Genomic DNA, 55,622 nt, shown 5'->3' on the forward strand with positions numbered 1-55,622 from the left:
CGCTGCCGGTCATCTGCCGGGAGCATTTTTTCTCGACCTGAACGAAGATCTCTCCGGTCCGCTGTCGGGCCTCAACGGCCGCCATCCCCTGCCCGACCCGCAACTGCTGGCGGACAAGCTCGGCAGCCTCGGCGTCGGGCCCGAAACCCAGGTGGTGGCCTACGATGACGCAGGCGGCATGTTCGCCTCCCGCCTGTGGTGGTTGCTGCGCTGGCTCGGGCACACCCGCGTCGCCGTTCTCAACGGCGGCATCCAGGCCTGGACCGGCAGCGGGCGTCCCCTTGCCACCGAGCGCCCCGAAGCGATCGCCACACGCTTCACGCCCAAACTGCAGAAATGCATGCGGGCCGATGCCGACTACGTTCACAGCCACCTGGGCAGCCCGGACATGCTGCTCATCGACGCCCGGGCGCCCGACCGCTTCCGCGGCGAAAACGAAACCCTCGACCCCGTCGGCGGCCACATTCCGGGCGCCATCAACCGCTTTTTCAGGGACAACCTGGATGCCAACGGCTGCTTCAAGCAGGCAGCCTGCCTGCAGGAAGAATTCGGCAAGCTGATCAAGGGGGGCGACGCTCACGCGGTCGTCCATCAGTGCGGCTCCGGCGTCACCGCCTGTCACAATCTGCTGGCCATGGAAGTGGCCGGACTGTCCGGCGCCAAACTCTATGCCGGCTCCTGGAGCGAGTGGTGCTCGGATCCGGCCAGACCCATAACAACGGGCCCCTGAAGGCCCGTAGCACCTGCCCGCAGCACGCGGGCAGGCAACACAACGCCTGAAACCCCGCTCAGCCCCGGCCGAGCAATCCAGCCAGACCCGACAGGGCCTGCCCCAGATCCAGGTTACCGGCTTCCGGCAATTGCCCGTCCGGCGTCAAGCCGTCGACAACCTGCGGCAGAAAATTGGCCAGGTGGCCGGCCAGCTGCTCGCTCGGAATGCCCAGTTGGGCGGCCATGTCGCCCAGCTCGGAAGTGCCGAAAGCCTGGCCGATCTGCTCGGCGCTCACAGGCAGGTTCTGCCCGGTACCCACCCACGACGCGACCTGATCACCGAGACCACCCTGGCTCAGTTGTCCCAGCAAACCACCGATGCCGCCCTTGCTCTGCAGAAGGCCCAGCACCAGCTGAATCAATGCAGCCTGACCACCGCCGCCCCCTTGTTGCTGCTCATTGCCTCCGGCCAGAGAACCGAGAACCTGTCCTGCCAGTTGATCAAGCAAACCCATTTGCAGCTCCATTCATAAGTTGTACGTAAATCGTGTCGGCAAGGCCACTCACGTCACCTGTGACATCGACGAAACACTTTACGCCGGACAGCCTGCCCACGTGTTGCAGTTTGCAGAATCTGACCTCCGCGCCTGTCCCGGTTAAAATCATGTTTTTGGCTTCAGGCAGCACACCATGACCCAGGACGAACTCAAGCAACAAGCCGCGCTGCGCGCGCTCGATTATGTGGTCGAAGGCGCTATCGTCGGTGTCGGCACCGGCTCCACGGCCAACTTCTTCATCGACGGCCTGGCCACGATGAAAGACAGGATTGCCGGGGCGGTCGCCTCCTCGGAAGTCTCGGCGCGCCGTCTCGCCGGTCACGGCATCCGTCTTTTCGATCTCAACGACGTGGAAGAACTGCCGGTTTATGTCGATGGCGCCGACGAAATCGACGCATCGCTGGCCATGATCAAGGGCGGAGGTGGCGCCCTGACGCGCGAGAAGATCGTTGCCGCAGTCGCCACGAAATTTGTCTGCATCTGCGACGCAAGCAAAAAGGTAGACGTACTCGGCCGCTTTCCGCTGCCGGTCGAGGTCATTCCCATGGCACGCGCCCAGGTGGCTCGCGAACTCGCCCGCCTCGGAGGCAAACCCGTGCTGCGGGAGGGTTTCGTCACGGACAACGGCAACCTGATCCTTGACGTTCATGGCCTGCAGATTCACGATCCGGTCAATCTCGAAGTGAATGTCGACGGCATCGTCGGTGTGGTCACCAACGGCCTGTTCGCCAAGCGCGGCGCCGACGTGCTGCTGCTTGCCACAGCCGACGGCGTTGTCAAATTCGAGCGGACTTGAAACAAAACCGTCACAAAGCCCTGTTAACCTCTTTCGCTTGTCAGCCTTCAGCCACAGGATTACCTAATGAACGAGCACACCTCCAAAAAGTTCGACTCTGAACTGGAAGGCATCCGCACACGGGTACTCCAGATGGGCGGCATGGTCGAATTGCAGATCGTGAAGGCCATGGAAGGGCTTTCCAACGGCGATTTGCTGCTGATCGACCAGGTCATCGAAAACGACAACCGGGTCAACCTGCTGGAAATCGAGCTCGACGAAGCCTGCAACCAGGTGATCGCCAAGCGCCAGCCCACCGCGGTCGACCTGCGCATGGTCAGCAGCGTGCAAAAGACCATCACCGACCTGGAGCGCATCGGCGACGAGGCCAAGAAGATCGCCAAGACCGCCAAGCTGCACCACAGCACGCCATCGTCCTTCACGCCGCCGATCCGCCTCAGCCACATCGCCGACGCAGTCGTGGACATGCTGCGCACCGCGCTGGACGCCTACGCCCGCCTGGACACGGTTTCTGCAGCCCAGGTGGTTCGCCAGGACAAGGAAGTGGATGCCGAATTCAAGGGCATCATGCGCCAGCTGATCACTTACATGATGGAAGATCCGCGCACCATCTCCCAGGCCATCGAACTGATGTTCGTCGCCAAGTCGGTCGAGCGCATCGGTGACCACGCCAAGAACATCGCCGAATACGTGGTGTACATGGTCAAGGGCCGCGACGTGCGCCACACCAGCCTCGAAGAGATCGAACGGGAAGCCATGCGCTAAGCATCGCGCGCTTCACCGCAGCAACACCCCGGGGGGACGGCATGCCGTCCCCCTGGTTTTTTCTTGCCCTCAAGAAAGACAGATCAGGCACGCCTATTGCTGAAGAGCCGGGATACCCGGACGGGCTGATAGAATCCGCCCATCTTCCGATCCCCCGGACGCCACCGACACCATGCCGCTCAAGTTCGAACTCCTGCAGGCCGAAGACAACTCCCGCTACCTGCTGCGCGGAAAAGCCGACATCCTCTACAACCTGCGCAGCCTCATGCAGAAGCGGGCGATGCTCTCCGCCTTCATCGACGCCAGCGCCGACTCCTTCCTTACCGCCATCGTCGCCATCAGCGACGACGAACGCTACCTGGTGCTCGACGCCGCCAGCGACCCGGCCATCAACCGCCGTGTGGAAGAATCCGAGCAGCTGATCTGCGTCGCCCAGCTCGACAAGATCAAGATCCAGTTTGCCGCGCGCCAGATCGGGCGCGTCACCCACGAAGGGCATGACGCCTTCCGCACGCCCATGCCCGACGTGCTGCTGCGCCTGCAACGCCGCGAATACTATCGGCTGACGGCTGCCAACCCGCACACCCTGAGCTGCCTGATCCCGGTCACCGTCGATGGGCAAAAGAAGATCATTTCTGTCGAGGCCTCCGTGGTCGACATCAGCGGCGGCGGCCTCGCGGTGCTGGTGCCGCCCGGCGAAGTGGCCTTCGAACCGGACATGGAGTTTGCTGACTGCCGGCTGATGCTGCCGGAAACCGGCCCCATCGCCACCTCACTGCGCGTACGCAATCTGTTTCGCATCACCAACCGCGACGGCAGCATCATGCTCCGCGCCGGCTGCGAATTCGTCGACCTGCCCGCCAGCATGGCCTCGACGATCCAGCGCTACATCCTCAAGGCCGAACGGGAACGCAACGCCCGCGAACGCATCCGCTGAGCACGCGCCCTTTCCAGAATGCATAAAGCCGGCGATTGCCGGCTTTATGTTTTTGAACCCTGCCACCTTGAAAGGGGCGGATCGGCGTCTTTCAGACAGACATGTTCATGATGTCCTGATAGGCCGTGACGAGCTTGTTGCGCACCTGCACCATCTGCTGGAAGGACAGATTGGCCTTTTGCAGATTCACCATGACATCCTGCAGATTCACGTTGGGATCACCGGCCGAAAAACCCTTGGCCATTTCCTGGGCCTGCATCTGGGCCGAGCTGACATCGGCGATTGCCGTTTGCAGAACGTCGCCGAAACTCACCTCCCCGGCAGCCGGGGCCGACTGGGCAGGCTTTCCCCCGGCCACCTGCGAGGTGGCGCGAAGTTCCGACAACATTTGATCGATTCCGCGGGTATCCATGGTCCGGCTCCTTTTGCTCAACTATAGCAGAGCAAGCTGCGTGCCAAAGAGCAGAAGGGCGCTGTAGCCCTCGTCTAGCCCGAAAACAGGCCTTCCTCCCGGTACTGCTGGAGCTTGTAGCGCAGGGTGCGTTCCGAGATGCCAAGCTGCTCCACCGCACGCTTTCGCGAGCCTCCCACCTCTTTCAGCACCTTCAGGATGTGCTCGCGCTCGAGGTCTTTCATGCTGGCCGGACGGGCTGCATCCCTGGCCGCAGCAGCGGCATCATCGGCAGGATTTGCCGTCTCGGCGGCAAAAATGGCCGGCACGATAGGCGGGGCAAGCGGCACCCGAACCGGCTCTCCGTTCCAGTGAGGCAGGCACAGGCGAATGGTGTCTGCGGACACAGCCTGTCCGCTGCTGAGAATCAGCGCCCGCTGCACGGTGTTTTCCAGCTCGCGCACATTGCCCGGCCAGTGGTAGGTTACCAGCACACTTTCGGCCTCCGGCGACAGGCGCGCGACGCGCTTGAGGCGCGCACCGTGCATCAGCGCAAAATGCCGGGCCAGCGGCACGACGTCGCCCGGCCGCTCCCGCAGCGACGGAATCGCGAGCGGAAACACGTTGAGACGGTAATAGAGGTCTTCGCGAAAACGCCCGGCGGCCACTTCCTTGCTCATGTCCCGGTTGGTCGTGGCGAGCACACGGATGTCGAGAGGAATGGCCTTTTTGCCACCCACGCGTTCCACCTCGCGCTCCTGGAGCACGCGCAACAGCTTGGCCTGGAGGCCGAGGGGCATTTCGGAAATTTCGTCGAGAAGCAGCGTGCCGCCCTCGGCCTGTTCGAACTTGCCGGCCTGGGCGCTCACTGCGCCCGTGAAGGCGCCTTTGTCGTGGCCGAAAAGGGTCGCCTCGAGCAGGGAGTCGGGAATCGCGGCGCAGTTGATGGCGATGAATGGCCCCGTGCGGCGCAGGGATTGCTCGTGGAGATAGCGGGCAAAGACTTCCTTGCCAGTACCGGATTCGCCGGTAAGGAGCACGGTGGCATCGGTTTCGGCCACCTTGTCGGCCAAGGCCAGCAAGTTGCGGGTATGGGGATCGGCGGCGATCATGCCGTCGTCCCGGCGGGCTGCCGCGTAACGCTGCACGTGTTCGAGCAGCACATTGGGTTCGAAAGGTTTCATCAGAAAATCACAGGCTCCGCCGCGCATGGCATCAACGGCTTTTTCGACGTCACCGAAGGCGGTCATCAGCAAGACAGGTAGCTGCGGCAGGCGCTGGCGCAGCTCGCTCAGTAGTTGAAGGCCGTCCATCGGCTGCATTTTCAGGTCGGACAACACCAGGTTGAAGGCCTGCTTTTCCACCGCGACCAGCGCCGCCGGGCCGTCGCCCACGCCGGTAACCGCGTGACCGGCGATTTCGAGGGTCATGCACACAGCGTCGCGCAGGGGCGCGTCGTCTTCTACTACAAGAATGTTCAGGGCTTCAGGCATGTGACGTCTCTCTAAATCCGGGTGTTACCGGGCGCTATGCGCCCATGGCGAGGGTCAGGGTAAAGGTTGTGCCGTGGCCGGGCTCGGACTGGATTCCGATGTCGCCGCCATGGGCCCGGGCTACGCCTCGCGCAATCGCCAGCCCCAATCCTGTTCCATCGGAGCGGGTGGTAAAAAATGGCTCGAAAAGCCGCGTCTGCAGTGCCGGATCAATGCCGCGTCCGTTGTCGATCACGCTGAAGCGGGCCACGGCGCCCTCCTGCACGGCCTCGAAACGGATGGCTCCGCCGGCCTCCAGCGCCTGCACGGCGTTTTCGAGCAGGTTGGTCAGCGCGCCGGCAATGGCCTTGCGATCACCCACGACGCGGGTGTCGCCACAGGCACAGGCCGAGGCCAGCTCGAGCCCCTTGGCGCGGGCCAGCGGCTCCAGCGTCTGGGTGAGCTCGGCCACCAGTTCGCAGATGCCGAAGGGCTCACGGCCCAGGGTTTCGCCGCGGGCAAAAAGCAGCATGTCGCGGATCAGTTTTTCCAGATGACGCAGGCGCTCCATTGCACGATTGCCGATGCGCTCCCGGTCGGCCGGCCCCATTTCCTGCTGGACCAGCGTGGCCGTGTAGAGCAGCGCCGCCGCCAGCGGGGTGCGCAACTGGTGGGCCAGCCCGGCAACCATCTCGCCCATCGCGGCGAGGCGTTCGTTGCGCTCGGCGGCGAGGCGCATGTGATGGGCGTCGGTCACGTCATTGAGGAGAACGATGTGACCGTCACCCGATTCGAGGGCGGCATCCACGCGGGTTACGCGGCGAAGCTCGCCCGCGATGTCGAGCTGCCACTCGCCGGGCGTCTCGGTGGCGGCAAGGCGAGCCGTGCAAAAACCGGCCCAATCGACGCCGGCCAGCGGCACCCCGAACATCGCCTCCACCACCCGGTTGGCCTGCACCACGCAGCCGTCCCGGTCGAGCACGACAACACCGGCCGGCAGCGCGCCCATCAGTACGCTGAGCCTTTCGGTCAGCTGGCCGACCTGGGTCTGCAGGCCTGCATAGGCGCCGGTCAGGGCCTCGGACGCTTCGCTGAACTGACGAAAGGCTTCGGCCAGCTGGCGGGCGTCGAGTCGGTCTTCGATGGCAGGGAGATTCATGAGTTGTACGGGGCGAAATTCACCGCTTCGCAGCTTAGGCCTGCCCGGCAAACGGCAAGGCGGCAAATAGGCGGCAAAAAGCGCCGCTAATCCTTCCCTAGAACACCGGGCACCAGGCCCAGAATGCGACCATCCGAAATAGGGGGAATGTTTCCATGGCAGCAGAAGACGCCGCCGTCGCTCCACCGCCGCCCGCCTCACCCTTCGAGCAGGTGCTGGAGAACATCCGCAATCTGTCCCAGCGCCAGAAGCTCGCCGCCGGCGCTGCGCTGGCGTTCGGCATTGCGCTGATCGTCGGCGTCATCCTGTGGAGCCGCCAGCCGGATTACGCCGTGCTGTTCTCCAATCTGGCCGAAAAGGACGGAGGCGCCGCCGTCGCCAGCCTCCAGCAGCAGAACATTCCCTACAAGTTCTCGGACAACGGCAACGCCATCCTCGTACCGGCCAGCCAGGTGCATGATCTGCGCCTGCGCCTTGCCGCCCAGGGCATTCCCAAGGGCGGCCTGGTGGGTTTCGAGTTGATGGAAACCCAGAAGCTCGGCCTCTCCCAGTTTCACGAGCAGATCAATTACCAGCGCGCCCTCGAAGGCGAACTGGCCCGCACCATTTCATCCATCGGCAGCGTGGCCGGCGCCCGCGTGCACCTGGCCATTCCCAAGCAAACCGCTTTTCTGCGCGACGAGCAGAAGCCCACGGCCTCGGTGATGGTGAACCTGCACACCGGCCGCGCCCTCGATCCGGCGCAGATCGCCGGCATCGTGCACCTGATCGCATCGAGCGTGCCCCAGCTCACCAACGACAACGTGAGCGTCATCGACCAGGAAGGCAGCCTGCTCACCAAGAAGCCCGACCCGCTGCAGACCAACCTCGACGCCACCCAGATCAAATACACCCGCGAGCTGGAAGAAGGCTACATCCAGCGCATCAACTCGATCCTCACGCCGCTCTTCGGCAAGGGTAACTTCCGGGCCCAGGTTTCGGCGGATGTGGATTTCAACGTCACCGAACAGACCGCCGAAACCTACCGCCCCAACCCCTCGCCCGAGCAGGCCATCCGCAGCCAGCAAAGCAGCGAAAGCCAGACCCGCGACCAGGGCCCGCAGGGCGTGCCGGGTGCCCTCAGCAACCAGCCGCCGGTGCCCGCCACCGCCCCGCTTACGACACCGCCCGTGGCCGGCGCGCCCGGCCCCGGCCAACAGCCGCCGCTCAGCTCCAACAAGAGCGCCACCATCAACTACGAGGTGGACAAGACCATCCAGCACACCCGCAAGGCCCTCGGCCAGATCAAGCGGCTGTCGGTGGCAGTGGCACTCAACCAGAAGGAAGAGAAGGACAAGAACGGCGTCATGAAGTCGGTGCCCCTTACCGACGAGGAACGCAAGCGTGTCGAGGATCTGGTTCGCGAGGCCGTCGGCTACAGCAAGGACCGCGGCGACACCATCAACGTGGCGAGCAGCGCCTTCGTCGCCTCTGACAAGGATTTGCTGGAAACCCCGATCTGGAAGGATCCGGACAGCATCGTCCTGTTCAAGGAGCTCATCAAGTACCTGGTGATTGCCGGCGTGATCGCCTTTGTGGCCTTCGGCGTGATCCGTCCGCTGATGAGGCAGGTCATGCCGCCGGAAGAGAAGGAAGAAACCGCCGCCGCGGCCGAAGCGCGCGAGGAAGGCGAAGGCGAAGAAGGTGAAGAAGGCGAAGGTGAGGAAGGCGCAGAAGTCACCTTGTCCCCCGAAGCCGCCGCGCGCCTGGCCTACGACGAAAAACTCGCCAAGGCACTGGCCCTCGCCAAGGAAAATCCGCGCATGGTCGCCAACCTGATCAAGGAATGGATGGGAAGCAATGAGCAGCAACGATGAAGGACTCGAAAAGAGCGCCCTGCTCCTGTTCACCCTCGGTGCCAACGAAGCGGCCGAAGTCCTGAAGCAGCTCGGCCCGAAAGAAGTTCAGAAGCTTGGCGCGGCCATGGCCGGGATGCCCGCCCAGAGCCGCGAAAAGGTCGAAGCCATTCTCGACGAGCTGATCGGCTTCGCCGAGAAGGGCTCGCCCATCGAGGCCGACCATGAACACATCAAGGAAATGCTCACCAAGGCCCTCGGCGACGAGCGCGCCAACCACCTGATCGGCCGCGTGCTGCAGGGCTCGGACACCGCCGGCATCGAAAGCCTCAAGTGGATGGACGCCCCCACCGCCGCCGACCTCATCAAGAACGAGCACCCGCAGATCATCGCAACGATCCTGGTGCACCTCGAGTTCGACCAGGCCGGTGAAATCCTCAAGCACTTCACCGACCGCCTGCGCAACGACGTGCTGCTGCGCATCGCCACCCTCGACGGCGTGCAGCCGGTGGCCCTGCGGGAACTCAACGAAGCCCTCACCCGCATGCTGTCCGGTGCCACCACCGTCAAGAAGACCGCCATGGGCGGCGTGCGCCACGCAGCCGACATCCTCAACTTCGTCGGCTCGGCGGCCGAAACAGCCATCCTCGACAACGTGCGCGAATACGACCCCGACCTCGCCCAGAAGATTCTCGACGAGATGTTCGTCTTCGAGAACCTCATGGATCTCGACGACCGGGGCATCCAGACCCTCCTGCGCGAAGTCCAGAGCGACTCGCTGGTGATCGCGCTGAAGGGTGCGCAGCCGGAAATGCGCGAGAAGATCTTCAAGAACATGTCCCAGCGCGCCGCCGAAATGCTCAGGGAAGACCTCGAATCCCGCGGCCCGGTGCGCCTCTCCGAAGTGGAAGCGGAGCAAAAGGAAATCCTCAAGACGGCCCGCCGCCTCGCAGAGGAAGGCCAGATCGCCCTGTCCAGCGGAGGCGGCGACGATGCCTTCGTCTAAGCGCGCACCCACCCGCCACCCCTCGCGGGCAGCCTGTTTACGGACACCCCCCCAGCCATGAGCCCGCATCAGGCCGCCGGCGCCTACCAGCGCTGGAAGCTCCCCTCCTTTGACGAACCCCAGCCGGCGGCGCCCTCACCCGCCGAAGCGGAAATCGCCGCGCCACCACCCGGCCCCCTGGACGAACCCGTCCTGGCGCCAGAAGCCACACCTGCCGCGCCGGAGGAAGCACCCTTCGTCGCCCAAGCGCTCACCCTGCCCGACACCGAACCGGACATCCACCTGCCCACCGCCGACGACATCGAGCGCATCCACGAGGAAGCCCGCAAGGAAGGCTACTCGGCGGGCTACGAAGAAGGCACTGCGCGCGGGCGGATGGAGGCCATGCAATTTCACGGCCTGGTGCAGGGCCTCGAAACCTCGCTCACTGCCCTCGACCGGGAAGTGGCCGAGGAGGTGCTCAGCCTCGCCATCGAAGTGGCCCGCCAGATGGTGCGGAACAGCCTCGAAACCCACCCCGAATCCACCGCCGAACTGATCCGCGAAGCCCTGCTGCAGCTGCCTCAGGCCCATGCGCTGATCCACCTCCACCCCGACGACGTGGCGATGGCGCGCGACTACCTGGGCGAGCAACTGACCCATGCCGGCCACCGGCTGGTCGAAGACCCCAGCATCTCCCGTGGCGGCGTGCGCATCGACGCCGCCGGCAGCCAGATCGACGCCACGGTGCAAACCCGCTGGCGGCGCATCATGGACAACCTCGGCCGCAACATTCACTGGGACGGGGACGGCAGCTGATGGAACACGGCACCGAAACCTGGAAAGCCTTTCTCGCCGACGGCCGCAAGCTGGTGGGAGCCACCCCGCCCTACCAGCTCTCCGGACGCCTGACGCGCATCAACGGCCTGGTGATGGAAGCCTCCGGCCTCAAGCTGCCCCTCGGCTCGGGCTGCCGCATCGTGATCCCGGGTGGCAGTTCGGTGGAGGCCGAAGTAGTAGGCTTCCATGGCGAAAAAATCTTCCTGATGCCCACCGACGACGTTTTCGGCCTCGCCCCCGGCGCCCAGGTGCTGCCCGTCGAGCCCACCCAGCCGCAGCTTGTCGCCGGCGAACGGATCGAACCCCGCCGCCGCGCCTCCGACCGGGCCAAGCACCTGCCCATGGGAGACGAACTGCTCGGCCGGGTGGTGGACGGCGCCGGCCGCCCGCTGGACGGCCTCGGCCCTCTCGCCGTGCGCCACTCGAGAGCGCTCCAGGCACGCCCCATCAACCCGCTGCAACGGGCACCGATCACCCAGTCGCTGGACGTCGGCATCCGCGCCATCAACGGCCTGCTCACCGTCGGCCGCGGTCAGCGGATGGGCCTCTTCGCCGGCTCCGGCGTGGGCAAATCCGTGCTCATCGGCATGATGGCCCGCTACACCGCGGCCGATGTGATCGTCGTCGGCCTGATCGGCGAGCGGGGCCGCGAAGTCAAGGAATTCATCGAGCACAACCTGGGCCCGGAAGGCCTGGCCCGCTCGGCGGTGATCGCTGCCCCAGCCGACTGCAGCCCACTGATGCGTCTGCAGGGCGCGTCCTACGCCACCACCGTGGCCGAATATTTTCGCGACCAGGGCAAGCAGGTGCTGCTGATCATGGATTCGCTGACCCGCTACGCCATGGCCCAGCGGGAAATCGCGCTGGCCATCGGCGAACCGCCGGTCACCCGCGGCTACCCGCCGTCGGTGTTCGCACGCCTGCCGGCACTGGTCGAGAGAGCCGGCAACGGGCCGGAAGGCGGCGGCTCGATCACCGCGTTCTACACCGTGCTCGCCGAGGGCGACGACCAGCAGGATCCCATCGCCGACTCTGCCCGCGCCATTCTCGACGGCCACATCGTGCTGTCGCGCAACCTTGCCGACCAGGGCCACTACCCCGCCATCGACATCGAGCAATCCATTTCGCGAGCCATGCACAACCTCGTCAAGAGCCAGCACTTCGACATGGTGCGACGCTTCAAGCAGCTTTTCTCGCGTTATCAGCGCTCCCGCGACCTGATCGCCGTGGGCGCCTACCACGCCGGCTCCGACCCCATCCTCGACCAGGCCGTGGCCATGTATCCACGCCTGGAAGCCTTCCTGCAACAGCGCGTCGAAGAGTGCGAACACTACGAATCTGCGGTCGAAAAACTGCACGCCCTGTTTGGAGCAGCCCAATGATCCGGCCTCCCGACCAGCAAGGTCATTGCCCCCCAAACCTAAAGATTCCCCGCGCCCGCCCGATAAAGCCCAAGGAACGTGAAGATGAGTGAGTCGTTCCCGCTGCAGCCCCTGCTGGACCTGGCGAACAACCGCATGGACGAGGCCGCGCGCAAGCTCGGCGAACTGATAGCCAGCGAGCACGCCGTCGAAGAAAAACTCGCCCTGCTGGTGGACTATCGCAAGGAGTATCACGCCCGTTTCGTGGAAGCGGTGCGTAACGGCATCGGCCCCGACGCGTGGCGCAATTTCAGCGCCTTCCTCGGCAAACTCGATGACGCGATCGCTCAGCAGGAAAAAGCAGTGTCCGTTTCACGGCAGCGCACCGAGCAAGGCCAGCAAGCCTGGGTGGATCAGCGCAACAAGGTCAAGGCTTTCGACACCCTGTCGCACCGCCACCAGAGCCTGCAGGCCCGCAAGGAAGCCAAGCAGGAACAACGGCTCACGGACGAACACGCCGCCAAGCAATTCCGCGATCGCACCGAAGAAGACTGATCGCCGCCGGGCTCGCCTGGCACGTCGCTTGCTGGTTGGCTGATGTCTGCATCCTCACCAGGAACTCCATCATGTCCGGACCGGCCTTGAATCCCATCGCGAACACCCCTCCAGCAGCATCCGCCAAAGGCCCGACCGGCACACGCCCCGACGCGTCCGCCGAGGCCGCAGGCCCCGATGCGCCCGAGCAAGGCTTCGCTACCGAACTCCAGCGCCGGATGCAGGGCGAGGCCCGAAGCGACGACACGACCACGCAGGCAAAAACCACGGCCCAAAACGACGAAGCCGCCGACGCCGCGGCTACCCCGCCTGCCGACGCCCTGGCCTCCCAGGTTCCGCCCGAACTGGCCGCCCTGCTGGCCGCCGGGAACATGCAGACGACCTCAGAACCGCCCGCGCTGCCCAAACCTGAATCCGGCACGCTCGACGCCAGCCCCCGCGACGGCGCCAGCGCGGGCCGCGCCGCACTGCTGGCAGCCGCCGCCGAAAGCGGCAATCCCGCCCGGGCCACGGCAGAGGCCACCGCCCAACCGGCAAATCTTGCCGCGGAAGCCGACACCCTTGCCGCCCCATCCATCGCCAAAGCGCAGCCCGAGCTGGCGGTTGCAACAAACGGATCAGGCGCCGAGCGGATGGCAGAGGCCGCCGCCCCGACCAACAATTTTGCTGCCATCCACGCAGCTGCGCTGGCCAACCTCCGGGGCGAAGCCCCCCCGCCCGCCACCGCGCCGGTGTCGCTGCACGTGGCCACACCGGCCGGCAGCACCGGCTGGCCTGAAGAAGTCGGCAACCGGGTCACCTGGATGGTCGGCCACGACGAAAGCCACGCAGAACTCACCCTGACTCCGCCACAGCTGGGCAAAGTGGAAATCTCGATTACCATCAGCGGCGAGCAGACCAGCGCCCAGTTCGTCGCCGCCACCCCGGCCGCGCGGGAACTCATCGAACAGAGCCTGCCGCGCCTGCGGGAAATACTCGAACAGAGCGGCATCAACCTCGGTCAGACCGACGTCGGCACCTCCAGCCAGCCCGGCAGTTCGGGCGAAGGCCGGCGCGGCAGCGCCCGGGGGTCCGCCGGCGGCGATGCCGAAGGCGGCATGACAAACACCACTGCGGCCCCATGGCTGCGGCGCGCAGAAGGACTGGTAGATACGTTCGCCTGAATTGCCACAAATGCCGGGCGCTTCTGCCCTTATTCAAGGCTTGCCGGACGAACGCAATGGATGACAATGAAACGAGATAAGGAGTAATCCAGCATGTCGAAAGCACCGGCCAAGGCGGAAGCCGCAGAAGGCGAAGCCCCCAAGGGGGGCAAGAAAAAAATGATGATCATCATCATCGCGGTTCTGGTCCTGGCGATTGCGGGCGGAGCGGCCTTCATGCTGATGGGCAAGAAAAAGCACGCCGCCGACGGCGAGGACGCCGAAGAAGAAGTCTCCCATGAGCCGCCCAAGGTCAAGGTCGACCCCTCCAAGCCGCCGGTATTCGTGCCGCTGGAGCAATTCACGGTCAACCTGGCCCCCGACGAAGGCGAGCACTTCCTGCAATCGACGATGGTGCTACGGGTTGCCGATGCCAAGGTAGGCGATTCGCTCAAGCTCTACATGCCGGAGCTCAAGCACCGCATGATCATGCTGCTTTCGTCCAAGAAACCCTCCGAACTCGCAACCGCCGAAGGTCGCGAAGTGCTGGCCGAGGAAATCAAGGAAGAAGCCAACGACGTGCTTGGCTACGCGCCCAACCCCAAGAAGAAAAACAAGCGCAACCGCCCCGAAGACGACGGCCCGGTGCTTGCCGTGCTGTTCAACCAGTTCATCGTGCAATAAACGGGTAATCCACCATGGCTCAGGACTTTCTTTCCCAGGAAGAGGTCGATGCCCTGCTGAAGGGCGTCACCGGGGAGTCCGACGAGCAGGAAGCCAGCGACGAGAGCACGGACGGAATACGTCCGTACAACCTCGCCACCCAGGAACGCATCGTGCGTGGGCGCATGCCCACGATGGAGCTCATCAACGAGCGCTTCGCCCGCTACCTGCGGATCGGCATGTTCAACTACATGCACCGCAACGTCGAAGTCTCGGTCGGGCCGATCAAGGTCCAGAAGTTCAGCGAATTCGTCCGCAACCTGGTGGTGCCCACCAACCTTAACCTCTTCATTTCCAAGCCCCTGCGCGGCACGGGTCTGGTCGTGCTCGACCCGAACCTGGTCTTTCTGGTGGTGGACAACCTGTTCGGCGGCGACGGGCGCTTTCACACCCGCGTCGAGGGGCGTGATTTCACCGTCACCGAACAGCGCATCATTCAGGGGCTGCTGAAAGTCATTTTCGACGAGTACGCAAAAGCCTGGTCACCCGTGAAGAAGCTCGAATTCGAGTACGTCCGCTCGGAGATGAACCCCCAGTTCGCCAACATCGCCACGCCCAGCGAAATCGTCGTGGCTGCGTCATTTACGCTCGAATTCGGCGGCTCGCAGGCAGAAATGCACTTCTGCTTTCCGTACTCGATGCTGGAGCCCATCCGCGAAACGCTCTACTCGACGATGCAGAGCGACCACATCACCCAGGACAACCGCTGGGTGAACATGATGGGCAAGCAACTGCAAAGCGCCGAAGTCTCGTTGATGGCGCGCCTCGGCACCGCCAGGGTCACCCTGCGCGACATCGTCAACATGAAACCCGGCGACGTCATACCGCTCAACATCCCCGACACCATCCAGGCCGAAGTGGATGGCATCCCGTTCATGGAATGCCGCTACGGCGTCCAGCGCGGCCAGTACGCACTCAAGATCGAACGCTTCCTCGCCCAGGAAGAAGAAACCCCGGCGAAAAGCCAGGAGTAGACCATGTCAGAAACCGATACCCCCGACGACAACCAGATCAGCGACGACGACTGGGCCGCTGCGATGCAGGAGCAGGCTGCCGCGGAGGGCCTGACGGAACCTGCCGCGCCGCACGAGGATGACGGATCGCCCTTCCAGGCCAAGCCCGCGAGTCAGCTTTTTCCTGATTTCGGGCAGGGCGGCGCCAAGGGTGGCTCGCTCAACGACTACGACATGATCCTGGACATCCCGGTGCAACTCACCGTGGAACTGGGACGCACGAAAATCGCCATCCGCAACCTGCTGCAACTGGCCCATGGCTCGGTGGTGGAACTGGATGGCATGGCCGGCGAGCCCATGGATGTACTCGTCAACGGAACCCTGATTGCCCAGGGCGAGGTGGTGGTCGTGAACGACAAGTTCGGCATCCGCCTCACCGACATCATCACGCCGGCCGAACGCATCCGCAAACTGCGCAACTGATCCCCTGCAGGCAAAGGTCTTCCGCCAGGTTCATCCTGGCGGAAACACGTCCACCGCTGCTTGAAGCAACAAGCGCCAACAAGTGCCAAACGCGCCTCAGGTGCAGGCGGTCCGCCCGCCGGAGAACACGGAGCGTGCCGGGCGCCGGTCGGGCGCATTGGCATGGTGCAGAAGCCAGCGCTCCCCGAGAATCTGCAATGCGCGCTGGCGCTTGGCCTCATACCCGGCCGAAGCTGTCGAGAGCGTCCTGATTCCCTCCGCCACGCCCGCTTCGGGCTGGCTGTCACGATGCCATAGCAACATGATCGAACCTCCATTCTGCTGGGGATTGCCGGGGAGCCGTACCGACATACTTTGCGGCAGGCCCTGCGAGATTCGAGTATAGGCGGCCGGTGCAGCTCAGTGCCAGAGCGCCAAAGCATGAAAAAGTGCGGTTTTGCACGCTTAATCGAGCCATGAAGCGACCGGCCGCGGGACTAAGCTCATCGGCAAGCTCACGCTCAGTCCCCAAATCATCGCCACCGCCTCGACAGCCCCCATGCGCCTCCCGCTCCACCCAGCCGGCCTGCTTCTCCTGGGCAGCTCCGCCAATGCCGCGGACGGCAGCCTCGACGTGGCGGGCAGCGTCGTGCAGATGATCCTCGGGCTGGGCCTGATCATCGCCCTGCTGATTGCCAGCCTGTACATCCTCAAGCGCCTGGGCGCCGGCCGGGGCTCGGCCGCTGGCTTGGTGAAAGTGCGCGGCGCCACCGCCGTCGGCCCCCGCGAGCGGGTTGTTCTCGTCGAGGTGGCCGGCAAGATCCTCGTGCTCGGCGTGGCCCCCGGCCGCGTCAACACCCTTCACACCCTGGACGCCGCCGACCTGCCCGGCTCGACAGGCGCAACGCCGGCCTCCCCCGCCGGTGGCAGGGATTTCCAGAGCTGGCTCAAAGAGACGCTGGAGCGTCGCCCCCGATGAACACCCGACCGCTCATCCGCCCCGCGCTGGCACTGCTCCTCCTCGCCCCGCTGCCACTGCTCGCCCAGGCCCTGCCGGCGCTCACCAGCACGCCCGCGGGCGCAGGGGGCACGCAGTACAGCCTGTCGGTGCAAACCCTGCTGCTGCTCACTTCCCTGAGCTTCCTGCCGGCGGTCGTGCTGATGATGACCAGCTTCACGCGGATCATCATCGTCATGTCGCTGCTGCGCCACGCCCTGGGCACCCAGACATCGCCCCCCAACCAGGTGATGGTCGGCCTGTCCCTGTTCCTGACCTTTTTCATCATGGCGCCGGTGGCCGACAAGGTTTACACCGAAGCCTGGCTGCCCCTGTCCGAAAACCGCATCACCTTCAACGAGGCCCTTGACCGCGCCACCGTGCCGGTCAAGGGCTTCATGCTCAAGCAGATCCGCGAGCCCGACCTCAACCTGTTCTCCAAGCTCGCCAAAACACCACGGGTCGAAAAGGCCGAAGACCTGCCGATGCAGGTCGTCATTCCGGCCTTCGTCACCTCCGAACTCAAAACCGCCTTCCAGATCGGCTTCATTGTCTTCATCCCCTTTCTCATCATCGACATGGTCGTCGCCTCCGTGCTGATGTCGATGGGCATGATGATGATGAGTCCGGCCATCGTCTCGCTGCCTTTCAAGATCATGCTGTTCGTGCTCGTCGATGGCTGGACCCTGCTGATCGGCTCCCTCGTGCAAAGCTTCGGATAGGACACGCCATGACGCCCACCACCGTCATCGACCTCGGTCGCCAGGCACTCGAACTCACCCTGCTGGTGTCAGCCCCGCTTTTCATCGCCGCGCTGGTCACCGGTCTGCTCGTCTCCATCTTTCAGGCCGCCACCCAGATCAACGAGCAGTCACTCTCCTTCGTGCCCAAGCTGATCGCCACCTTCATCACACTGGTGCTCGCCGGGCCGTGGATGATCACGATGATGACCGACTTCATACGGCGCCTGTTCGAGAGCATTCCGTCGATGATCGGCTAAGGCCATGCTCTCGGTCACCAGTGCCCAGCTCGACGCCTGGCTCGCCCTGCTGGCCTACCCGCTGGCACGCATCCTGGGGCTGGTCGGCGCCGCGCCGGTCTTCGGCAACAACGCCGTTCCGCGACGCCTCAAGCTGGTCGTCGGGCTGGCCATCGCCATCGGGCTGCTGCCGGTGCTGCCGCCGCCGGCGCAAAGCGTGCCGCTCGGCTCCTGGAACGGCCTGCTGATGCTGTTTCAGCAAACCGTCACCGGTATCGCCATGGGCCTGACCCTGCGGGTCATCTTTGCCACCCTCGACGTGATGGGCGAAATCATCAGCCTGCAGATGGGCCTCTCCTTCGCCACATTCTTCGACCCGGTGGCCGGCGGGCAAACCGGCGTGGTCGGCGAATTCCTGACGCTCATCGCCACCCTGATCTTCCTGTCCCTCAACGGGCACCTGCTCATGGTGGACGCCCTCGCCCGCAGCTTCGAATGGCTGCCCATCACCGAGACGCAACCGCACAAGGGCGGCTGGCTGATGCTGGCACGCTTCGGCAGCACGATTTTCGCCGCCGGCCTGCTGATGGCCCTGCCGGTGGTCACGGCCCTGCTCATCACCAACATCGCCCTCGGTATCCTGACCCGCGCCGCGCCCCAGCTGAACCTCTTCGCCATCGGCTTTCCGATCACCCTGACCGTCGGTTTCGGCGTGCTGCTGCTCGCCCTCGGACACCTGGCGCCGGTGCTGCAAGGCCTCTACGACCTCGGCTTCCAGACCATGGCAAACCTTGTCCGGGCACTGCGCTGAGCGGCATGTTCGAATCGCTGCCAGTATCCGCGGGCCTCGCCCTCGCCCTGATCGCCGGCCTGCTTGCCGCATTTTTTGCGCGGCGCGCCCGGGCGGCCGAAACCGCCCTCGCCGAAGCCCGTGCCCATTTCGAGCGCAGCTTCCGTCTCCTGCCCGAGCTCCTTACCCTCTCGCGCCTGGACGACGCCCGGCTGGTGGACGTGAACGACAACTGGGTCACCGTGCTCGGCTGCAGCCGGCAAGAAAGCCTGGGCCGCAGCAGCGTCGACCTGGGCCTGTGGCAGCAGCCTGCCGAACTCGCCGAAATCCATGCCGAACTGCTTGCCGGCAAGGAGATCGCCGATCGACCGGTGCGCCTTCGCACACGCGGTGGCGAACCCCTCGAAACCCGCCTGCGGGCCCACCTGCTGCGCTCCGGAAAACAGGCTTACGTGCTCGCGGCATTTCGCGACGTCACCGCGCAACTGCGCCTGGAGCACGCACAGCAAGCCGCGGCCGAAGCCCAGCGCGTCAGTGAGGCGATGTTCTCGGCGGCCTTTCACTCCAGCCCGGACTGCATCATCATCAGCCGCCTTGCCGACGGCAAGATCCTGGAGGTGAACCGCGCCTTCATGCAGCTCACCGGCTGGTCGCGGGACGCGGCCATCGGCGCCTCGGCACTCAGCCTCGGCCTCTGGCCCTTCCCCGAAGAACGTGCGGCGATGGTCGAACTCATCTCGGACGCCACCGCCCTGCGCGACTTTCCGTGCACCTTCGGCACCGCCCAAGGTGAAGGGCGCGACTGCCTGTTCAATGCATCCCCCGTCAGCATCGCCGGCCAGACCTGCCTGATCAGCATCGTCCGGGACATCACCGAACAAAAAAGGGCCGCCGACCGGCTGCAGGAAAGCCAGGCCAAGTTCGCCACGATATTCAACTCGGCTCCCTGCGCCCTGGCCCTCACCCGCATCGCCGACCGCGTCTACCTGGACGCCAACCCGGCCTGGGAAAAACTGTTCGGCCTGGGCCGCGAAGTCGTCGTCAGCCGCACCACCGGCGAACTCGGCTTCTGGGTCGACCCCGAAACCTACGACGCCATCTACGCCAGCCTTGCCACCGGCGACGTGCTCCAGCAACAGGAAGTTCGCCTGCGCGTGCCCGGTCGCAACGAGATCGCCACCTGCCTCATCTCGGCCCGCCGCCTCCCCATCAACCACGAAGACTGCGCCCTGTGGTCGCTGGTGGACATCACCGAATTGCGACGCATCCAGGCGCACATCGAAGAGCTCAACCAGAGCCTCGAAGCCCGCGTCACGGAGCGCACCGCCGAACTCACCGCAGCCCTGGAAACCCTGCGCCACACCCAGGAAGAACTGGTCCGCAGCGAAAAACTCGCCGCCCTCGGCTCGCTGGTGGCAGGCATCGCCCACGAACTCAACACCCCCATCGGCAACAGCGTCACCATCGCCACCACCCTCGCCGCAAGCACCGAAGAGCTGGCGCGCGAACACGCAGCCGGTGCGCTGCGCCGCAGCAGCTTCGACAACTTCACGCACAATGCCCGCAGCGCCACCGACCTGCTGATGCGCAGCCTGCTGCGCGCCGAGGAGCTGGTCCGCAGCTTCAAGCAGGTGGCGGTGGACCAGACCAGCGAGCAGCGGCGTCGCTTCGATCTCGGTGAAGTGCTGCATGAAATGGCCATCACCCTCAGCCCCATGCTCAAGAACACGCCTTACACGCTGGAGCTTGCCAGCACCGAAAGCATCAGCATGGACAGCTACCCGGGCCCCCTCGGGCAGGTGCTCACCAACCTGGTGAGCAACGCACTGCAACATGCCTTCGACGGACTCGAGCATGGCCATATCGTCGTGACCACCCGACCCGTCGGCAACGACAAGGTCGAAATCGAATTTGCCGACGATGGCGTGGGCATCCCCCACGCCAACCTGCGGCGCATCTTCGACCCGTTTTTCACCACCCGGCTCGGCCGGGGCGGCAGCGGACTCGGACTGCATATTATTTACAATCTGGTCACCTGCGTTCTGGGCGGAAACATCACCGTCTTCAGCACGCCCGGAACAGGTTGCCGTTTCGTGCTCACGCTGCCCCTCACGGCGCCTGCCAGCCCCGGCGACGGCCAAGCGCCCGGCACGGACCCGAACCTCGACGTGCGGCTCAACTTCGAGCACGAAGGGCCGATAATCTGACGCTGGCAATTTTCTCAGCCAGCTCCCCAGGAGCCCCCATGGCCATTGCCATCGTCGACGACACGCCTCTCAACCTGACCCTGATCCAGGCCCTCGTCCGCAAGCTCACCCCGCCCGGCACGGAGATCGTCACGTTCACCTCGCCGCTCGAAGGGCTGCAGTGGTGCGGCAACAACGAGCCCGACCTGCTCATCGTCGATTACATGATGCCGGACATCAACGGCATCGAATTCATCGAAACGGTGCGCAAGCTCTACCCCTCCGACACCGTGCCGATCCTGATGGTGACCGCCGCCCACGAAAAGGAAGTGCGCTACCAGAGCCTCACCGCCGGCGCCAACGACTTCCTCACCAAGCCCATCGACCGCCACGAATTCGATCCCCGCGTGCGCACCATGCTGAGCCTGCGTGCAAGCCAGCAACGCCTGCGCAACTGGAACGACGACCTGCGCGAGGCGGTCATCCGCAAAACCGCCGAAATCGTCGCTCGCGAGCAGGAAACCATCGCCCGGCTGGCCCGTGCCGCAGAATTCCGCGACCCCGAAACCGGCGCCCACATCGTGCGCATGGCCCATTACTCCCAGCTCATCGCCAAACAGCTGGGGCTCGACGGAGAACTCTGCGAGCGCATCCTCAGCGCCGCCCCGATGCACGACATCGGCAAGGTCGGCACACCCGACCACATCCTGCTCAAACCCGGCCGGCTCACCGCCGAAGAACTCATCGTGATGCGCCAGCACTCCCGCATCGGCCACGACATTCTTCAGGGCTCCTCGTCGCCGATGATCCAGATGGCGGCGGAAATCGCCCTCACCCACCACGAGAAGTTCGACGGCAGCGGCTACCCCGACGGCACCGTCGGCGAAGCCATCCCGATCTCCGGCCGGATCGTCGCCGTCGCCGATGTCTTTGACGCCCTCACCTCGCCGCGCCCCTACAAGGAAGCCTGGGCTCTCGAACGCGCCTTCGACTTCATCAAGTCCGGCCGCGGCAGCCATTTCGACCCTGCCTGCGTCGACGCATTCTTCGCAGTCATTCCCGAAGTACTCATCATTCGCGAGCGTTTCCAGGACGAATGAAAGACGCCCTCCACCGCCTCGCCATGCGCACCGGCCTTTACACCCTCGGCCAGCAACTCACCCTGCTGTTCGCCCTGCTCCTCAGCCTGTCGATCGGCGCCTACGCCATTTATGTCGGCCTCGAGCAGGCGGAGTTCGTCGAGGGCATGGAACGCCACCACGCCCGCGAACTGACCCAGACCCTGGCCGCCGCACTCGAACCGCACATCACCACCGGCAAGACACCCGAAGCCGTCGCCCACCTGCTCGAACTCGAATACACCGCCCACGTCCGCCGCGTCACAATCACCGACAGGCAGGGTGTTCCGCTGGCCAGCGTCAGCCGCAGCGACAAAGGGCCGGTCGCCATCGAAGCCCTCGGGCAGCAGCCGCTGCCCCTGCCGCAAACCACCGGCCCCCAGAACGCGGCCGGCAGCGGCGAACTGATCGTCGCCTGGGCCGAGATCGGCCGCCACGCCCCTGTGGGCTGGCTGCGCCTCGAAGTCGCCCCCTCCTCCACCGAAAACCTCCACCACATCATCACGGACAGCGTGCTCGCCGGCCTCATCACGGTTCTCTTCGGCACCGCGGCCATCCTGTACTTCCTGCACCCGCAACTGCAAAGCCTCAAGCGTGCCACCGCCTTTGCCGAAAGCCTGGACGCCAGCGACGGCAAAACCCTCGACGCGCCCAACGCCGTCGCCGAAGTGCGCCAGCTGGTGGACGCGCTCAACCTGACCTCGATCCGCCTCTTCGAAAGCAAGACGGCCCTCGCCGCCAGCGAATCCCACAACCGCGCCATCACCGAAGCCGCCCTCGACTGCATCATCACCATCGACGAGCACGGCGCCATCATCGAATTCAACCCCGCCGCCGTGCGCACCTTCGGCATTCCCCGCAGCGCGGCCATCAACAAGCCCGCCACCGAACTGCTCTTTCCCGAACACTTGCGCGACAGCCAGGGCAGGCAGATACACGCCTGGCTGGCCAACCCCGACGCCGACCTGCTTGGCCAGCGCATCGAAACCGTTGCGATGCGCAGCGACGGCACCGAGTTTCCGGTCGAAGTCGCCTTCGTCGCAGTCCACAACGCCGGCCGCCGCCTGATCACGGCCTACCTTCGCGACATCAGCGAATGCAAGCAGGTCGAAGCCGCCATGCGCGAGGCCAAGGAAGCCGCCGAAGCGACCAGCCGCTCCAAGAGCGACTTCCTCGCCAACATGAGCCACGAAATCCGCACCCCGATGAACGCCATTCTCGGCATGACGGATCTGGCCCTCGACACCCGCCTCGACGACGAACAACGCGAATACATCTCCATGGTCAAAAGCTCGGCCAATGCCCTACTTGGCATCATCAACGACATTCTCGACTTCTCGAAGATCGAAGCCGGCAAGCTCGACTTCGAGCACATCGACTTCAGCCTGCGCGACTGCGTCGCCATGGCCGTTCGCACCCTGCAACAGCGCGCCGACGAAAAAGGCCTCCAGCTCACGGCGCAAGTCGCCCCGTCCGTACCCGACAACCTCGTCGGCGACCCCCACCGGCTGCGCCAGGTGCTCATCAACCTGGTGGCCAACGGCATCAAGTTCACCCATCAGGGCGAAGTGCGAGCCATCGTCGAACCCGCCCAGCCGGCCAGCAACGGAACAAGCATCCAGCTCGCCTTCAGCGTGCACGACACCGGCGTCGGAATCCCCGCCGAAAAACAGGGCCTGATCTTCGAAGCCTTCTCCCAGGCGGACACCTCCACCACCCGCCGCTATGGCGGCACCGGGCTGGGCCTCACCATCAGCGCCCAGCTGGTGCACGCGATGGGTGGCAAGATCAGCGTAAAGAGCACACCCGGCGAAGGCAGCACTTTCCACTTCACCGCCCGCTTCGAAACGGGGCAGGCCATGACCGCCGCCGACGAGCAGACCCAGCTCGAAGGCTTGCCGGTTCTCGTCGCCGTGGACAACGCCAGCGAACGCGCCTTGCTCGAAGACCTCCTCGGCCAGTGGCGCATGCACCCCGTCAGCGTCACCGACGCCGCCGCCGCGCTGCGCGAACAGGCCGCGGGCGAAGCGTCCGGCATACCCTACCGGGCCGTATTGATCAGCACCCAGCTGCCCGACATCGAGGGCTTCGAACTCGCCGCCGCGATACGCCAGGGCACGACGCCGCCGCCAACCGTCATCATGCTGGCCGGCGAAGGCCGGCGCGGAGACGGCGCGCGCTGCCGCGAACTCGGCATCGCCGCCTACCTGCCGCAACCCATCCTCCCGTCCGACCTGCTCAACGCCATCCTGATGTCCGTCGACCCGCTCGACGCAGGAGCGCCCGACAAAGCCGAAGACAAGGCCGGCGAGCGCTCGCCGCTGATCACCCGCCACCGCCTGCGCGAACAAAAACGCCAGCTGCGCATCCTGCTGGCTGAAGACAACGTCGTTAACCAGACCCTCGCGCTACGCCTGCTCGGCAAGCTCGGGCACCAGGTGGACGTCGCCGGCAACGGCGAGGAAGCCCTCATCCTGCATGCCCGCAACCGCTACGACCTGGTGCTGATGGACGTGCAGATGCCGGTCATGGGCGGCTTCGACGCCACCGCCAGAATCCGCGAAAGGGAAGCCGCCGGCGCCCCGCACACGCCGATCGTGGCCATGACCGCCCGCGCCATGAAAGGCGACCGGGAACGCTGCATCGAAGCCGGCATGGACGGCTACCTCTCCAAGCCGGTGCACGCAGCGGATCTGGTCACCCTCCTCAACCAGCTCACCGGCCACGACGATCCGCCGCCACCCCCGCCGCACGAACCCACGCTGATCACCGGTCCGATCTTCGAACGGGAGCAAGTGCTGTTCAACCTCGGTGGCGACGAGGAACTCCTCGAACAGCTCATCCAGATGTACGCCGAAGACGAACCACGCCTCGTCGCCGACATCGACACCGCCATCGCCACCGTCGACGCAGAAGCCCTGCACAACGCCGCCCACGCCCTCAAGGGCGCCGTCGCCAACTTCTGCGCCACCCGCGCCCAGGCCAGCGCCCAAAAACTGGAACGCCTCGGGCGCGAGAAGAACATGGCCGCCGCCCCGGCCGCCTGCGACGAGCTCCACCGCGAACTCGCTGCGCTGCGAAAGGCCTTCGGGCTGGAAAAATAGGAACCCTCGCGGGCAGATAAGGCCCGGGCGCACGGCGCGCCCAACGCGGGTTTGAATCAAAAAAACCGCCCTCTCCAACCATCAGGAGAGTGCGGTTTTTTTACGCACCGAAAGGCATCCCCGCGTGGCGGGGCCAGACCCTTCTCAGGACTTCGCCTGGATCAACTCCACCTTGTAGCCGTCCGGGTCTTCGACGAAGGCGATCACCGTTGTGCCGTGCTGCATCGGGCCCGCTTCGCGCACCACCTTGCCGCCACGCGCCTTGATCGCTGCGCAGGCCGCGTAGGCATCGGGCACTTCCAGAGCCACGTGGCCGTAGGCGTTGCCCAGCTCGTAGGATTCGACGCCCCAGTTGTGGGTCAGCTCCAGCGCGGCCGCCTCCGATTCATCCTGGTAGCCGAGGAAGGCCAGCGTGAACTTGCCCGTCGGGTAATCGGTGCGGCGCAACAGGCGCATGCCGAGCACTTCGGTGTAAAAGGCGATGGAGCGGTCGAGATCGCCGACGCGAAGCATGGTGTGCAGGATACGCATGGAATTTTCCTTGGTTCAGATGTTGGGAAGGGACGGCGCCGCCTGCCGGAGCGCCTTGCGGGCGGCGAGGTGGTCGGGATAAAGCGACTCCACCACCGACCAGAAACGCGGCGAATGATTCATCTCGACCAGGTGAGCCACCTCGTGAGCCACCACATAGTCGATCAGGCCGAGAGGCAGGTGGATCAGCCGCCAGTGCAGGCGGATGCCGCTGCGGCTGCTGCAACTGCCCCAGCGGGTGCGGGCGCTCGACAGGCTCACCGCAGGAACAGGCCGGCCCAGGCGCAGGCAGAACTCCTCCACCCGGTTCTTGAACAGATCGAGGCCTCTTTGTTGCAAGCCCCGCAACAACAGCTTGCGCGCGTCGCCGCCGCTCCGCAGCGCAAGCTCCACCACCCTTTGCGGCCCGCCCTCGTGCCACAGCACGCGGTTGTTGCCGCTGGCGATACGCAGGTGCCAGGCATCGCCCAGGAGGGGAATCGCCGCGCCGTCGCTGATATCGAAGGCGGCCTGGGCCTCGGCGGCCGGACGGCTCCTGAGCTTGTCGATCACCCACTCGCCGTGGCTGCGGATGAAGGCCTCGACCTCGCGCAGGCCCACCCGCAGCGGCACGCCAACCGTCAGCCCACGCGAATCGATGCGCAGCCCCAGGGTTTTGCGCACGCTGCGCCGCAAGGTGTAGGCGACCCGCTGGCCACCCAGAACGATCTCGCGGGATTCGACAGCCGCTGCGCTCACGCCTCGGCCTTCTCCTTCTTGGGCGTGTGCGAACGGTAATGATGGGGGAAGAGACGGCGCATCTCGCCCTCGACCCAGGTTTGCACGCGGGTGTTGATCTCGTCCGCCGAAAGGCCCGTGGTTTCGATCACCGGCCCGATACTCACGACGACTTCACCGGGCGTCTTGAGGAAGGCATTGCGCGGCCAGAACTCGCCGGCGTTGTGGGCCACCGGCACCACCGGCGCGCCGGTTTGTGCCGCCAGCCATGAACCGCCGGCCTTGTAGCGCTTCTTGCTGCCCGGCGCCACGCGCGTGCCTTCGGGGAAGATCGTGACCCAGAAACCATGACCAAGGCGGTCGCGGCCCTGCTCTTCGACCTGTGTGAGGGCATCCTTGCCCGCCGAGCGGTCGATGGCGATCATCGGCATCTGGGCAATGCCCCAGCCGAAGAAGGGCAGTTTGTGGATTTCCCGCTTCATCACGAAGACCATCGGCGGAAAGATGTCCTGCAGCATGATGGTTTCCCACGCCGACATGTGCTTGGACATGACGATTGCCGGCCCCGCAGGAATGTTCTCGGCGCCGATCAGGCGGTAGGGAATGCCCAGCACATGCTTCACGACCCACGCCATGATGTGGGGCCAGCCGCGGATGATGCGGTGGCGCAGCTTCGGGCCGAAGGGAAAGCAGGCCATCGCGATCAGCGCGTAAAGCGGCGTGAAAATGGCGAGGGCGAGCATGAACAGGATGTTGCGGATCAGCACCACAGGAAACGGCCTTTCAGAACGGGTAAGAAAATCGTCCGCGCGACGATCGATCGGATTGGCAAGAACACAGGCCCGGCGGCGAACGCCCTGCCCGCCGGCACTCAGGCAGTCAGCTGCGCGACGACGGCGGCCAGGTCGGGAAAGATCTGGGTGCCTTCGGGCAGATCGGGATCCAACTGGGTCTTGCTGCCCTTGCCGGTCAGCACCAGGTAAGGCCTGCAGCCCACCGCCACGCCGGCCTGGAGATCGCGCAGGCTGTCGCCGACGACCGGCACGCCTTTCATTTCGGCATTGAAGCGCTCGGCGATCTGCAAGAACATGCCCGGCTTGGGCTTGCGGCAGTCACAGGTGGAATCTGCCGTGTGGGGGCAGAAGAAGATGGCGTCGAGCCGCCCGCCCACCTGACCGAGCGCCTTGGTCATCTTTTCGTTGATGGCGTTGAGGGTGTCCATGTCGAACAGGCCCCGCCCGACGCCAGACTGGTTGGAGGCCACGATCACCCGCCACCCCGACTCGTTGAGCCGGGCAATGGCTTCGAGGGAACCGGGAATCGGCTTCCACTCTTCCGGCTTCTTGATGAACTGGTCGGAGTCGAAATTGATGACGCCATCCCGGTCGAGCACGATGATTTTCATTTTTTGCCTTTATGCCTCGGCATGGCGCAAGAGATCAAACCCGGCTGCGCGCCCCGGAACCACAGGATCGGGGCACGCAGCCGGGTCATTCAGACAGGCTTATGCGGAAAGGCGTGAAATATCCGCCACCTGGTTCATCAGGCCAGCCAGCTGATTCAGCAGGGCCAGGCGGTTCTGACGCACCAGCGGCTCTTCTGCCATCACCATCACTTCGTCGAAGAAGCGATCCACCGCGGCACGCAGGCCGGCAAGCACGCGCAGGGCGTCGGTGTAAGCCTCGTTCTGGAAGTGCGAGCGGGCCAGCGGAGCCACCTCGACGATGGCATGAAAGAGCGCCTTCTCCGCATCCTCGACCAACAGCGCGACATCCGGTTCGCCCACTTCGCCTTCGGCCTTTTTGAGGATGTTGACGATGCGCTTGTTGGCCGCAGCAAGGGCCGCGGCCTCCGGCAGTTGCTGGAAGGCCACGACGGCTTCGAGCTTGGGCACGACGAGGTCGATGCGGGTGGGCTTCTGGGCCAGCACGGCGTCCACGACATCCTGCCCGTGGCCGGCGTCCCGCAGCAGGTTGCGCAGGCGCTCGAGCATGAAGTCGAACAGCGGGCCATCCACCGGGGAAGTCAGCAGACCGGGGGCGAAGCTGGCGGCCGACTCCTTGATCAGCGCGGCCAGATCGAGGGGCAGCGGGCCTTCCATCAGGATGCGCAGCACGCCGAGGGCGGCACGGCGCAGGCCGAAGGGGTCGCGGTCGCCCGTGGGCACCTGGCCGATGCCGAAGAAGCCGGCCAGGGAGTCGAGCTTGTCGGCAACGGCCAGCGCACGGCCGATGTTGCTGTCGGGAAGCAGGTCGCCGGCAAAGCGCGGGCGGTAGTGCTGCTCGATGGCTTCGGCCACCACGGGCAGCGCGCCTTCGGCCAGGGCGTAGTAGCGGCCCATCACACCCTGCAGCTCGGGGAACTCGCCAACCATGTCGGTCAGCAGGTCGGCCTTGGAGAGCAGCGCGGCGCGGTTGGCGAGGTTTTCGTCGGCGCCGAGCAGGCCGGCCACTTTGCGGGCCACGATGGACACGCGCTGGACGCGGTCACCGAGCGAGCCGAGCTTGTTGTGATAGACCACCGAGCCGAGCTTGACGACGCGGGGCGTGAGACCCGCCTTGATGTCCTGCTCGAAGAAGAAGCGGGCATCGGACAAACGCGGGCGCACCACGCGCTGGTTGCCGGTGATGATGTTGGACGGGTCGGCCAGCTCCATGTTCGAGACGATCAGGAAGCGGCTTTGCAGCTTGCCTTCGGTGTCGAACAGCGGGAAATACTTCTGGTTGGCGCGCATCGTGAGGATCAGGCATTCCTGCGGCACAGCCAGGAATTCCGATTCGAACTCGCCCACGTAAACCGTCGGGTGTTCGACCAGCGCGGTCACTTCGTCCAGCAGGTCGGCGTATTCGCCGAGGGTGGCGTTCTGGCGGCCGGCGGCGGTCACCAGCTGCGTCTCGATGTTGGCGCGGCGCTCGGCGAAGTCGGGAATCACCTTGCCTTCGGCCAGCAGGGTCGGCTCGTAGGCGTCGGCGGTGGCGATGTCGATGTCGCCGCGGCTCATGAAGCGGTGGCCCTTGGTCGTGCGGCCGGACTGGATGTCGAGCACGCTGCCCGGCACCACGTCGGCGCCGTGGAGCATCGTGAGCTTGTGCGCCGGACGCACGAAGGTGGCGTCACCGTCGCCCCAGCGCATCACCTTGGGAATCGGCAGGGTCTTGAGGGCGTCCTGGACGATGCCGGCGAGCACGTCGGCAAGCTTGGCGCCGGCCACGGTGCTGGTATAGAACAAAGCTTCGGCCTTGCCGTCCATGCGGCGCTCGAAGCTGGCCACGGCGGACAGCGGAATGCCCTTGCCTTCGAGCTTCTTGGTGAGAGCCGGGGTCGGCTGACCGTCGGCGCCGAGCGCGACGGAAACCGGCATGATCTTCTCGGTCACGTCCTTGGGCGCGGCTTCGGGCAGCACGTGGGCCACGGTTACCGCCAGGCGGCGCGGGGTGGCAAACCAGCGGAAATCACCCTCGGCGGCCGCCAGGCCGCGGGCGCGCAGGCCGGCGACGATGGCGTTCGAAAAAGCCAGGCCGAGCTTCGGCAGGGCCTTGGGGGGCAGCTCTTCGGTGAGCAGTTCAACGAGCAGGGTCGCGCCGGTCATCACGCGGCCTCCTTCTTGAGCATCGGAAAGCCGAGGGCTTCCCGCGAGTTGTAATAGGCCTGGGCCACTTCACGGGCCAGCACCCGCACGCGGCCGATGTAGGCGGCGCGTTCGGTCACCGAAATGGCGCCACGGGCATCCAGCAGGTTGAAGGTGTGGGAGCACTTCATGACCATCTCGAAGGCCGGCAGCACCAGCGGCACGGCCAGCAGGCGCTTGGCCTCGCCTTCGTATTCGCCAAACAGGCGGAACAGCCAGTCGACGTTGGAATGCTCGAAGTTGTAGGTGGATTGCTCGACTTCGTTCTGGTGATAGACGTTGCCGTAAGTCACCGGCGTGCCATCCGGGCCGATGGACCAGACCAGGTCATAGACGTTTTCGACGCCCTGCAGATACATGGCCAGGCGCTCGAGGCCATAGGTGATTTCGCCGAGCACCGGCTTGCACGACAGCGAGCCGACTTCCTGGAAATACGTGAACTGGGTGACTTCCATGCCATCGAGCCACACTTCCCAGCCCAGGCCCCAGGCGCCGAGGGTGGGCGATTCCCAGTCGTCCTCGACGAAGCGGATGTCGTGGGCGTTGGGATCGATGCCCAGCGCGCGCAGGCTGTCGATGTAGAGCTCCTGGATATTGACCGGCGACGGCTTGAGCACCACCTGGTACTGGTAGTAGTGCTGCAGGCGATTGGGGTTGTTGCCGTAGCGGCCGTCCTTGGGGCGGCGCGAGGGCTGCACGTAGGCGGCGTTCCAGTGCTCGGGGCCGATGGAGCGCAGGAAGGTGGCGGTGTGGAAGGTACCGGCGCCGACCTCGATGTCGTAGGGCTGGAGCAGCGTGCAGCCGTGCTCGGCCCAGAAGTTCGAGAGGCGCAGGATGATCTGCTGGAAAGTCGGTTTTTGGACGGACATGGACGCTCGGCGGCACAGGCCGCGCTGGATTGGGCAAAACGCGGATTTTACTGGCTTTCGGCACTCAGGGAATGCCCGGACGCATACACACGCCAACGGCTTTTTTCTGTCGCCCTGCACGACCCATGCGGGCGTCATTCAAGAACATCCGACCACGCGCCGTTAAGGGTTAATAAGTGTATCTGCCAATCCATCAAAGCCCGTTTCAACCACGCAACAGCCGGATCGAACCCGCATGGCAGTCACGCAATCCAGCGGGAAAACGGGGCCGAAGGAGAGTCGAAAACCATGAAATTCACCCACTTGCGGGTTGCCACCCGCATGCGCCTGCTCGTTGCCCTGACGATGATAGGGCTGATCGCCCTGTGCGCCGTAAGCCTTGCGCACCTGCGCTCAAGCATGATGGACGACCGCAAGAGCCAGACGAAGCACATCGTCGAAAACGGCATGGGCGTGATCAAGCACTTCCACGCGCTGGCCAAGGCCGGCACCTTGGCGGAAGCCGATGCCAGGAAGGCAGCCACCGAAACCCTGCGCGTGATGCGCTACGACGGCAGCAACTACCTTTTCGTGGTCACCAACGACAGCCGTTACGTCCTGCTGCCGCCCAAGCCCGAAGCCGAAGGCACCGACGCCAGCAACCTCAAGGACACCAACGGCAAGCTCATCATCCGGGAACTGGTCAATGCCGCGACCTCGGGGAACGGCTTTGCGGACTACTGGTACCCCAAGATGGGCAGCTCCGAGCCCCAGCCGAAGCTTTCCTACGCCGCCGCCTTCCCCGAATGGAGCTGGATTCTCGGCACCGGCATCTACATCGATGACGTGAACACGTCCTTCCGCGCCATCGCCATGGTGCTGGGCGGCATTTCGGTGTTGCTGCTGGCCATCCTGGGCTACGTGGGCTGGCGTGTGAGTTCGAGCGTAACCGGCCAGCTGGGCGGCGAACCGCAGGCCGCCACCGCCGTCATGCAGCAGGCCGCCGACGGCGATCTCACCACGCAGCTCAACGACGCCCGCAGCGGCAGCATGCTCCATGCCCTCGGCAAGATGATGGCCGCGCTGCGCGGCATTGTTGGCGAAATCAACAGCGGCGCCAACCAGCTGGTCGGCAACGCCGATCACATCCGGCAGGTGTCGAGCCAGGTGGCCGACGCCTCCGTGCGCCAATCCGACGCCACCGCCGCAATGGCCGCCGCGATGGAAGAGCTCACCGTGAGTTCCAGCCACATCTCGGCCAGCGCCCGCGAAACCGAAGTGAACTCCCAGGAGGCCATGCGCCTCGCCGCCGAGGGCAGCCAGCGGGTCGGCCAGGCCTCCGGCGCCATCCGCAAGATGTCGGAAACCGTCATCGGCGCCTCCGACCGCATTCGCGCCCTTGAAGACCGCATCGGGCAGGTTTCGTCGATCGCCAACGTGATCAAGGAAATCGCCGGTCAGACCAACCTCCTCGCCCTCAATGCCGCGATCGAGGCCGCCCGTGCCGGCGAACAGGGACGGGGCTTCGCGGTCGTGGCCGACGAAGTGCGCAAGCTGGCCGAACGGACCTCCTCGGCCACCACCGAAATCGAGCAGATGATCGTCGGCATCCAGAACGACACCAGCAGCGCGGTCAATGCGATGAACGCCGCGCTGCCCGAAGTGGACCAGGGCGTGGCCCTGGCCGCGGCAGCCTCGGAAGCACTGTCTGCCATTGAATCGGGTGCACGCCAGACCCTCGAACGGGTGCGCGAGATTGCCGACGCGACCCAGGAGCAAAGCGCCGCCAGCACCTCCATCGCCCAGCGGGTCGAGGAAATCTCCCACATGGTCGAGAACACCAGCGAAAACATCCGCGGCGCCGCCGACGCGGCCATCGCCCTGGAACAGATCGCCAGCGGCCTGAAAGACCAGATCGCGCGCTTCAAGATCTAGAAGATCTGATCGGCATCATCAAGGGGCCTGTCTCTCGGACAGGCCCCTTTTCTTTCTGCCTCCGCGGCTAAACGGCGGACGCCCCGCGTCTGGCCGCCAGCCACTTGTCCAGCCCCACCGCAGCAGAAATGGCGACTGCCGCGGCGACAATCTCGAGCCATGCCGCGGCCGGGATGGGCGCCGATTCGAAGACCCGATTCATCGCCGGCAGCCAGGTAAAGGCGGCCTGCAGCAGCAGCATCGACCCGATCCCACCCCAGAACCACGGGTTGGACCACCAGCCGCAGCACCAGAACGGCCCGCGCAGGTTGCGGCAGTTGAAGAGGTAGGCGATTTCACCGGCGACGAAGACATTCACCGCCACCGTGCGCGCCTCCTCCAGCGAGGCACCCAGGCCCCGCCAGCGCAGGAACAACCCAAAGGCCGCCACCAGCAGCAGAATCCCCACCAGCACGATGCGGCGGATCAGCACCCCGTCGAGAATGGGCGAACCCGGTGCCCGCGGTGGCCGGCTCATCACGTCACGCTGGACCGGCTCGAAGGCCAGCGCAAGGCCGAGCAGCACCGCCGTCGTCATGTTGATCCACAGGATCTGCAGCGGCGTGATGGGCAGCGTGACGCCGGCCAGCACCGCGAAGAGGATCACCAGGCCTTCGCCAAAGTTGGTTGGCAGCGTCCAGATGATGAACTTCACCAGGTTGTCGTAAACCCCGCGCCCTTCCTCGATGGCGGCCTCGATGGTGGCGAAGTTGTCGTCGGTGAGCACCATCGCCGCGGCATCCTTGGCCACTTCGGTGCCGCCGGCGCCCATCGCCACGCCGATGTCGGCCGCCTTGAGGGCCGGGGCGTCGTTCACCCCGTCGCCGGTCATCGCCACCACCTCGCCATTGGCCTGCAGGGCCTGCACCAGGCGCAGCTTTTGCTCGGGCTCGACACGGGCAAAGACGCTGACCTCGCGCACCACGCCACGCAGCTGGTCCGCATCCAGCACCGCCAGCTCGCGGCCGGTCATGGCGCGCGCGCCATCAGAAGCGAGGCCGAGCTTGCGGGCGATGGCCAGTGCCGTGTCGGCATGGTCACCGGTGATCATCTTGACCCGGACACCGGCGGCCGCGCAGGCCTGGATAGCCTGCAGCGCAGCCTGGCGGGGCGGGTCGAGCATGGCCTGCAGGCCCAGAAAACACAGGCTGCCGGCCAGCTTTGATTCGTCCAGCGCCTCGCCATCAACGGCGGCGCGGGCAAAGGCCAGCACCCGCAAGCCGTCGGCAGCCATGGCGCGGGCCATCGTGTCGATGGCTTCCACATCCACTGCAACCGGCTCGCCGTCGCCGTCGAGCATCGTTGCACACTGGGGCAGGATGACTTCCAGCGCGCCCTTGACCAGGGCCACCGGGCCGTCGTCCAGGCGGTTGAGGCTGGCCATGTACTGGCGGGCCGAGTCGAAGGCGATCTCGTCGATGCGCGGGAAGGTCTGGCGCAGGGCATTTTCATCCAGCCCGGCCTTCCTGGCCGACACCAGCAGGGCCGCTTCGGTGGGGTCGCCGGTGATGGTCCAGGCGCCATCCTGCTCGGCCAGCCCGGCGTCATTGCACAGCACGCCGGCCAGCAGCAGGTCGCGCAGCGGGCCGGCCGGCTTTGCGGGCTGGCCGTCCAGGCTCACGACGCCCTCCGGCGCGTAGCCGTCGCCACTCACCGCGTAGTGCTGGCCGCCGGCCACGAGCGCGCGCACGGTCATCTGGTTCTCGGTGAGGGTGCCTGTCTTGTCGGAGCAGATCACCGTGGTGCTGCCCAGGGTTTCAACGGCCGGCAGGCGGCGGATGATCGCCCGCCGCCGGGCCATGCGCGCCACGCCGATGGCGAGAGTCACGGTAATGGCCGCCGGCAGGCCTTCGGGAATCGCCCCGACGGCCAGCGCCACCGCGGCCATCAGCATGTCGAGCAGCGGTTCGCCGCGCAGGCTGCCCACCGCGAAACCGAGGGCGGCCAGGCCGAGGATGACAATCAGCAGAAAGTTCGAGAAACGCTCCATCGCCTGTGTGAGCGGCGTGGCGAGGGTTTCGGTGGCGTCGAGCAGATCGGCGATGCGGCCGGTTTCGGTGCCCCGGCCCGTGGCAACGACCACTCCGCCGGCCTGCCCGGCCACCGCGAGGGTGCCGGCGAAGGCCATGTTGGCGCGCTCGGCCAGTCCGCTATCGACCGGCAGGATGTCGGCGTGCTTGCCCACCGCGACGGATTCGCCGGTGAGCGAGGCTTCGGTTACCTGCAGCGCGCGGGCATCGAAAAGGCGCAAATCGGCCGGCACCTTGTCGCCGGCGGCCAGCCACACCACGTCGCCGGGCACCAGCGCGACAGCGTCTATTCGCCGGCGCTGACCGTCGCGAAGCACCGTGACGTCGCTGGCCACGCTGCGCGCCAGCGCCGCCAGCGCGTTTTCGGCGCGGCCTTCCTGGATGAAGCCGATGAGGGCGTTGACGATCACGACGCCGAAGATCACCCCGGCGTCGGCCCATTCGCCGAGAAAGGCGGCAATGCTGCCGCTGACGATCAGGATGTAGATGAGGGGCTGGTGAAACTGCAGCGCAAAACGCAGTAGCGGCCCCCGCCCGGCCTTGCCCTCGATGCGGTTCGGGCCATGCTCGAGCAGGCGTTCGGCGGCGACGCTTTCGGTGAGTCCGTCCGTGGCGCTCGACGACAGCGCCTCGAAAGCGTCGTCATGGTGCCGGGCGTGCCAGCCCGGGTGTTCGGCAGTTGTCATCGTAGGTAAAGCGGAAGTGACGGGCTGTGCGCCCTTGTTAACCAACTAACCAACTCAAGTCCGACCACGAATGCACCGCCCCGTTCGCCGGGTCGAAGCCGACCCGGCGCCCGCCTTAATGCGTCAGGCGTCAACCTTCGGCAGCATCGACAAGGCCATCGCCAGCTCCTTCTCGTCGTAGGGCTGGTCGGTGAGCTTGCCGGCGAGGTAGTTGGTGTAGGAGGCCATGTCGAAGTGACCGTGGCCCGACAGGCAGAACAGGATGGTTTCGCTCTTGCCTTCGGCCTTGCAGCGCAGGGCCTCGTCGATGGCGCCGCGCACGGCGTGGGTCGATTCCGGCGCTGGCACGATGCCTTCGCTGCGGGCGAACATCACACCGGCCTCGAAGCAGGCCACCTGGCTCACGCCTCGGGCTTCGATCAGGCCCAGCTCCTTGACGTGGCTGACCAGCGGCGCCATGCCGTGGTAGCGCAGGCCGCCGGCGTGCAGGCCCGGCGGCGTGAAGTCGCTGCCGAGGGTGTGCATCTTGACCAGCGGCGTGAGGTGGGCGGTGTCGCCGAAGTCGTAGGCGTACTGGCCACGGCTGAGGGACGGACAGGCCGACGGCTCGATGGCGACGATGCGACGCTTCTTGGCGTTGGGGCCGCCGCGCAATTGCAGGCCGATGAAGGGAAACGCGATGCCGGCAAAGTTCGAGCCGCCGCCCACGCAGCTGATGACCACGTCCGGGTCGTCGCCGGCCATTTCCATTTGCATGATGGCTTCTTCGCCAACAATGGTCTGATGCAACAGCACGTGGTTGAGCACCGAGCCGAGGGCGTACTTGGTGTCGTCGTTCTTGGCCGCCACTTCAACGGCTTCGGAGATCGCGATGCCCAGCGAGCCGATGTGATCCGGCGTCTTGGCCAGCACGGCGCGGCCATATTCGGTTTCGTTCGACGGGGAGGCCACGCAGCGGGCACCCCAGGTTTCCATCAGGGCGCGGCGATAGGGCTTCTGGTCGTAGGACACCTTGACCTGGAAGACGGTCACGTCCAGCCCGAACAGGCCGCCGGCGTAGGCCAGCGACGAGCCCCACTGGCCGGCACCGGTTTCGGTGGACAGGCGCTTCACGCCTTCCTGGGCGTTGTACCAGGCCTGGGGCACGGCGGAGTTGGGCTTGTGGCTGCCGGCAGGCGACACGCCTTCGTACTTGTAATAGATCTTGGCCGGGGTGCCGAGCAGCTTTTCGAGGCGGCGGGCGCGGAACAGCGGGCTTGGGCGCCACTGGCACAGCACGTCGCGCACCGGCTCGGGGATGTCGATGTAACGCTCGGTGGACATCTCCTGGGCAATGATTGCATTCGGGAAGATCGGCGCCAGATCGGAGGGGCCAAGGGGCTGCAAGGTGCCCGGATGCAAGGGCGGCGGCAGCGGCACGGACAGGTCGGCGGCGATGTTGTACCAGGCCTTGGGCATGCGGGATTCGTCGAGCAGGTATTTGATCTGGTCGCTCATGGTTTTCCTCGGGTTGTTTTGATTTTGGTTTTGACGTGCAGCTCAGAAAGAAGCGGCCGGGCGGGAGCCCGGCCTGTGGCGGATCAGGCGGTCACCAGATCCTCGAGGGCAATGCCCCAGCGCTGCATCAGGAAACGCAGCAGGGTCTGCTCGCCTTCGGAAACATCACCATCGGATTTGGCGATGATGAGGATTGCCGACAGGGCCACCTTGCGGAGGGCCGGGTCGGTGACATCGTCGGCCAGCCGGGCAAGACGGTGATCTTCCAGCAGGAAGACACGCTCCTGCTCGGCCTCGGTGATCACGTCGCGGCAACAGTCGAGCAGCACCTGGATGAGTAGATCCTGTTCTACGCCGACGAGGGAGGCGGTGTCGTGATGCTTGAGCCAATCGACTTCCCGGTTGTCGAGCCTGCCGTCGGCAAGAATCGCCATGGCGAGCAGGCGGCCAAGGGCTTCGGGACTGTTGGTGGGATAGGCGCGCATTGTTCGGTGATCCTGCTCTAAAAAGACGGACCCCGATGATACCCCCGCGCGCGGCGAGTTTCTTTGACCCAGGCGGGGCTCCGTGCAAGCCCCGCCCGGGTTCAGCCCCGCCGACGCCCGGCGACGAAGGCCAGCGCCACGACCAGCAGCGCAGCGGCCACCGCAGGCCAGTTGCCCCAGCGGGCATAGGGCGTCAGCCCCTGATAGCCGCGCACCTCGGCATGCAGCGCACCGGCCTCGAAGGCCGGCAGCACGGCCTCTACCGTACCGTCCGGCGCGACGACCGCGGTCATGCCGGTGTTGGTTGCGCGCAGCATCGGGCGGCCGGTTTCCAGGGCGCGCAGGCGGGCGATCTGCAGGTGCTGGGGCTGGGCCAGCGAATCGCCGTACCAGGCCAGGTTGGAGAGGTTGAGCATCAGCGTCGCCTCCGGCAGGCTGCGGATCAGCTCCTCGCCAAAGACGTCTTCGTAGCAGATGTTGATCGCCACCTTCTGGCCGGCCAGTGCAAGCGGCGCCTGGCGTGCCGGGCCGCGGGTCTGGTCGGCCATGGGAATATTGACCAGATCGTAGAACCAGCGGAACAGCGGCGGCGAGTATTCACCGAAGGGCACCAGGTGATGCTTGGCGTAGTGCCCCGACGGCGAGCGCCCGACGCTGATCGCCGCGTTGTAGATCAGATTGTCGCCATCCCGCGTGAAGGTGCCGAGGATCGCGTCGCCGCCGTTTTGCGCGGCAATGCGGCCAATGGCCTCTAGATAGCCGGGCGGCAGGTAGTCGACGAGCAGCGGGAGGGTGGTTTCGGGAAGCACGACAAGTTGTGCCGGGTTGTCGCGCACCAGGGCGAGATTGCGCTCGAGCCAGTGCTGAAGAAGCTCGGGCCGCCACTTGAGGCTCTGCTCGATGTTGGTTTGCAGGAGCGCCACCTTCACCGGCTCGCCCACCGGCGTGGTCCAGGCAACCTGGCGCAGCCCGAAGCCGCCGCCAATCACCAGGGCCGCGAGCACGGCAGGCCGCCAGCTGCGCCCGTGGAGCGCCGCCACCGCCAGCGCGGCAGCCAGCGCCAGCAGGCCGCCGACACCATACACGCCGAACACCGGCGCAAACCCGGCCAGGGGGCTTGGCGGGCTCTGGCTGTAGCCGCTGGCCAGCCACGGAAAACCCGTAAATGCCCAGCCCCGCGTCCATTCGGAAAGCAGCCACAGGGCCGCAAAAAGCACGCCATCCGGCCCCGCCCTGCCCCGCCTCAGGCCGGCGAACAGCCCGCCGGCCAGGCCGGCGAACAGCGCCATGAAGGCACAGAAAAGCAGGATCGCGAAGGCCGCCAGCGGCATCGGCAGACCGCCGTAGCGGTTGAGCGCCACGTATAACCACGAGACGCCGCCAAGCATGGCGCCGAGGCCCCAGGCAAAACCCACCCCGAAGCCGTAGCCCGCCCGCATTTTTTGCGCCGCAGCGGCCAGGCGCCGCGGCATGCCGGGCCCCAGCAGCCAGAACAGCAGGCCCAGCGAGACGAAGGCCAGCGGAAAGATCCCGAACGGGGCGTAGGCCAGCACCGACGCCCCCCCGGCCAGGAGGGCCGCGCCCTGACGTCGCCAATCCATCAGCCGCCGACCGGTTCGGCGTCGGGCAGGCGCTCGACGAGCAGGGAGTGAATACGCCGGCTGTCGGCCCGCAGCACCTGGAAGCGCAGGCCTTCGAGTTCGATGACTTCGTTGCGCTTGGGCAGACGCCCCAGCTTGCGGATCAGCAGGCCGCCGACGGTGTCGTATTCGGCGTCGCTGAAGGTGGTGGAGAAGGCTTCGTTGAAGTCTTCGATTTCGGTGGCCGCCTTGACCCGGTAGCGACCGGCCTGGTCGCCGCGGATGTTGTCGGCGGTTTCGTCGAAGTCGTATTCGTCCTCGATGTCACCGACGATCTGCTCGAGCACATCCTCGATGGTCACGAGACCGGCCACGCCACCGTATTCGTCCACCACGATGGCCATGTGGTTGTGGCTGACGCGAAAATCCCGCAGCAACACGTTGAGCCGCTTGGATTCAGGCACAAAAACAGCGGGGCGGAGCATCTCGCGCAGGTTGAAGGATTCGCCGGCAAAAACACGCAGCAGATCCTTGGCGAGGAGGATGCCGAGCACGTCGTCCTTGCCTTCGCCGATGACGGGAAAGCGCGAGTGGGCGGCATGGATGACAAAGCGGGTGATGTCTTCGACGGAGTCGGCAAGGCTGACGACATCCATTTGCGCCCGGGGGACCATCACGTCGCGCACCTGCATGTCGGAAACCTGCAGGGCACCTTCGATGATCGCCAGGGCATCCGCGTCGAACATGTTGCGGTCGTGGGCCGAATGCAGAAGGTGCAGCAATTCGTCCCGGTCTTCCGGCTCCCGGGTGAGGAAGGCGGAAAGCCGTTCGAGCAAGGATGGTCTGCTACTGGAGGGTTCCATAAAAGGGGTGGATGAGAAATGGGCCATGGACGATGGATCGATCCTGCGGACCAATTCCATCGCCCATGGCGCATTGCTCACCCCACCGTCAGAGTGTCTGCCGGGCCGCCCCGAAGGGCGGCTTGGGGTGTTGCCTAGCGTTCGCCGGCGTAAGGATCGGCAATGCCGAGGCTGGCGAGAATGCTGCGCTCCCGCGCTTCCATTACGTCGGCTTCGGCGTCGATCTCATGGTCGAAACCCTGCAAATGCAGCATACCATGCACCGATAAATGGGCGTAATGCGCATCCAGCGGCTTGCCCTGCTCGGCGGCTTCGCGTTCCACGACCTGCCGGCACAGCACCAGGTCGCCCATCAGCGGCAGGCCTTCGGGCAGCGGCATGTCCTCGCCTTCATCGTAGGCAAAGGTGAGCACGTTGGTGGCGTAATCCTTGCCTCGGTAGTCGCGGTTGAGTTCGCGCCCTTCGTCTTCATCGACGATGCGCACGGTAATGCGTGCCGCGCCGGGTTCGGCGGCCCTCAGCCAGCGCCGAAAATCGACCCGCGAAGGTACGCCCTCGCGGTTACAGGCGTATTGCACCGAAAGATCGAGGCGGCGAGGTAGCTTGATGTCGCTCATTGTTGTGTGCTTTGTTGCTGCTGGTTGCGCTGGCCGTGGCTTTCGTAGGCGGCAACGATGCGCGCCACCAGCGGGTGACGCACGACGTCTTCCTTGAGAAAGTGCGTGAAGGCGACGCCGCGTACATCGGCGAGCACCTGCACCGCTTCGCCGAGGCCGCTCTTCTGGCCGCGGGGGAGGTCAACCTGGGTCAGGTCGCCGGTGATCACCGCGCGCGAGCCGATGCCGATGCGGGTCAGAAACATCTTCATCTGTTCCGCCGAGGTGTTCTGGGCCTCGTCGAGGATGATGAAGGCCCGCGACAGCGTGCGCCCGCGCATGAAGGCCAGCGGGGCGATCTCGATGCAGCCGCGCTCGAAGAGCTTGGTCACGCGCTCGAAACCCATCAGGTCGTAGAGCGCGTCGTAGAGCGGGCGCAGGTAGGGGTCGACCTTCTGCGCCAGATCGCCGGGCAGAAAACCGAGCCGCTCGCCCGCCTCCACCGCCGGGCGGGTGAGGACGATGCGCTCGACGTGCTCGCGCTCGAAGGCATCGACGGCGCTGGCCACGGCCAGATAGGTTTTGCCGGTACCGGCCGGGCCGACGCCGAAAGTGATGTCGTGCTCCTGAATCTGGCGCAGGTAATCCACCTGCCGCGGCGTGCGGCCGTGCAGCTCGCTCTTGCGGGTAAGAAGCACCGGCGCCTGCGGAACCGTTTGCGGCAGGTTGGACAGCTCGATGAGGCCGAGCTGGATGTCGTCCACCGACAGCTCTGCGTCCGCCTTGTCGTAAAAATGGCGTAGCGCCCGCGCCGCCAGCTGGGCCCGGGGCAGCTCGCCGTGAATCGTAAACCGCTCGCCGCGCCGAGCGATGGTCACGTCGAAGGCGGTTTCGATCTGGCGGATGTTTTCGTCGAGCGCACCGCACAGGCTGGCGAGGCGCAGGTTATCCACGGGATACAGGACGATTTCGGTGGGTTTCATCGGGCGCATGCTGCCAGAGCAGCGCCCTCCGGGGAAGTGGAATTCAAGATCGCGGACTCACCTTACCCCTCAACCCAGCCCCTCAACCCAGCCCCTCAACCCAGCCCCTCAACCCAGCCCCTCAACCCTGCGTGACGATCTCGCCACGCAGCGAGTGCGGCAGGGCCGCAACGATGGTCACATCGACAAAATTGTTGATCAGCCGCGGATTGCCGGGGAAGTTGACGATGCGGTTGTTGTCGGTGCGCCCGGCCAGCTCGTTGGGATCCTTGCGCGACGGGCCTTCCACGAGAATGCGCTGCACGCTGCCCACCATGCTGGCGCTGATCACCGCGGCCTGCTCCTCGATGCGCTTTTGCAGGCGCGACAGGCGGGCCAGCTTCACGTCCTGCGGCGTATCGTCGGCCATGTCGGCGGCCGGCGTGCCGGGGCGCGAACTGTAGATGAAGCTGAAGGACGCATCGAAGCCCAGATCGTCGATCAGCTTCATCGTCGCCTCGAAATCGGCCTCGGTCTCGCCGGGAAAGCCGATGATGAAATCCGACGACAGCGAGATATCCGGACGCGCCGCGCGGAGCTTGCGCACCAGCGACTTGTATTCCAGCACCGTGTAGCCGCGCTTCATCGCCGCCAGCACCCGATCAGAGCCGGCCTGCACCGGCAGGTGCAGGTGCGACACCAGCTTGGGCAGCCTGGCGTAGGCCTCGACCACACGCTGGGTCATCTCGCGCGGGTGGGAGGTGGTGTAGCGCAGACGCTCGATACCGGGGATTTCATGCACGCATTCGAGCAGGAAGGCAAAGTCGGCCATCTCGCCGCTCTCGCCATCCACAGGCGCGCGCCAGGCATTCACGTTCTGGCCCAGCAGCGTCACCTCCTTCACGCCCTGCGCGGCCAGCCCGGCCACTTCGGCCAGCACGTCGGCCAGCGGGCGATACACCTCGTCACCGCGGGTGTAGGGCACGATGCAGAAGGTGCAGTACTTGGAGCAGCCTTCCATGATCGACACGAAAGCGCTCGCCCCGTCCACGCGGGCCGGCGGCAGGTTGTCGAACTTCTCGATCTCGGGGAAGGAAATATCCACCTGCGAACGCCCGGAAGCCTTGCGCTCGGCGATCAGCTTGGGCAGGCGGTGCAGGGTTTGCGGCCCGAACACCAGGTCGACATACGGCGCCCGCGCCACGATGGCCTCGCCCTCCTGGCTCGCCACGCAACCACCCACGCCGATGATCAGGTTGGGGTTTTTCTGCTTGAGATGCCGAACCCGCCCGAGGTCGTGAAAAACCTTCTCCTGCGCCTTCTCACGCACCGAGCAGGTGTTGAAGAGAATGATGTCCGCCTCTTCCGGATTGTCGGTTTTCTCCAGCCCGTCGGCCGCCCCGAGCACATCCGCCATCTTGTCCGAGTCGTACTCGTTCATCTGGCAACCGAAAGTACGGATATAAAGTTTTTTCATTGCATGTTGACCAAGTGCATTCAAGTCCCTATTATAGCGGGCTTCCGTTGGTGATGTAGCTCAGATGGTTAGAGCGATGGATTCATAACCCATAGGTCGGCGGTTCGACTCCGCCCATCACCACCAATAGATTCAAGCACTTAGGCCAATCCGCAAGGATTGGCCTAAGTGCTTTGGTGGTCTGTGTACGCCATGTGTACGCGCTAGAACCACTTTCAGACAAGGATCACACGTTTGTCACGTCTTCGGACGGCTTAATCACATGGATCAAGATTCGGCACGCACCCGCCTCCCCACTACGCCCCCAATGCCAGGCTTCTAGGCCATCAAGGCACAGCTCACCGCCTTGGCACTTCGCCTTGGGTCTTGCCGGGCCGCTCCGGCGACAAGCCGCTCAACACTCCACACAAGACCTTCTGCCGGGTGCTGGCCGTCGCCGGGGTCGAGCACCTGCGCATCCACGACCTGCGCCACTCGTTCGCCAGCCTCGCCGTCAATGCCGGGGCGAGACGCTGTACGAAGTGCAGGATCTCCTCGGGCAAAGCTCGGCCCAGATGACCCAGCGCTACACCCACCTTGCCGACGCCGGACGCAAGCGGGTGGTCGACAAGATCGGGGCCGTGGTCACCGCCGCGGTGCGGCAGGCTGCGGGTGATGAGGAAGACAAGGCGGCCTGACCGCTGGTGAGGTGACGAGAACCCCGAACGGCTTCGCGACCGTTCGGGGTTCTGCCTACGGATATTTTTTCCTTCGACGCTGCCGTCGTCTCTCCAGTTCGGCCCACCTAACGGACCTCGCCACAACTAGCCTCCCCCTCTAGTTGCCGTCGTCTTCCTTGAGCGTTGCGCTAGGGAGCAGAGTCTCGGTGGCAGGAGCCTCTTCGCTTGGCTTACGAAATGCATCGCCCTTTCGGGCCCGTCCGACCGACATCTCGACGATTCTGTCGACAACCCGCTCCGGTGAAGTCCACTTCATGACGACTCGCCCTGGGTCCATACCATAATCGGCTACGATGTCCCGCAGTTGATCCAGTGTCAGCTTTTCCAGCGCACTTCGCAATGCTGGCTCGCCCTCACGGACGACTTGCAACGGATCAAGAACAGCTGGCGGACGGCGATTCTTCGCTCTCTTGCTATCGCCCAATACAGAAACGCCGATGTTATCTCGACTTGCCTTGCGCTTTGATGGCCCAAGGTTCAGGACCTCGCTCAACTCGGCCTCGAACGCGGGGTTGCGCTCTGCCTCCTCAAGCACGACACGCACTAAGCGGTTCAGGATGAACTTGAGCGTCACGGTTTCCCCTCCAAGCGATCCCAAATCTCATTCGCCAGGTCAATGTAAGTCGAGGTGAGCCCGCTAGCACCCGAACCATACTTCTGTCGTAGCGTTCGTTTTCCAGACAACGAGAACTCCGCCGCCGCCGATGCTGCATTCGTTTGTTGAATCGTAGTCGAGAACACCTCGGGAAGCTTCTCATCGTGCCGAAGTTGCCGAAGTACAGTGTGGTGCACGGTCGAATTAGCCTGATACTTCGTAATAACAATGCCAAGTGGTTCAATCTCCTCGCCAATCGCTTGAGCAAACTCACCGACGCGAGTCACAATCTGGGGGATGCCATAGGTCGAAAGGTGGTCAGGGATAGTCGGGATGATGTAAGCATCGGATAAACGCAAACCGTTGAGCGTAACAATCCCGAGATTGGGCGGGCAGTCAACTATCACAATGTCGTACTCATCCAACTTCGACTTGACCGCCCTCCAGAGCAACTCAACGGGATTCACAGCGTAGAACTTTCCCGATGGCGCGGACGCGAGTTGGTCCTGCACGTCAATCAAATCCAAGCTCGAAGGCAGCAGATCAATAGTCCTTGCCCCCTGAACGTCGGACACCCCCTTCTGAAGCGTTGCATTTAGATTGAACCTCTTCACGTCGGGGTTCATGGCATCTTTAAACAACTGCGCTAGGGTGCGCCCCTCGTTGTTCAATTCAAGCCACTTATCTTCCCCCAGCAACATGATTGTTGCATTGGTCTGCGGGTCGAGGTCGATGACCAGAACCTTTTTTCCCATCTCAGCCGAAAAAACCTCGGCCAGAGCCACTGATGTAGTGGTCTTAGCGACGCCGCCTTTCAAATTAATTGTCGAAATTACGTGAGCCATTGGATTGTTCCTTTTATTTCTTTTTAGCCAAGTTCGAATTTGCGAGCGCCGAAAAATGGGACCGGAAACCAACTCCGTCACTGGGCTCGGAAAGTCCTTGACCCGTACACGCCAGTTAGCCACCGCCTGACGGGAGACCCCCGCCATCTCTGCAATCTCGCCTATTCCAACCAATTCGTCCTGCCGCTTCATGCCGACCACCCGTGAACATCATTCACAAATGTTAGTGTACAACGTACACAGAAAATATCAACTGGGCGACCTATGTTTGTACGCATCGGAACCCGATGGCGAGGGTCGTTACCCGTCGTTCTAGGCGTCGCCTCCGCCGGCTGATGGTGGCCATCCAGCTCGACCACGAACTGAATCGCCCCGGCTTCCGTGGAGACTGTGTGATCACTCCAAGATTGAACCGTCATGGCACACAAATGAGTCCTTGTGCATAATCCGAGCTCTAAAAACCAGAAAAGCAGGGGCAAACGTGAGCATTCCTAACTATGCCGGATACTGGACCGGGACAATTTCAGGCACGAACCAAGGCGGTTTCACCATAGATATGCGCCAAGAAGGCGAAAAGGTATCAGGAACCGCCAAGTTCGCAGAACCAGCCATGGGTCAATATGAGTATGTTTTTGCGGGAGTCGTCGCCGAGCCACTCTCTATACAAATGATCCCTAGCCGTCAGTTCTCAGCAAACGTTCGGCTGGGAACCGTCCAGGTGGTATGCCGGATTGAGTCGGACGGAAAACTGAGTGGTCGATGGCGATCTGATATCGGCACTGAGGGCATTCTGACTGCGACTAGATACGAGAGTGCTCCGCTAGCGCCAGAGCTTCCAAGCAAGAACTCGGTCTTCCTTGTCCACGGGCACGACGAGGGCGCAAAGCACTCCGTTGCGCGATTCCTTGAGCAGTTGGGAGTAAAACCCGTGATCCTCCAAGAGCAGATCAATCGCGGCATGACGGTCATCGAAAAGTTCGAGGAGTTCGCAGGCCGCGCCGGCTTCGCGGTGATTCTCATGACTCCAGACGACTATGGCTACCCCGTGGGTCTGGACAATGAGAGGCGTCATAGACCACGTCAGAATGTAGTGCTTGAACTCGGTTACTTCACAGGACGGCTGGGGCGGGACAAAGTCTTTGTCCTAATGAAAGGAGATATCGAAGTGCCGTCTGATGTTTTAGGGCTGGTCTATCAGTCGATGGATAACAGCAACGGATGGCAATTAATGCTCGCAAAAGAGCTAAAGGCCGCGGGCTTCGAAATCGACCTCAACCGTATCGCCTAGTGGGTCCAAGCCGCCGTTACTGCGGGGCTTGCTCAGTCTTGATGTGCGGTCATCTCCTCGTTGGGCGCGGTGAGACTGCAGGCAGGGTACAGGGGGGAAGTAAAACCCGCGTGTAGCAAATGAGCCTCTCGAAAATTTTCCGCAGAACATTGGCCCCCCTTCCTGCGCCGCGACAAAGCCATGGTACTGTGACAAACAGCCATACAAACACCGCTCCAAACCTGACGCACAGCCCGCATAACTGCTGTGTCGTGGTGACGCTGAGACAATCCGCCCATCACCACCAATAGATTCAAGCACTTAGGCCAATCCGCGAGGGTTGGCCTTTTTGCGTTTGGGGCGGTGTGGCCGCCATGTAGCCAGATTCGGGCGGACTGCGCAGGCTGTGCGGCCTGCTACTTGCGGGGCTGGTGCAAAAAAACGACACCCCGCTGGTTGGCGACACAACACTAAGACCTTTCATCTGCGCGCGTGCGCCAAAAACGAAAAACCCGCCACGCGGGCGGGTCGGTTGTGGGTGTCACCAAGACGGCCCCGTCGTCGACTTTCTATGCCTCGGGCTCGTCGCGCTTCTGCGGGTACGCGCTGGCGGTGACCGCATCGATAGCGTCCCGTCCGTTGATGGTCACACCCAGATCCATGTCGCGCCCCTTCAAACGCCCTTCAAATGGGCTCCGCGCCGGCCGGGTTGTGCCGGATGACGTTCAGCAGTACCCGCGCGGGGCCGTGCGGGGCGCGGTCGCCTCGCTCCCGATGGCGCAGGGTCAGGCGACAGGATGATCTTTCAACCAGTCCCTGAGCGCGTCGTTCATCCGGGTTTGCCATCCGGCACCACCGGACCGAAAGGCAGCCAGGACATCGCGGTCAATCCTGATGGCGACCTGCTCCTTGATCCCAGACCCGGCGGGACGTCCACGACCTCTGCGCGCCGCTTCGATGCCGGCGTGCAGCTCTTCCTCCGTGGCCGGGCGGTCGTCCTCGTCCTTGCCGTCCCAGACGAAATATCCCTCTGCCGGCGGCGTCTTCATCGCCTTCAGGATTTGTTCCCGTTCAGTCAGCTTCTTGGCTGATCCAGTCATAGTAGGCCTCCGATTCTTTCTCGCTGGCGTAGCGGAAACTGATGATGCGCGTCGTGCTGTCGCGATCCAGATGCACCACAGTCAACACAGCCAGCCGGTTCAGTACGTAGGAAAACGATTGAATCCGCTCCTCGTTGGCGCGCACCACCGGAATATCCAATCGGTAGCGCGAAGCCAGCACCATGTCGGCATTGGCGAAGTCCAAGCCATGCTTGGCAAGCTTGCTCCTGCGTTTCGCTTCGTCCCACGTGTAGCGTGATCCCATTGATTTACTGTAGATGCGTTATTTGGATTGGTCAAGAATATTTGTATATACAGAATTAAGCTTTCACCACCGGCGGCCCGGCCAGTAAGCGCTTCAATGACGCCCCTCGTAAAGGGCTTCGGTGTCTTCGCCTGAACCGGGGCGTTGCACTTCAGTTCAAAGCGCTCCCTCCAACCCCTCGCCACCCACCCAGCCCGCGAACCACTCGGTCAGCGGCCGGCTTTCCCCCAGGCTGCCCAGCCGGCGGTCGATGGCGTCCTGATTGCCCCACACCACATCGGGCAGGGCGCCCTGGGCGACGAGGGCCTCGATGTCCCCGCAATAGAGCCCGAGGTTCCGCTCGATGTAAAAACCGTAGGTGCGGCAGGCTACCGGGCGATGGAGGTACACCGGGCAGGCGCCGGTGGCCCGCTCGAGCATGGGGCAAACGACGGAGCGGGACGGGGTTTCGGTCAGTTCGAGCATGTGGCGGCGGATGTCGGCGAGCTGTTCCGGCGGGAGCGCGGCCAGGCCCTCTTGCAGCACCTCCCACTCCGCGGCCGTGAGCCGGGGCACCTCGGCGAGGCGCCGGCAGCAGCTGTCGCAACCCTTGCCGCAGAGCCATTCGGGGTGGCCCTCGCGGATGAGTCGAACGCGCTCGTCGATGTCGGTGTGGATCTGAAAAAGTGGCGTGGATTTGTGCACGATTGTTTCCTCGATACGCAGCCCCGGAGCCGGAACAATCAGGCGCGACGGCCCGCGCTGTCCGGCCTCAGGATGAAGAAGTTGCCTGCCATTGCCGCCGCCAGCCCCAGCAGGCTGAGGGGCGACCAGCTGAAGTGCTCGAACAGGCTGGACAGCAGCAGCGCCAGCACCGGCGTCATCACGCCCACGTAGCCGGCACGCCCGCCGCCAATGCTGTCGAGCAGCTTCAGGTAAAAGAAGAACGCGAAGACCGAGCCGAACACGGCCAGGTAGAGCCACGACAACACATAGCCCGCCGTCCATTCAAAGCCCAGCGTCTGCCCGCCGAGTGCAGCCGCGGCGAGGCAGCACAGGGCGCCGTAGCCCATGCCCCAGACCATTTTCTGCCAGACCTGCACGCCGTCCATGGCCAGGCGCGCCGAAAACACGTTGCCAACCGAGCTGGCCAGCACGCCGCCGGCGGTCAGCAGGCTACCGAGCAGCACGTCCCGGCTGGCCTCGATACCGGCCAGTTCCGGCCAGAACACGCAGGCCACGCCAAACAGGCCGATCAGCCCGCCAACGCCGGCCCGGCGATTGAGCGGGTGACCAAAGGCGAGGCGCGTGCCGATCATGTTGGTCAGCGGCAGCACGCTGTAGCCCACCGCCACGAGGCCGGACGCCACGTGGCGCTCGGCGTAATAAACACAGAGATAGCCCACCCCGAACATCGAGGCGCCAAAACCGAACAGGTGCACATGCACCGCCGGCGCAAAGCGCAGCCCGAGGCCCTGCCAGCGGCAAATTCCGCCCGAGATCAACGCGGCGAGGCCGAAGCGCCAGGCGACGCTGGCCTCCGGGGCAACGCTGCCGAGCTGAAAGGTGATCGCCAGCCAGGTGGTGCCCCAGATCAGGACACAGGCGAGAAACCTGCGGGTATCCGCCACGGACATGGGAGCGCCTCGCTGCCTCGAAAAGCGGGCAAGGCTACCACAGCGCCCAGAATCACCACGCCAGCCGGCCGCCCGCAGACATCAGGACGAATGACGGTGCAGACAGGCGCGAATCCGTTCAATCGTTTCTTCAACCGGCGCCTTGCGCGAAACCTCCAGCCCGAGGTCGCGGGCAATCGCATTGACCCGGGCCGGGTTGAGCGGAATGCCGCCGCGGTCGATGGCCGCAACCAGCGCCCGGGCGCGCGCGATCTCGGGCGGAACCCTGCTTTTCAAAAGTCGTTGCCGAATCCAGCCCAGCATGGCGTGCTGCCCCCATTTACAAGCCTCAACGGGCGCCATCATGGCACAGCACCCGGGCCCGCACCGGGCGCTGCCATCGTTCCATCACACGACGATAACCGGGCGTTCATATTGGCCGGATAGGGTGCGGTCATGCCGCCCGTGCGCTCACTCTTTCTCTCCGACATCCATCTCGGCACCCGTGCCTGCCAGGCCGATCACCTGATCGAATTCCTGCGCGAGCACCCGTCCGAGCACACCTATCTGATCGGCGACATCATCGACTTCTGGGCGATGCACCGCGGGATCTGCTGGATGCCGGCCCACAACACGGTGGTCCAGAAGCTGCTGCGGCGCGCCCGCCACGGCGAGCGCATCGTGTTCATCCCCGGCAACCACGACGAAGTCTTGCGCGACTACCCCGGCGTGTCCTTCGGCGGCATCGAGGTGCATCCCGAAGCCATCCACGAAACCGCCGACGGCCGCCGCCTGCTGCTGATCCACGGCGACATCTTCGACCAGGTTACGCGCCACCACCGCTGGGTGGCCGTGCTCGGCGACGTGGCCTACAACTGGCTGGTGCGCCTCAACCTGTGGCTGTCCTGGGCCCGCCGCAAGATGGGCCGCTCGGGCTACTGGTCGCTGGCCGGCTACGCCAAGCGCAAGGTCAAGACAGCGCTCAACTTCATCTTCGATTTCGAGGATTCGGCCGTTCGCCACGCCCGCGAGCGCGGGCTCGACGGCATTGTCTGCGGTCACATCCACTGGGCCGCGATCAAGGAGATCGACGGCCTCCTGTACATCAACTGCGGCGACTGGGTGGATTCCTGCACCGCCATCGTCGAGCACTTCGACGGGCGCCTGGAGCTGGTCGTGTGGGGCTCCGCCCCGCCCGCCCTGGAGCCGCATGCCGCCAGGCCTCCGGCGCTTGCCGAGAGCCCGCCCCCCGTCGCCGACATCGCCATGAAAGCAGCCCGATGATTCGAGTCCTGATGGTTTCCGATGTGTATTTTCCACGCGTCAATGGGGTGTCCACTTCGATGGAGACCTTTCGGCAGGCCCTCGCCCGGCAGGGCGTGGAGGTTCGCCTGGTGGTGCCGCGCTATGAAGACGAGACCGACGAGCCGGGCATCATCCGGGTTGCCGGGCGCCGCCTGCCCAACGACCCGGAAGACCGGCTGCTGCCCTGGGGCGCGATGCACCGGACGGTGCGCGCGGCCGCCAGCGGCTGCGACCTGATCCACGTCCAGACGCCCTTCATCGCCCATTACGCCGGCGTGGCGGCCGCCCGCCACCACGGGCTGCCCGCCCTCGTCACCTACCACACCCTGTTCGAGGAATACCTCCAGCACTACGTGCCCTTCCTGCCCGCCGCCTGGCTGCGCGGCCTGGCCCGCAGCTTCTCGCGCCGCCAGTGCAACGCCGTCGACACCGTCGTCGTGCCCTCGTCGGCCATGGCCGATCGCCTTACCCGCTACGGCGTTTCCACGCCGCTGGCCATCCTGCCCACCGGCATTCCGCTGGCGCGCTTTGCCCGCGGCAACGGCGCGGCCTTCCGGGCCTCGCACGGCATCCCGCCGGAGCGTCCGCTGGCCCTGTTTGTGGGACGCGTGGCCCATGAGAAGAACATCGGCTTCCTGCTCGACGCCTTCGCCCGCGCCCATCAAGACTGCCCCGACGCCCTGCTGCTGATAACCGGCGAAGGACCGGCGATGGAATCCCTGCGCCAGCAGGCCACACGCCTCGGCCTGGCCGACAGCGTGCGCTTTCTCGGCTATCTCGATCGCGCCAGCGCGCTGCCGGATTGCTACGCAGCGGCCGATCTTTTTGTGTTTGCGTCGCGCACCGAAACCCAGGGGCTGGTCCTGCTCGAAGCCCTGGCCGCCGGCACGCCGGTGGTCGCGCTGTCGGCAATGGGCACCGCCGACATCCTGGCCGACGCCCCCGGCTGCATCGCCCCGCCGGACGACCCGCAGGCCTTCGGCGAAGTCGTCGGCAGGCTGCTGGCCAACCCTGCAGCCTGCCTCGAACTGGCCGGACAGGCCCGCAAAACGGCCTCGCTATGGTCGGATGAAGCCATGGCCGGACGCCTCGCCCAGCTCTACCGCCAGACCCTGGCGAAGCGGGAAAAATCCGGCACGCTCGCGGTTCAAACCAGCGCAGCGGAAAGCTGATCAGCCGACGCTATCAACCCGGCCATTCAATATCGACTACCCGCCCAGCCCGAGGGGGGTAAGTGAATCAAAGGGTCGGGTCAATAACGGCTTACGGTTACGGTCCCATCCAAAAGGTGGCCGCAACATCACCGATCGTCAACCTTCAATCCTTGCTCGTCGGCCCCCCGCTGCCATAAGCAAGATCAAAGGCCTCGATAACCTGCTGCACCACCCTGCGCTGCGCCACCGGCAGGCGCAGAAAGGCATCCAGGGTCGAGCGCTCGGCATGCGCCAGCTCCTCCCAGCGCTGCTGTGACGAGCGCACGGCACGCACCGCCTCGTCCCCAAACCGCAGGATCTGCGGCTCAACCTTCAGCCACTCGGCCAGCACCAGCAACTTGTCCTGCGACGGAATGGCCTCGCCACGCATCCAGCGCCTCACTGCCTGAAGGCTGACCGACCGCCCCCAATAGCGCTTGTTGAACTCGCGCTCCAGCACGCTCGGACGCAAGGGCAGGCCCTCGGCCTGCATGGCCTTGCACAGTCGGATGCCGAAATCAGCCTTGTTTGTCATGAACCGATAGTTAAGTCCGACACCCCCTCAAAGTTTCCTAGTGGTTTAGAATTTAGTGAATAGTCTGTTCACTATTTGCGCAAAATCTGCCCGACTCATGTCCTCGCGCATCCGCGACTGACACCCGCGACACGCCCCTTCTCCCGCCAGCCCTCAGAAACCCGCACCGTGCAATGATCAACAAGGGCCCGCTCCAACCCAGCCTTCTCTCCGAACTCGAGCACCTGAGCAAGGAGCAACTGCGCCGCCTGCTGAGCGACCACCTCACGCGCCGAAAACTCGGGCTGTACTGGGAGTCCGACGCCATCGCACGCGACGCGGCCCTCAACGCCAATCTGGTTTTTCCGCGACGGGTCGAGGCCTGGTCCCACTGCCCGACACCTGAAACCCCCTGCCCCAATCTCGTTATCGAAGGCGACAACTTCGACGCGCTGCGCCTGCTGGGCGCCACCCACCGTGGACGCATCCGCGTCATCTACATCGATCCGCCCTACAACACCGGCAACAAGGACTGGGTCTACAACGACCACTACGTCGGCCCCAACGACCGCTGGCGACATTCCCAGTGGCTGGAATTCCTGTTCCGCCGACTCTCGCTGGCCCGCGATCTGCTCGCACCCGACGGTGTGATCCTGGTGTCGATAAACGACGAGAACCGGGCGCGGCTCGAATTGCTGATGGACGAGGTTTTTCCAGGGCGGCGGCTAGGCTCGATCGCTTGGCGGACGCGGCAGGGATCGAATGCGGATCAGCAGTGCTTCCTGAGCGTCGATCATGAACACGTGCTGGCTTATGGCAACCCGGGCTTCAGCTTCAACGGATTTGCCAAGAGCTATGAGATGTACGGCAATCCAGACAAGGATCCGCGCGGCGACTGGCGAACCAGCGACCTGACACTTGGATATTCCTGGAAAGAGCGACCCAACCTTTACTACCCGTTGCTTGATCCGGCATCGGGCGTCTCCTACCCTCCGAACCCGGATAGGGTGTGGGTTTATGCTTCGCAAGAACGATTAAAAAGGGGTCAAACCGTCCAGGCCAAAACGATGGAAGAGTTCATCGAACTGGGCCAGATCCTATTCCCGTCAAACGACCAGCGCGTTGAAACCTGGCCGACGCTGGACGCGTTGCTCGCCGCCATCGACGCAGGCGATGTACCCAAGAGTGGCCGGACCCCGCTGCTGCGCCGCGACCTTCCCGACCTCGAGTTCTGGGTCGGCCGCCCGGTCGGCTTCGGCCGGCCACAGTTCAAGCGCTACAAAGCCGATCTACGCAACCAGACTCAACCACTGTCGAGCTGGCTGGTGCCGCGTTTCGAGGATGGCGATTACGAAGCCGACAACAGCTTCATCACGGGCACCAACCAGGAGGGCGCGCGCATCGTTGCCGAAATTTTCGGCGACCGCGCCTTTAACTACGCCAAGCCCCTGTCGCTCATCAAAGGCCTCCTGAAGCAGGCCACCCGCCCCGGCGACATCGTGCTCGACTTCTTCGCCGGCAGCGGCACCACCGCCCAGGCCGTGCTCGAACTGAACGCCGAGGACGGCGGCAACCGGCGCTTCATCCTGTGCTCCAGCACCGAGGCGACAGAGAAGACGCCCGACAAGAACCTGTGCCGCGACATCACCGCCGAACGCGTCCGCCGCGTGATGCAAGGCTATGGCGGCAAGGAGGGACTCGGCGGCAGCTTTGCCTATCTGCAGCTCGACCTTATCGAACCGGCCGATCTGGCCTTCGAGGCAAGCCCCGAACATGCCATGCAGCTTCTCGGCCTGCGCGAACTGCACGCCGCCATTCCGCCCGGCCACGGGCCGGTGCGCCAGATTGCCGGCGATGCGCGCCTGGCGGTGCTGGCGTGCTTCGACGTGGACGAAAACGCCATAGACACCCTCGCCGCCTGGTCGGCAGAACGGCTCGCCGTGTATTCCTTTCGCCCCGACACCGTGCGCCATCTGCTTGAACAGCGTGGCATCACGGTGAACAGCTACAGCCTGAACGACGCCCTGCGGCGCGGCCAGGTCACCTCTCAAAATCAATGACGATGACGAGCCAGGCCCCTACCGTGTCCATGAACGCCCCGTCCATGAACATCCAGCTGACTGCAGCCCAAGGCGACCTTCTCGAGCCCGAAGGCTTCCAGGCCAACCTGATCGCCAACATCGGCCGTGCCCTGCTGCGCGACAGCCACCCGCCCTGCCTGCTGCGCGCCCCCACAGGCTCCGGCAAAACCTTCATGCTGGCCCGCGTACTCGCCAATGTCAGCGCAGAAGCCGAAGTGCTGTGGTTCTGGTTCGTTCCCTTCGTCAATCTGGTAACCCAGACGCTGGACGCCCTCGTCAGCAACGCGTCCGACCTGTCGCCGCAAGCACTCGTACACGGACGTAACCAGGAGCCCGCCAGCGGTCACGTACTGATCTCCACCGTCCAAGCCGTTGCCCGAGCCAAATCGCGCACCCAAGGCTACAACGCCGACAGCGACGACGACACGCGCAGCCTCGCCGAACTGGTGGCAAGGGCGCGCGGCAAGGGTCTCGCCATCGGCATGGTGGTGGATGAAGCCCACATCGCCCTCGACCACGCCACCGAATTCGGCAGGTTTGCCCAATGGCTGAATCCGGACTACCTGATCATGGCCACCGCCACGCCGAAGGATCAGCGACTCAACGAATTTCTCACCCGCGCCGGCAAGTCCAATTTCGAATCCTTTGCAGTCAGCCGCGACGAAGTCGTTGCCGCCCGGCTGAACAAAAAATACATCGAAGCGGTGATCTACGATCTGCGCCAGAGCGTGCAAACCGTGGCCGACCTCGGGCGAACGGTGCTGCGCCAGGCCTGGGCACGCAACCAGCGCCTCAAGGCCGAACTGGCCGCTGCCGGCATTCCCCTTACTCCGCTGCTGCTGGTGCAGGTGGCCAACGGCGACAAAACTGTCGATGAAGCCGAGCGCGATCTGGTCACCCTGTGCAAGGTGCCGATCCACGCCATAGGCAAGCATTCGTCCAACGCCCCCGACCCGGCCCTGATGAGCATCATTGCCGCCGACGCCAGCAAGGAAGTCCTGATCTTCAAGCAATCGGCCGGCACCGGATTCGACGCTCCGCGCGCCTTCGTACTCGCGTCCACCAAATCGGTGAGTGATCCCGATTTTGCGATGCAGTTCATAGGCCGGGTCATGCGCGTCGCCGCCCCGCTGCGCGCCGCCTGGCCCCGCCACGCCAGCATTCCGCCCGACTTCGACACAGCTTACGTCTATCTCGCCAACGCCGAAGCCCAGCGGGGATTCGAAGCCGCGGTGGAGGCCACCAGCCAGGTCCGAAGCCAGCTCGAAGGACAAACCGAAAAGCTGGAGGTGCGGCAGACTTTATCCGGCGCCGTCACTTACACCAACAAAGCCACGCCCCAGACGCCGCTGCGCTACGACCTCCCGCTGCCCGACGGCAACCCGGTCGGCCTCGCCGAAGCACCCGCACCCCAATCAACGCTCGCAATATCCGGCCCGCAGCAGGAACTC

Annotated in this window: 54 protein-coding genes and 1 tRNA gene (2 of these 55 running past the window's edge); 28 read left to right on the forward strand and 27 right to left on the reverse strand. The window is 64.7% G+C overall.

The window, feature by feature from the left end:
* Positions 1-730: the 3' portion of a sulfurtransferase gene (locus tag Q1W26_RS12180; RefSeq protein ID WP_300440335.1), read on the forward strand. The gene continues 122 nt to the left of window position 1, outside the view; the window shows 730 of its 852 coding nt (coding positions 123-852); the start codon falls outside the window, past its left edge; its stop codon occupies positions 728-730.
* A gap of 58 nt (positions 731-788) precedes the next feature.
* Here the strand turns inward: Q1W26_RS12180 and Q1W26_RS12185 are convergent, their stop codons facing one another.
* Complete coding sequence (locus Q1W26_RS12185) at positions 789-1,238, reverse strand: YidB family protein (RefSeq protein ID WP_300440337.1); 450 nt, start codon at positions 1,236-1,238, stop codon at positions 789-791.
* 163 nt (positions 1,239-1,401) lie between these two features.
* Here Q1W26_RS12185 and rpiA point away from each other — a divergent pair, with 163 nt between their 5' ends.
* From rpiA to Q1W26_RS12200, 3 genes are all read left to right on the forward strand, one after another.
* The gene (rpiA, locus tag Q1W26_RS12190) at positions 1,402-2,064 is read left to right on the forward strand and encodes a ribose-5-phosphate isomerase RpiA (protein WP_300440340.1); all 663 of its coding nucleotides are present in this window, start codon (positions 1,402-1,404) and stop codon (positions 2,062-2,064) included.
* Positions 2,065-2,130: 66 nt separating this feature from the next.
* Positions 2,131-2,829 (forward strand): phosphate signaling complex protein PhoU, encoded by a 699-nt coding sequence (gene phoU / locus Q1W26_RS12195; protein ID WP_300440343.1) that lies wholly within the window; start codon positions 2,131-2,133, stop codon positions 2,827-2,829.
* 172 nt (positions 2,830-3,001) lie between these two features.
* Positions 3,002-3,766: a flagellar brake protein gene (locus Q1W26_RS12200; RefSeq protein WP_300440346.1), complete on the forward strand. Its 765-nt coding sequence runs from the start codon at positions 3,002-3,004 to the stop codon at positions 3,764-3,766.
* Between the two features lie 91 nt (positions 3,767-3,857).
* Here the strand turns inward: Q1W26_RS12200 and fliE are convergent, their stop codons facing one another.
* The 3 genes from fliE to Q1W26_RS12215 form a co-directional block, all read right to left on the reverse strand.
* On the reverse strand, positions 3,858-4,178 hold the full coding sequence (fliE, locus tag Q1W26_RS12205) for a flagellar hook-basal body complex protein FliE (protein WP_300440349.1): 321 nt from the start codon (positions 4,176-4,178) through the stop codon (positions 3,858-3,860).
* A gap of 74 nt (positions 4,179-4,252) precedes the next feature.
* A complete protein-coding gene (locus tag Q1W26_RS12210) occupies positions 4,253-5,650 on the reverse strand; it encodes a sigma-54 dependent transcriptional regulator (RefSeq protein ID WP_300440352.1) in 1,398 nt (465 codons plus the stop codon).
* Between the two features lie 34 nt (positions 5,651-5,684).
* Positions 5,685-6,788: an ATP-binding protein gene (locus Q1W26_RS12215; RefSeq protein WP_300440355.1), complete on the reverse strand. Its 1,104-nt coding sequence runs from the start codon at positions 6,786-6,788 to the stop codon at positions 5,685-5,687.
* A 155-nt stretch (positions 6,789-6,943) separates the two neighbouring features.
* On the opposite strand from Q1W26_RS12215, the gene fliF reads away from it, so the two are divergent.
* The 9 genes from fliF (at position 6,944) to fliN (ending at position 15,665) form a co-directional block, all read left to right on the forward strand.
* A complete protein-coding gene (gene fliF, locus Q1W26_RS12220) occupies positions 6,944-8,644 on the forward strand; it encodes a flagellar basal-body MS-ring/collar protein FliF (protein ID WP_300440358.1) in 1,701 nt (566 codons plus the stop codon).
* The gene (gene fliG, locus Q1W26_RS12225) at positions 8,628-9,629 is read left to right on the forward strand and encodes a flagellar motor switch protein FliG (RefSeq protein ID WP_300440361.1); all 1,002 of its coding nucleotides are present in this window, start codon (positions 8,628-8,630) and stop codon (positions 9,627-9,629) included. Before fliF ends, fliG begins: the two co-directional genes overlap by 17 nt.
* 57 nt (positions 9,630-9,686) lie before the next feature.
* Positions 9,687-10,427: a flagellar assembly protein FliH gene (locus tag Q1W26_RS12230; protein WP_300440364.1), complete on the forward strand. Its 741-nt coding sequence runs from the start codon at positions 9,687-9,689 to the stop codon at positions 10,425-10,427.
* The gene (gene fliI, locus Q1W26_RS12235; RefSeq protein ID WP_300440367.1) at positions 10,427-11,830 is read left to right on the forward strand and encodes a flagellar protein export ATPase FliI; all 1,404 of its coding nucleotides are present in this window, start codon (positions 10,427-10,429) and stop codon (positions 11,828-11,830) included. Before Q1W26_RS12230 ends, fliI begins: the two co-directional genes overlap by 1 nt.
* An 84-nt stretch (positions 11,831-11,914) precedes the next feature.
* The gene (gene fliJ, locus Q1W26_RS12240) at positions 11,915-12,364 is read left to right on the forward strand and encodes a flagellar export protein FliJ (protein WP_300440370.1); all 450 of its coding nucleotides are present in this window, start codon (positions 11,915-11,917) and stop codon (positions 12,362-12,364) included.
* Between the two features lie 71 nt (positions 12,365-12,435).
* Positions 12,436-13,527 carry a flagellar hook-length control protein FliK gene (locus tag Q1W26_RS12245; RefSeq protein ID WP_300440373.1) on the forward strand — a complete coding sequence of 364 codons (1,092 nt, stop codon included), beginning with the start codon at positions 12,436-12,438 and terminating at the stop codon, positions 13,525-13,527.
* A 93-nt stretch (positions 13,528-13,620) separates the two neighbouring features.
* On the forward strand, positions 13,621-14,190 hold the full coding sequence (locus tag Q1W26_RS12250; RefSeq protein WP_300440376.1) for a flagellar basal body-associated FliL family protein: 570 nt from the start codon (positions 13,621-13,623) through the stop codon (positions 14,188-14,190).
* A 14-nt stretch (positions 14,191-14,204) separates the two neighbouring features.
* Entirely contained in the window at positions 14,205-15,203 is a 999-nt protein-coding gene (gene fliM, locus Q1W26_RS12255; RefSeq protein WP_300440381.1) for a flagellar motor switch protein FliM, read from the forward strand.
* Positions 15,204-15,206: 3 nt separating this feature from the next.
* On the forward strand, positions 15,207-15,665 hold the full coding sequence (gene fliN, locus Q1W26_RS12260) for a flagellar motor switch protein FliN (protein ID WP_300440387.1): 459 nt from the start codon (positions 15,207-15,209) through the stop codon (positions 15,663-15,665).
* A 96-nt stretch (positions 15,666-15,761) separates the two neighbouring features.
* Here the strand turns inward: fliN and Q1W26_RS12265 are convergent, their stop codons facing one another.
* Positions 15,762-15,968, reverse strand: a complete 207-nt coding sequence (locus tag Q1W26_RS12265; RefSeq protein ID WP_300440392.1) for a hypothetical protein — start codon at positions 15,966-15,968, stop codon at positions 15,762-15,764.
* A gap of 235 nt (positions 15,969-16,203) precedes the next feature.
* On the opposite strand from Q1W26_RS12265, the gene fliO reads away from it, so the two are divergent.
* From fliO to Q1W26_RS12300, 7 genes are read left to right on the forward strand one after another with little or no spacing between them, the layout of a single operon-like run.
* Entirely contained in the window at positions 16,204-16,623 is a 420-nt protein-coding gene (fliO, locus tag Q1W26_RS12270; protein ID WP_300440397.1) for a flagellar biosynthetic protein FliO, read from the forward strand.
* Positions 16,620-17,363 (forward strand): flagellar type III secretion system pore protein FliP, encoded by a 744-nt coding sequence (fliP, locus tag Q1W26_RS12275; protein WP_300440402.1) that lies wholly within the window; start codon positions 16,620-16,622, stop codon positions 17,361-17,363. The genes fliO and fliP overlap by 4 nt, the downstream gene beginning before the upstream one ends.
* 8 nt (positions 17,364-17,371) lie before the next feature.
* On the forward strand, positions 17,372-17,641 hold the full coding sequence (gene fliQ / locus Q1W26_RS12280) for a flagellar biosynthesis protein FliQ (RefSeq protein ID WP_300440407.1): 270 nt from the start codon (positions 17,372-17,374) through the stop codon (positions 17,639-17,641).
* A 4-nt stretch (positions 17,642-17,645) separates the two neighbouring features.
* Positions 17,646-18,431, forward strand: a complete 786-nt coding sequence (gene fliR / locus Q1W26_RS12285) for a flagellar biosynthetic protein FliR (protein WP_300440412.1) — start codon at positions 17,646-17,648, stop codon at positions 18,429-18,431.
* Positions 18,432-18,436: 5 nt separating this feature from the next.
* Positions 18,437-20,617: a PAS domain S-box protein gene (locus Q1W26_RS12290; protein WP_300440418.1), complete on the forward strand. Its 2,181-nt coding sequence runs from the start codon at positions 18,437-18,439 to the stop codon at positions 20,615-20,617.
* Positions 20,618-20,655: 38 nt separating this feature from the next.
* The gene (locus Q1W26_RS12295) at positions 20,656-21,696 is read left to right on the forward strand and encodes an HD domain-containing phosphohydrolase (RefSeq protein WP_300440422.1); all 1,041 of its coding nucleotides are present in this window, start codon (positions 20,656-20,658) and stop codon (positions 21,694-21,696) included.
* Positions 21,693-24,818: a response regulator gene (locus tag Q1W26_RS12300; protein WP_300440425.1), complete on the forward strand. Its 3,126-nt coding sequence runs from the start codon at positions 21,693-21,695 to the stop codon at positions 24,816-24,818. The genes Q1W26_RS12295 and Q1W26_RS12300 overlap by 4 nt, the downstream gene beginning before the upstream one ends.
* A gap of 144 nt (positions 24,819-24,962) precedes the next feature.
* On the opposite strand, the gene gloA is transcribed toward Q1W26_RS12300, so the two are convergent.
* The 6 genes from gloA to glyQ form a co-directional block, all read right to left on the reverse strand.
* Positions 24,963-25,349 carry a lactoylglutathione lyase gene (gene gloA / locus Q1W26_RS12305; protein WP_300440428.1) on the reverse strand — a complete coding sequence of 129 codons (387 nt, stop codon included), beginning with the start codon at positions 25,347-25,349 and terminating at the stop codon, positions 24,963-24,965.
* A gap of 15 nt (positions 25,350-25,364) precedes the next feature.
* The gene (locus Q1W26_RS12310) at positions 25,365-26,087 is read right to left on the reverse strand and encodes a SprT family zinc-dependent metalloprotease (protein WP_300440431.1); all 723 of its coding nucleotides are present in this window, start codon (positions 26,085-26,087) and stop codon (positions 25,365-25,367) included.
* A complete protein-coding gene (locus Q1W26_RS12315; RefSeq protein WP_300440434.1) occupies positions 26,084-26,836 on the reverse strand; it encodes a lysophospholipid acyltransferase family protein in 753 nt (250 codons plus the stop codon). The genes Q1W26_RS12310 and Q1W26_RS12315 overlap by 4 nt, the downstream gene beginning before the upstream one ends.
* Positions 26,837-26,937: 101 nt before the next feature.
* On the reverse strand, positions 26,938-27,471 hold the full coding sequence (gmhB, locus tag Q1W26_RS12320) for a D-glycero-beta-D-manno-heptose 1,7-bisphosphate 7-phosphatase (protein ID WP_300440437.1): 534 nt from the start codon (positions 27,469-27,471) through the stop codon (positions 26,938-26,940).
* Between the two features lie 99 nt (positions 27,472-27,570).
* Complete coding sequence (gene glyS / locus Q1W26_RS12325) at positions 27,571-29,655, reverse strand: glycine--tRNA ligase subunit beta (protein ID WP_300440439.1); 2,085 nt, start codon at positions 29,653-29,655, stop codon at positions 27,571-27,573.
* Complete coding sequence (gene glyQ / locus Q1W26_RS12330) at positions 29,655-30,563, reverse strand: glycine--tRNA ligase subunit alpha (RefSeq protein WP_300440442.1); 909 nt, start codon at positions 30,561-30,563, stop codon at positions 29,655-29,657. The genes glyS and glyQ overlap by 1 nt, the downstream gene beginning before the upstream one ends.
* 288 nt (positions 30,564-30,851) lie before the next feature.
* Here glyQ and Q1W26_RS12335 point away from each other — a divergent pair, with 288 nt between their 5' ends.
* On the forward strand, positions 30,852-32,477 hold the full coding sequence (locus Q1W26_RS12335; RefSeq protein WP_300440445.1) for a methyl-accepting chemotaxis protein: 1,626 nt from the start codon (positions 30,852-30,854) through the stop codon (positions 32,475-32,477).
* A 67-nt stretch (positions 32,478-32,544) separates the two neighbouring features.
* Here the strand turns inward: Q1W26_RS12335 and Q1W26_RS12340 are convergent, their stop codons facing one another.
* The 8 genes from Q1W26_RS12340 to miaB all read right to left on the reverse strand — a co-directional run bounded on the left by Q1W26_RS12340 (position 32,545) and on the right by miaB (position 42,692).
* Positions 32,545-35,232: an HAD-IC family P-type ATPase gene (locus Q1W26_RS12340; protein WP_300440448.1), complete on the reverse strand. Its 2,688-nt coding sequence runs from the start codon at positions 35,230-35,232 to the stop codon at positions 32,545-32,547.
* A gap of 123 nt (positions 35,233-35,355) precedes the next feature.
* Positions 35,356-36,729, reverse strand: coding sequence for a TrpB-like pyridoxal phosphate-dependent enzyme (locus Q1W26_RS12345; RefSeq protein ID WP_300440452.1), 1,374 nt, complete (start codon positions 36,727-36,729; stop codon positions 35,356-35,358).
* An 83-nt stretch (positions 36,730-36,812) separates the two neighbouring features.
* Entirely contained in the window at positions 36,813-37,214 is a 402-nt protein-coding gene (locus tag Q1W26_RS12350; RefSeq protein WP_300440455.1) for a hypothetical protein, read from the reverse strand.
* A 101-nt stretch (positions 37,215-37,315) separates the two neighbouring features.
* Positions 37,316-38,815, reverse strand: coding sequence for an apolipoprotein N-acyltransferase (gene lnt / locus Q1W26_RS12355; protein ID WP_300440458.1), 1,500 nt, complete (start codon positions 38,813-38,815; stop codon positions 37,316-37,318).
* Complete coding sequence (locus Q1W26_RS12360) at positions 38,815-39,657, reverse strand: transporter associated domain-containing protein (RefSeq protein ID WP_300440461.1); 843 nt, start codon at positions 39,655-39,657, stop codon at positions 38,815-38,817. Before Q1W26_RS12360 ends, lnt begins: the two co-directional genes overlap by 1 nt.
* Positions 39,658-39,791: 134 nt before the next feature.
* Entirely contained in the window at positions 39,792-40,274 is a 483-nt protein-coding gene (gene ybeY, locus Q1W26_RS12365) for an rRNA maturation RNase YbeY (RefSeq protein WP_300440464.1), read from the reverse strand.
* Positions 40,271-41,236 (reverse strand): PhoH family protein, encoded by a 966-nt coding sequence (locus Q1W26_RS12370; RefSeq protein WP_300440467.1) that lies wholly within the window; start codon positions 41,234-41,236, stop codon positions 40,271-40,273. The genes ybeY and Q1W26_RS12370 overlap by 4 nt, the downstream gene beginning before the upstream one ends.
* A 121-nt stretch (positions 41,237-41,357) precedes the next feature.
* Positions 41,358-42,692, reverse strand: a complete 1,335-nt coding sequence (miaB, locus tag Q1W26_RS12375; RefSeq protein WP_300440470.1) for a tRNA (N6-isopentenyl adenosine(37)-C2)-methylthiotransferase MiaB — start codon at positions 42,690-42,692, stop codon at positions 41,358-41,360.
* Between the two features lie 49 nt (positions 42,693-42,741).
* On the opposite strand from miaB, the gene Q1W26_RS12380 reads away from it, so the two are divergent.
* Both Q1W26_RS12380 and Q1W26_RS12385 read left to right on the forward strand, forming a co-directional pair.
* A tRNA-Met gene (locus tag Q1W26_RS12380) sits at positions 42,742-42,818 on the forward strand.
* Between the two features lie 395 nt (positions 42,819-43,213).
* The gene (locus Q1W26_RS12385; protein ID WP_300440473.1) at positions 43,214-43,369 is read left to right on the forward strand and encodes a hypothetical protein; all 156 of its coding nucleotides are present in this window, start codon (positions 43,214-43,216) and stop codon (positions 43,367-43,369) included.
* 139 nt (positions 43,370-43,508) lie between these two features.
* On the opposite strand, the gene Q1W26_RS12390 is transcribed toward Q1W26_RS12385, so the two are convergent.
* Both Q1W26_RS12390 and Q1W26_RS12395 read right to left on the reverse strand, forming a co-directional pair.
* Complete coding sequence (locus tag Q1W26_RS12390; RefSeq protein WP_300440475.1) at positions 43,509-43,985, reverse strand: hypothetical protein; 477 nt, start codon at positions 43,983-43,985, stop codon at positions 43,509-43,511.
* Positions 43,982-45,043 carry an AAA family ATPase gene (locus tag Q1W26_RS12395; RefSeq protein ID WP_300440478.1) on the reverse strand — a complete coding sequence of 354 codons (1,062 nt, stop codon included), beginning with the start codon at positions 45,041-45,043 and terminating at the stop codon, positions 43,982-43,984. Before Q1W26_RS12395 ends, Q1W26_RS12390 begins: the two co-directional genes overlap by 4 nt.
* Positions 45,044-45,332: 289 nt before the next feature.
* On the opposite strand from Q1W26_RS12395, the gene Q1W26_RS12400 reads away from it, so the two are divergent.
* Positions 45,333-46,139 (forward strand): nucleotide-binding protein, encoded by an 807-nt coding sequence (locus Q1W26_RS12400; protein WP_300440481.1) that lies wholly within the window; start codon positions 45,333-45,335, stop codon positions 46,137-46,139.
* A gap of 764 nt (positions 46,140-46,903) precedes the next feature.
* Here the strand turns inward: Q1W26_RS12400 and Q1W26_RS12405 are convergent.
* From Q1W26_RS12405 to Q1W26_RS12425, 5 genes are all read right to left on the reverse strand, one after another.
* On the reverse strand, positions 46,904-47,218 hold the full coding sequence (locus Q1W26_RS12405) for a BrnA antitoxin family protein (protein ID WP_300440484.1): 315 nt from the start codon (positions 47,216-47,218) through the stop codon (positions 46,904-46,906).
* Positions 47,190-47,483 carry a BrnT family toxin gene (locus Q1W26_RS12410; protein WP_300440487.1) on the reverse strand — a complete coding sequence of 98 codons (294 nt, stop codon included), beginning with the start codon at positions 47,481-47,483 and terminating at the stop codon, positions 47,190-47,192. The genes Q1W26_RS12405 and Q1W26_RS12410 overlap by 29 nt, the downstream gene beginning before the upstream one ends.
* A 156-nt stretch (positions 47,484-47,639) precedes the next feature.
* Complete coding sequence (locus Q1W26_RS12415) at positions 47,640-48,167, reverse strand: YkgJ family cysteine cluster protein (RefSeq protein ID WP_300440489.1); 528 nt, start codon at positions 48,165-48,167, stop codon at positions 47,640-47,642.
* A gap of 38 nt (positions 48,168-48,205) precedes the next feature.
* Positions 48,206-49,099: a DMT family transporter gene (locus Q1W26_RS12420; protein WP_300440491.1), complete on the reverse strand. Its 894-nt coding sequence runs from the start codon at positions 49,097-49,099 to the stop codon at positions 48,206-48,208.
* A gap of 81 nt (positions 49,100-49,180) precedes the next feature.
* A complete protein-coding gene (locus Q1W26_RS12425) occupies positions 49,181-49,375 on the reverse strand; it encodes a hypothetical protein (protein ID WP_300440494.1) in 195 nt (64 codons plus the stop codon).
* Positions 49,376-49,534: 159 nt separating this feature from the next.
* Between Q1W26_RS12425 and Q1W26_RS12430 the strand changes: the two genes are divergently transcribed.
* Complete coding sequence (locus tag Q1W26_RS12430) at positions 49,535-50,362, forward strand: UDP-2,3-diacylglucosamine diphosphatase (protein WP_300440496.1); 828 nt, start codon at positions 49,535-49,537, stop codon at positions 50,360-50,362.
* On the forward strand, positions 50,359-51,555 hold the full coding sequence (locus Q1W26_RS12435; RefSeq protein ID WP_300440499.1) for a glycosyltransferase: 1,197 nt from the start codon (positions 50,359-50,361) through the stop codon (positions 51,553-51,555). Before Q1W26_RS12430 ends, Q1W26_RS12435 begins: the two co-directional genes overlap by 4 nt.
* A gap of 145 nt (positions 51,556-51,700) precedes the next feature.
* Here Q1W26_RS12435 and Q1W26_RS12440 read toward each other — a convergent pair whose 3' ends face one another.
* Positions 51,701-52,111, reverse strand: a complete 411-nt coding sequence (locus tag Q1W26_RS12440) for a hypothetical protein (RefSeq protein ID WP_300440502.1) — start codon at positions 52,109-52,111, stop codon at positions 51,701-51,703.
* Between the two features lie 173 nt (positions 52,112-52,284).
* Here Q1W26_RS12440 and Q1W26_RS12445 point away from each other — a divergent pair, with 173 nt between their 5' ends.
* Complete coding sequence (locus Q1W26_RS12445; RefSeq protein ID WP_300440505.1) at positions 52,285-54,150, forward strand: site-specific DNA-methyltransferase; 1,866 nt, start codon at positions 52,285-52,287, stop codon at positions 54,148-54,150.
* A 29-nt stretch (positions 54,151-54,179) separates the two neighbouring features.
* Positions 54,180-55,622, forward strand: the 5' portion of a protein-coding gene (locus Q1W26_RS12450) for a DEAD/DEAH box helicase family protein (protein WP_300440507.1). It continues 1,257 nt past the right edge of the window; 1,443 of the gene's 2,700 nt are visible here — the first part of the coding sequence; the start codon lies at positions 54,180-54,182; its stop codon lies beyond the right edge, outside the window.

It is taken from the genome of Zoogloea sp., assembly GCF_030157465.1.
In the GTDB taxonomy this organism is placed as follows: Bacteria; Pseudomonadota; Gammaproteobacteria; order Burkholderiales; family Rhodocyclaceae; genus Zoogloea.

What these genes read in the sequence shown, in the direction of transcription:
- Q1W26_RS12265 (WP_300440392.1), bottom strand. Translation starts at nt 15,968, where the DNA reads ATGTTGCTATGGCATCGTGACAGCCAGCCCGAAGCGGGCGTGGCGGAG.
- Q1W26_RS12420 (WP_300440491.1), bottom strand. Translation starts at nt 49,099, where the DNA reads ATGTCCGTGGCGGATACCCGCAGGTTTCTCGCCTGTGTCCTGATCTGG.
- Q1W26_RS12335 (WP_300440445.1), top strand. Translation starts at nt 30,852, where the DNA reads ATGAAATTCACCCACTTGCGGGTTGCCACCCGCATGCGCCTGCTCGTT.
- Q1W26_RS12435 (WP_300440499.1), top strand. Translation starts at nt 50,359, where the DNA reads ATGATTCGAGTCCTGATGGTTTCCGATGTGTATTTTCCACGCGTCAAT.
- Q1W26_RS12300 (WP_300440425.1), top strand. Translation starts at nt 21,693, where the DNA reads ATGAAAGACGCCCTCCACCGCCTCGCCATGCGCACCGGCCTTTACACC.
- Q1W26_RS12185 (WP_300440337.1), bottom strand. Translation starts at nt 1,238, where the DNA reads ATGGAGCTGCAAATGGGTTTGCTTGATCAACTGGCAGGACAGGTTCTC.
- Q1W26_RS12215 (WP_300440355.1), bottom strand. Translation starts at nt 6,788, where the DNA reads ATGAATCTCCCTGCCATCGAAGACCGACTCGACGCCCGCCAGCTGGCC.
- Q1W26_RS12345 (WP_300440452.1), bottom strand. Translation starts at nt 36,729, where the DNA reads ATGAGCGACCAGATCAAATACCTGCTCGACGAATCCCGCATGCCCAAG.
- Q1W26_RS12405 (WP_300440484.1), bottom strand. Translation starts at nt 47,218, where the DNA reads ATGACTGGATCAGCCAAGAAGCTGACTGAACGGGAACAAATCCTGAAG.
- Q1W26_RS12250 (WP_300440376.1), top strand. Translation starts at nt 13,621, where the DNA reads ATGTCGAAAGCACCGGCCAAGGCGGAAGCCGCAGAAGGCGAAGCCCCC.
- gloA (WP_300440428.1), bottom strand. Translation starts at nt 25,349, where the DNA reads ATGCGTATCCTGCACACCATGCTTCGCGTCGGCGATCTCGACCGCTCC.
- ybeY (WP_300440464.1), bottom strand. Translation starts at nt 40,274, where the DNA reads ATGAGCGACATCAAGCTACCTCGCCGCCTCGATCTTTCGGTGCAATAC.
- phoU (WP_300440343.1), top strand. Translation starts at nt 2,131, where the DNA reads ATGAACGAGCACACCTCCAAAAAGTTCGACTCTGAACTGGAAGGCATC.
- rpiA (WP_300440340.1), top strand. Translation starts at nt 1,402, where the DNA reads ATGACCCAGGACGAACTCAAGCAACAAGCCGCGCTGCGCGCGCTCGAT.
- fliR (WP_300440412.1), top strand. Translation starts at nt 17,646, where the DNA reads ATGCTCTCGGTCACCAGTGCCCAGCTCGACGCCTGGCTCGCCCTGCTG.
- Q1W26_RS12440 (WP_300440502.1), bottom strand. Translation starts at nt 52,111, where the DNA reads ATGACAAACAAGGCTGATTTCGGCATCCGACTGTGCAAGGCCATGCAG.
- fliG (WP_300440361.1), top strand. Translation starts at nt 8,628, where the DNA reads ATGAGCAGCAACGATGAAGGACTCGAAAAGAGCGCCCTGCTCCTGTTC.
- Q1W26_RS12350 (WP_300440455.1), bottom strand. Translation starts at nt 37,214, where the DNA reads ATGCGCGCCTATCCCACCAACAGTCCCGAAGCCCTTGGCCGCCTGCTC.
- fliM (WP_300440381.1), top strand. Translation starts at nt 14,205, where the DNA reads ATGGCTCAGGACTTTCTTTCCCAGGAAGAGGTCGATGCCCTGCTGAAG.
- Q1W26_RS12245 (WP_300440373.1), top strand. Translation starts at nt 12,436, where the DNA reads ATGTCCGGACCGGCCTTGAATCCCATCGCGAACACCCCTCCAGCAGCA.
- lnt (WP_300440458.1), bottom strand. Translation starts at nt 38,815, where the DNA reads ATGGATTGGCGACGTCAGGGCGCGGCCCTCCTGGCCGGGGGGGCGTCG.
- fliO (WP_300440397.1), top strand. Translation starts at nt 16,204, where the DNA reads ATGCGCCTCCCGCTCCACCCAGCCGGCCTGCTTCTCCTGGGCAGCTCC.
- Q1W26_RS12290 (WP_300440418.1), top strand. Translation starts at nt 18,437, where the DNA reads ATGTTCGAATCGCTGCCAGTATCCGCGGGCCTCGCCCTCGCCCTGATC.
- Q1W26_RS12340 (WP_300440448.1), bottom strand. Translation starts at nt 35,232, where the DNA reads ATGACAACTGCCGAACACCCGGGCTGGCACGCCCGGCACCATGACGAC.
- Q1W26_RS12200 (WP_300440346.1), top strand. Translation starts at nt 3,002, where the DNA reads ATGCCGCTCAAGTTCGAACTCCTGCAGGCCGAAGACAACTCCCGCTAC.
- miaB (WP_300440470.1), bottom strand. Translation starts at nt 42,692, where the DNA reads ATGAAAAAACTTTATATCCGTACTTTCGGTTGCCAGATGAACGAGTAC.
- Q1W26_RS12395 (WP_300440478.1), bottom strand. Translation starts at nt 45,043, where the DNA reads ATGAAGCGGCAGGACGAATTGGTTGGAATAGGCGAGATTGCAGAGATG.
- fliE (WP_300440349.1), bottom strand. Translation starts at nt 4,178, where the DNA reads ATGGATACCCGCGGAATCGATCAAATGTTGTCGGAACTTCGCGCCACC.
- fliP (WP_300440402.1), top strand. Translation starts at nt 16,620, where the DNA reads ATGAACACCCGACCGCTCATCCGCCCCGCGCTGGCACTGCTCCTCCTC.
- Q1W26_RS12210 (WP_300440352.1), bottom strand. Translation starts at nt 5,650, where the DNA reads ATGCCTGAAGCCCTGAACATTCTTGTAGTAGAAGACGACGCGCCCCTG.
- Q1W26_RS12360 (WP_300440461.1), bottom strand. Translation starts at nt 39,657, where the DNA reads ATGGAACCCTCCAGTAGCAGACCATCCTTGCTCGAACGGCTTTCCGCC.
- fliJ (WP_300440370.1), top strand. Translation starts at nt 11,915, where the DNA reads ATGAGTGAGTCGTTCCCGCTGCAGCCCCTGCTGGACCTGGCGAACAAC.
- fliN (WP_300440387.1), top strand. Translation starts at nt 15,207, where the DNA reads ATGTCAGAAACCGATACCCCCGACGACAACCAGATCAGCGACGACGAC.
- gmhB (WP_300440437.1), bottom strand. Translation starts at nt 27,471, where the DNA reads ATGAAAATCATCGTGCTCGACCGGGATGGCGTCATCAATTTCGACTCC.
- Q1W26_RS12410 (WP_300440487.1), bottom strand. Translation starts at nt 47,483, where the DNA reads ATGGGATCACGCTACACGTGGGACGAAGCGAAACGCAGGAGCAAGCTT.
- Q1W26_RS12295 (WP_300440422.1), top strand. Translation starts at nt 20,656, where the DNA reads ATGGCCATTGCCATCGTCGACGACACGCCTCTCAACCTGACCCTGATC.
- glyS (WP_300440439.1), bottom strand. Translation starts at nt 29,655, where the DNA reads ATGACCGGCGCGACCCTGCTCGTTGAACTGCTCACCGAAGAGCTGCCC.
- Q1W26_RS12370 (WP_300440467.1), bottom strand. Translation starts at nt 41,236, where the DNA reads ATGAAACCCACCGAAATCGTCCTGTATCCCGTGGATAACCTGCGCCTC.
- Q1W26_RS12230 (WP_300440364.1), top strand. Translation starts at nt 9,687, where the DNA reads ATGAGCCCGCATCAGGCCGCCGGCGCCTACCAGCGCTGGAAGCTCCCC.
- Q1W26_RS12445 (WP_300440505.1), top strand. Translation starts at nt 52,285, where the DNA reads ATGATCAACAAGGGCCCGCTCCAACCCAGCCTTCTCTCCGAACTCGAG.
- Q1W26_RS12430 (WP_300440496.1), top strand. Translation starts at nt 49,535, where the DNA reads ATGCCGCCCGTGCGCTCACTCTTTCTCTCCGACATCCATCTCGGCACC.
- fliI (WP_300440367.1), top strand. Translation starts at nt 10,427, where the DNA reads ATGGAACACGGCACCGAAACCTGGAAAGCCTTTCTCGCCGACGGCCGC.
- fliF (WP_300440358.1), top strand. Translation starts at nt 6,944, where the DNA reads ATGGCAGCAGAAGACGCCGCCGTCGCTCCACCGCCGCCCGCCTCACCC.
- fliQ (WP_300440407.1), top strand. Translation starts at nt 17,372, where the DNA reads ATGACGCCCACCACCGTCATCGACCTCGGTCGCCAGGCACTCGAACTC.
- glyQ (WP_300440442.1), bottom strand. Translation starts at nt 30,563, where the DNA reads ATGTCCGTCCAAAAACCGACTTTCCAGCAGATCATCCTGCGCCTCTCG.